This is a genomic window from Novosphingobium sp. ERW19, assembly GCF_012641315.1.
Lineage (GTDB): Bacteria > Pseudomonadota > Alphaproteobacteria > Sphingomonadales > Sphingomonadaceae > Novosphingobium.
The window spans coordinates 228422-284776 of sequence record NZ_JABAIC010000006.1 but is presented as its reverse complement, the minus strand read 5'-3'; the positions used below and the strand labels follow the sequence as shown (position 1 = coordinate 284776).

The 56355-nt window shown below is 63.4% G+C and carries 53 protein-coding genes and 1 pseudogene (2 of these 54 only partly in view); 18 read left to right on the top strand and 36 right to left on the bottom strand.

The features are described from left to right. The 7 genes in view from HGI46_RS13870 to HGI46_RS13840 are tightly spaced (at most 12 nt apart) and all read right to left on the bottom strand, a layout consistent with a single transcriptional unit that may run on beyond the window. Positions 1 to 623 carry the 5' portion of a polysaccharide deacetylase family protein gene (locus tag HGI46_RS13870; RefSeq protein WP_168904685.1) on the bottom strand. Its footprint begins 244 nt before the window's first position, so the window shows 623 of its 867 coding nt (coding positions 1-623); its start codon is at positions 621 to 623; its stop codon lies beyond the left edge, outside the window. Next, positions 623 to 1423, bottom strand: a complete 801-nt coding sequence (locus HGI46_RS13865; RefSeq protein WP_168904684.1) for an SDR family NAD(P)-dependent oxidoreductase — start codon at positions 1421 to 1423, stop codon at positions 623 to 625. Before HGI46_RS13865 ends, HGI46_RS13870 begins: the two co-directional genes overlap by 1 nt. Next, positions 1423 to 1728 (bottom strand): REDY-like protein HapK, encoded by a 306-nt coding sequence (locus HGI46_RS13860; RefSeq protein WP_168904683.1) that lies wholly within the window; start codon positions 1726 to 1728, stop codon positions 1423 to 1425. The genes HGI46_RS13865 and HGI46_RS13860 overlap by 1 nt, the downstream gene beginning before the upstream one ends. 12 nt (positions 1729 to 1740) lie before the next feature. Beyond that, positions 1741 to 2943 (bottom strand): amidase, encoded by a 1203-nt coding sequence (locus tag HGI46_RS13855; RefSeq protein ID WP_168904682.1) that lies wholly within the window; start codon positions 2941 to 2943, stop codon positions 1741 to 1743. Beyond that, positions 2940 to 4301, bottom strand: a complete 1362-nt coding sequence (locus HGI46_RS13850) for a phenylacetate--CoA ligase family protein (RefSeq protein ID WP_168904681.1) — start codon at positions 4299 to 4301, stop codon at positions 2940 to 2942. The genes HGI46_RS13855 and HGI46_RS13850 overlap by 4 nt, the downstream gene beginning before the upstream one ends. Next, positions 4298 to 5572 carry an MmgE/PrpD family protein gene (locus tag HGI46_RS13845; protein ID WP_168904738.1) on the bottom strand — a complete coding sequence of 425 codons (1275 nt, stop codon included), beginning with the start codon at positions 5570 to 5572 and terminating at the stop codon, positions 4298 to 4300. The genes HGI46_RS13850 and HGI46_RS13845 overlap by 4 nt, the downstream gene beginning before the upstream one ends. A 2-nt stretch (positions 5573 to 5574) precedes the next feature. After that, on the bottom strand, positions 5575 to 6777 hold the full coding sequence (locus tag HGI46_RS13840; protein ID WP_206065728.1) for an MmgE/PrpD family protein: 1203 nt from the start codon (positions 6775 to 6777) through the stop codon (positions 5575 to 5577). 134 nt (positions 6778 to 6911) lie between these two features. Between HGI46_RS13840 and HGI46_RS13835 the strand changes: the two genes are divergently transcribed. Then, a complete protein-coding gene (locus tag HGI46_RS13835) occupies positions 6912 to 7685 on the top strand; it encodes a GntR family transcriptional regulator (protein WP_168904679.1) in 774 nt (257 codons plus the stop codon). 38 nt (positions 7686 to 7723) lie between these two features. Here the strand turns inward: HGI46_RS13835 and HGI46_RS13830 are convergent, their stop codons facing one another. The 6 genes from HGI46_RS13830 to HGI46_RS13805 all read right to left on the bottom strand — a co-directional run bounded on the left by HGI46_RS13830 (position 7724) and on the right by HGI46_RS13805 (position 13466). Next, positions 7724 to 8797, bottom strand: a complete 1074-nt coding sequence (locus HGI46_RS13830) for a CoA transferase (RefSeq protein WP_168904678.1) — start codon at positions 8795 to 8797, stop codon at positions 7724 to 7726. A gap of 5 nt (positions 8798 to 8802) precedes the next feature. Continuing rightward, positions 8803 to 10014 (bottom strand): CoA transferase, encoded by a 1212-nt coding sequence (locus tag HGI46_RS13825; protein ID WP_168904677.1) that lies wholly within the window; start codon positions 10012 to 10014, stop codon positions 8803 to 8805. Then, a complete protein-coding gene (locus HGI46_RS13820) occupies positions 10011 to 11180 on the bottom strand; it encodes an acyl-CoA dehydrogenase family protein (RefSeq protein WP_168904676.1) in 1170 nt (389 codons plus the stop codon). Before HGI46_RS13820 ends, HGI46_RS13825 begins: the two co-directional genes overlap by 4 nt. Before the next feature lie 68 nt (positions 11181 to 11248). Then, positions 11249 to 11758, bottom strand: coding sequence for a MaoC family dehydratase (locus HGI46_RS13815; protein WP_168904675.1), 510 nt, complete (start codon positions 11756 to 11758; stop codon positions 11249 to 11251). Positions 11759 to 11816: 58 nt separating this feature from the next. Next, positions 11817 to 12641 (bottom strand): CoA ester lyase, encoded by an 825-nt coding sequence (locus tag HGI46_RS13810; RefSeq protein ID WP_168904674.1) that lies wholly within the window; start codon positions 12639 to 12641, stop codon positions 11817 to 11819. Positions 12642 to 12782: 141 nt separating this feature from the next. Then, a complete protein-coding gene (locus tag HGI46_RS13805; RefSeq protein ID WP_168904673.1) occupies positions 12783 to 13466 on the bottom strand; it encodes a hypothetical protein in 684 nt (227 codons plus the stop codon). A gap of 213 nt (positions 13467 to 13679) precedes the next feature. Here HGI46_RS13805 and HGI46_RS13800 point away from each other — a divergent pair, with 213 nt between their 5' ends. The 8 genes from HGI46_RS13800 to HGI46_RS13765 all read left to right on the top strand — a co-directional run bounded on the left by HGI46_RS13800 (position 13680) and on the right by HGI46_RS13765 (position 24876). Next, positions 13680 to 16097: a TonB-dependent receptor gene (locus HGI46_RS13800; protein ID WP_168904672.1), complete on the top strand. Its 2418-nt coding sequence runs from the start codon at positions 13680 to 13682 to the stop codon at positions 16095 to 16097. An 80-nt stretch (positions 16098 to 16177) separates the two neighbouring features. Next, complete coding sequence (locus HGI46_RS13795; protein ID WP_168904671.1) at positions 16178 to 17482, top strand: MFS transporter; 1305 nt, start codon at positions 16178 to 16180, stop codon at positions 17480 to 17482. Between the two features lie 19 nt (positions 17483 to 17501). Continuing rightward, entirely contained in the window at positions 17502 to 19052 is a 1551-nt protein-coding gene (locus tag HGI46_RS13790; RefSeq protein WP_168904670.1) for an FAD-binding oxidoreductase, read from the top strand. A 9-nt stretch (positions 19053 to 19061) separates the two neighbouring features. Then, on the top strand, positions 19062 to 20222 hold the full coding sequence (locus HGI46_RS13785; protein WP_168904669.1) for a nitrilase-related carbon-nitrogen hydrolase: 1161 nt from the start codon (positions 19062 to 19064) through the stop codon (positions 20220 to 20222). Positions 20223 to 20353: 131 nt separating this feature from the next. Beyond that, a complete protein-coding gene (locus HGI46_RS13780) occupies positions 20354 to 21433 on the top strand; it encodes a class I SAM-dependent methyltransferase (RefSeq protein ID WP_240946765.1) in 1080 nt (359 codons plus the stop codon). Beyond that, a complete protein-coding gene (locus tag HGI46_RS13775) occupies positions 21430 to 21792 on the top strand; it encodes a hypothetical protein (RefSeq protein ID WP_168904667.1) in 363 nt (120 codons plus the stop codon). The genes HGI46_RS13780 and HGI46_RS13775 overlap by 4 nt, the downstream gene beginning before the upstream one ends. Before the next feature lie 157 nt (positions 21793 to 21949). After that, on the top strand, positions 21950 to 23683 hold the full coding sequence (locus HGI46_RS13770) for an acyl-CoA dehydrogenase (protein WP_168904666.1): 1734 nt from the start codon (positions 21950 to 21952) through the stop codon (positions 23681 to 23683). An 83-nt stretch (positions 23684 to 23766) separates the two neighbouring features. Further along, positions 23767 to 24876, top strand: coding sequence for a helix-turn-helix transcriptional regulator (locus HGI46_RS13765; protein ID WP_168904665.1), 1110 nt, complete (start codon positions 23767 to 23769; stop codon positions 24874 to 24876). 8 nt (positions 24877 to 24884) lie between these two features. Here the strand turns inward: HGI46_RS13765 and HGI46_RS13760 are convergent, their stop codons facing one another. From HGI46_RS13760 to HGI46_RS13745, 4 genes are all read right to left on the bottom strand, one after another. Then, positions 24885 to 26447 (bottom strand): DUF1254 domain-containing protein, encoded by a 1563-nt coding sequence (locus HGI46_RS13760; RefSeq protein WP_168904664.1) that lies wholly within the window; start codon positions 26445 to 26447, stop codon positions 24885 to 24887. Next, positions 26440 to 27291, bottom strand: a complete 852-nt coding sequence (locus tag HGI46_RS13755) for a TauD/TfdA family dioxygenase (protein ID WP_168904663.1) — start codon at positions 27289 to 27291, stop codon at positions 26440 to 26442. Before HGI46_RS13755 ends, HGI46_RS13760 begins: the two co-directional genes overlap by 8 nt. Positions 27292 to 27375: 84 nt before the next feature. Then, positions 27376 to 29583, bottom strand: a complete 2208-nt coding sequence (locus tag HGI46_RS13750) for a TonB-dependent receptor (protein WP_168904662.1) — start codon at positions 29581 to 29583, stop codon at positions 27376 to 27378. A gap of 202 nt (positions 29584 to 29785) precedes the next feature. Further along, a complete protein-coding gene (locus HGI46_RS13745) occupies positions 29786 to 30970 on the bottom strand; it encodes a TetR family transcriptional regulator (RefSeq protein ID WP_206065727.1) in 1185 nt (394 codons plus the stop codon). 244 nt (positions 30971 to 31214) lie between these two features. Between HGI46_RS13745 and HGI46_RS13740 the strand changes: the two genes are divergently transcribed. The 3 genes from HGI46_RS13740 to HGI46_RS13730 all read left to right on the top strand — a co-directional run bounded on the left by HGI46_RS13740 (position 31215) and on the right by HGI46_RS13730 (position 32823). Further along, a complete protein-coding gene (locus tag HGI46_RS13740; protein WP_168904660.1) occupies positions 31215 to 31508 on the top strand; it encodes an SDR family NAD(P)-dependent oxidoreductase in 294 nt (97 codons plus the stop codon). Between the two features lie 41 nt (positions 31509 to 31549). Next, positions 31550 to 32173 carry a hypothetical protein gene (locus HGI46_RS13735; protein ID WP_168904659.1) on the top strand — a complete coding sequence of 208 codons (624 nt, stop codon included), beginning with the start codon at positions 31550 to 31552 and terminating at the stop codon, positions 32171 to 32173. 155 nt (positions 32174 to 32328) lie between these two features. Continuing rightward, on the top strand, positions 32329 to 32823 hold the full coding sequence (locus tag HGI46_RS13730) for a PD-(D/E)XK nuclease family protein (RefSeq protein ID WP_168904658.1): 495 nt from the start codon (positions 32329 to 32331) through the stop codon (positions 32821 to 32823). Positions 32824 to 32859: 36 nt separating this feature from the next. Here the strand turns inward: HGI46_RS13730 and HGI46_RS13725 are convergent. The 3 genes and pseudogenes from HGI46_RS13725 to istA all read right to left on the bottom strand — a co-directional run. After that, positions 32860 to 33189 (bottom strand): annotated as a pseudogene (locus HGI46_RS13725) (integrase core domain-containing protein); the annotation flags it as partial. Between the two features lie 158 nt (positions 33190 to 33347). Beyond that, positions 33348 to 34079, bottom strand: coding sequence for an IS21-like element helper ATPase IstB (gene istB / locus HGI46_RS13720; protein WP_277346340.1), 732 nt, complete (start codon positions 34077 to 34079; stop codon positions 33348 to 33350). Further along, on the bottom strand, positions 34079 to 35590 hold the full coding sequence (istA, locus tag HGI46_RS13715; RefSeq protein WP_168904657.1) for an IS21 family transposase: 1512 nt from the start codon (positions 35588 to 35590) through the stop codon (positions 34079 to 34081). Before istA ends, istB begins: the two co-directional genes overlap by 1 nt. A gap of 242 nt (positions 35591 to 35832) precedes the next feature. Here istA and HGI46_RS13710 point away from each other — a divergent pair, with 242 nt between their 5' ends. Continuing rightward, complete coding sequence (locus HGI46_RS13710; RefSeq protein WP_168904656.1) at positions 35833 to 36066, top strand: hypothetical protein; 234 nt, start codon at positions 35833 to 35835, stop codon at positions 36064 to 36066. A gap of 510 nt (positions 36067 to 36576) precedes the next feature. Here HGI46_RS13710 and HGI46_RS13705 read toward each other — a convergent pair. After that, entirely contained in the window at positions 36577 to 37260 is a 684-nt protein-coding gene (locus HGI46_RS13705; protein ID WP_118073545.1) for a response regulator transcription factor, read from the bottom strand. Next, the gene (locus tag HGI46_RS13700) at positions 37257 to 38801 is read right to left on the bottom strand and encodes a HAMP domain-containing sensor histidine kinase (RefSeq protein WP_168904655.1); all 1545 of its coding nucleotides are present in this window, start codon (positions 38799 to 38801) and stop codon (positions 37257 to 37259) included. Before HGI46_RS13700 ends, HGI46_RS13705 begins: the two co-directional genes overlap by 4 nt. A 285-nt stretch (positions 38802 to 39086) precedes the next feature. Between HGI46_RS13700 and HGI46_RS13695 the strand changes: the two genes are divergently transcribed. Further along, the gene (locus HGI46_RS13695) at positions 39087 to 39290 is read left to right on the top strand and encodes a hypothetical protein (RefSeq protein WP_118073547.1); all 204 of its coding nucleotides are present in this window, start codon (positions 39087 to 39089) and stop codon (positions 39288 to 39290) included. Positions 39291 to 39299: 9 nt separating this feature from the next. Here HGI46_RS13695 and HGI46_RS13690 read toward each other — a convergent pair whose 3' ends face one another. The 5 genes from HGI46_RS13690 to HGI46_RS13670 all read right to left on the bottom strand — a co-directional run bounded on the left by HGI46_RS13690 (position 39300) and on the right by HGI46_RS13670 (position 44009). Then, complete coding sequence (locus HGI46_RS13690; protein WP_168904654.1) at positions 39300 to 40478, bottom strand: NAD(P)/FAD-dependent oxidoreductase; 1179 nt, start codon at positions 40476 to 40478, stop codon at positions 39300 to 39302. Continuing rightward, positions 40475 to 42094 carry an NAD(P)/FAD-dependent oxidoreductase gene (locus HGI46_RS13685; RefSeq protein WP_168904653.1) on the bottom strand — a complete coding sequence of 540 codons (1620 nt, stop codon included), beginning with the start codon at positions 42092 to 42094 and terminating at the stop codon, positions 40475 to 40477. Before HGI46_RS13685 ends, HGI46_RS13690 begins: the two co-directional genes overlap by 4 nt. A 42-nt stretch (positions 42095 to 42136) precedes the next feature. Further along, positions 42137 to 42715, bottom strand: a complete 579-nt coding sequence (locus tag HGI46_RS13680; RefSeq protein WP_168904652.1) for a nitroreductase family protein — start codon at positions 42713 to 42715, stop codon at positions 42137 to 42139. Positions 42716 to 42798: 83 nt separating this feature from the next. After that, on the bottom strand, positions 42799 to 43215 hold the full coding sequence (locus HGI46_RS13675; RefSeq protein WP_168904651.1) for a DoxX family protein: 417 nt from the start codon (positions 43213 to 43215) through the stop codon (positions 42799 to 42801). A gap of 59 nt (positions 43216 to 43274) precedes the next feature. Then, on the bottom strand, positions 43275 to 44009 hold the full coding sequence (locus HGI46_RS13670) for a pirin family protein (protein WP_168904650.1): 735 nt from the start codon (positions 44007 to 44009) through the stop codon (positions 43275 to 43277). 108 nt (positions 44010 to 44117) lie between these two features. Here HGI46_RS13670 and HGI46_RS13665 point away from each other — a divergent pair, with 108 nt between their 5' ends. After that, on the top strand, positions 44118 to 45074 hold the full coding sequence (locus HGI46_RS13665) for a LysR family transcriptional regulator (RefSeq protein ID WP_240946764.1): 957 nt from the start codon (positions 44118 to 44120) through the stop codon (positions 45072 to 45074). Between the two features lie 22 nt (positions 45075 to 45096). Here the strand turns inward: HGI46_RS13665 and HGI46_RS13660 are convergent, their stop codons facing one another. The 6 genes from HGI46_RS13660 to HGI46_RS13635 form a co-directional block, all read right to left on the bottom strand. Beyond that, entirely contained in the window at positions 45097 to 45264 is a 168-nt protein-coding gene (locus HGI46_RS13660) for a hypothetical protein (RefSeq protein WP_162896002.1), read from the bottom strand. Positions 45265 to 45498: 234 nt separating this feature from the next. Continuing rightward, positions 45499 to 45948 carry a MaoC family dehydratase gene (locus tag HGI46_RS13655; protein WP_118073552.1) on the bottom strand — a complete coding sequence of 150 codons (450 nt, stop codon included), beginning with the start codon at positions 45946 to 45948 and terminating at the stop codon, positions 45499 to 45501. Then, complete coding sequence (locus HGI46_RS13650) at positions 45948 to 47819, bottom strand: acetyl/propionyl/methylcrotonyl-CoA carboxylase subunit alpha (protein WP_168904649.1); 1872 nt, start codon at positions 47817 to 47819, stop codon at positions 45948 to 45950. The genes HGI46_RS13655 and HGI46_RS13650 overlap by 1 nt, the downstream gene beginning before the upstream one ends. Before the next feature lie 14 nt (positions 47820 to 47833). Next, entirely contained in the window at positions 47834 to 49435 is a 1602-nt protein-coding gene (locus HGI46_RS13645) for a carboxyl transferase domain-containing protein (protein ID WP_168904648.1), read from the bottom strand. Continuing rightward, positions 49432 to 50418: an alpha/beta hydrolase-fold protein gene (locus HGI46_RS13640; protein ID WP_168904647.1), complete on the bottom strand. Its 987-nt coding sequence runs from the start codon at positions 50416 to 50418 to the stop codon at positions 49432 to 49434. Before HGI46_RS13640 ends, HGI46_RS13645 begins: the two co-directional genes overlap by 4 nt. A 33-nt stretch (positions 50419 to 50451) precedes the next feature. After that, positions 50452 to 51615 carry an isovaleryl-CoA dehydrogenase gene (locus HGI46_RS13635; RefSeq protein WP_168904646.1) on the bottom strand — a complete coding sequence of 388 codons (1164 nt, stop codon included), beginning with the start codon at positions 51613 to 51615 and terminating at the stop codon, positions 50452 to 50454. A 100-nt stretch (positions 51616 to 51715) separates the two neighbouring features. Here HGI46_RS13635 and HGI46_RS13630 point away from each other — a divergent pair, with 100 nt between their 5' ends. Beyond that, a complete protein-coding gene (locus HGI46_RS13630) occupies positions 51716 to 52573 on the top strand; it encodes a LysR family transcriptional regulator (protein ID WP_168904645.1) in 858 nt (285 codons plus the stop codon). Here the strand turns inward: HGI46_RS13630 and HGI46_RS13625 are convergent. Together HGI46_RS13625 and HGI46_RS13620 are read right to left on the bottom strand one after the other, a co-directional pair. Further along, positions 52566 to 53168, bottom strand: coding sequence for a murein L,D-transpeptidase catalytic domain family protein (locus HGI46_RS13625; RefSeq protein ID WP_240946763.1), 603 nt, complete (start codon positions 53166 to 53168; stop codon positions 52566 to 52568). The genes HGI46_RS13630 and HGI46_RS13625 overlap by 8 nt on opposite strands. Before the next feature lie 161 nt (positions 53169 to 53329). Beyond that, a complete protein-coding gene (locus tag HGI46_RS13620) occupies positions 53330 to 54520 on the bottom strand; it encodes a cytochrome P450 (RefSeq protein ID WP_168904644.1) in 1191 nt (396 codons plus the stop codon). 108 nt (positions 54521 to 54628) lie between these two features. On the opposite strand from HGI46_RS13620, the gene HGI46_RS13615 reads away from it, so the two are divergent. Beyond that, the gene (locus tag HGI46_RS13615; RefSeq protein WP_168904643.1) at positions 54629 to 55525 is read left to right on the top strand and encodes a helix-turn-helix domain-containing protein; all 897 of its coding nucleotides are present in this window, start codon (positions 54629 to 54631) and stop codon (positions 55523 to 55525) included. Positions 55526 to 55641: 116 nt separating this feature from the next. Then, the gene (locus HGI46_RS13610) at positions 55642 to 56286 is read left to right on the top strand and encodes an alpha/beta hydrolase (RefSeq protein ID WP_168904642.1); all 645 of its coding nucleotides are present in this window, start codon (positions 55642 to 55644) and stop codon (positions 56284 to 56286) included. Between the two features lie 2 nt (positions 56287 to 56288). Here the strand turns inward: HGI46_RS13610 and glgX are convergent, their stop codons facing one another. Beyond that, positions 56289 to 56355, bottom strand: the end of a protein-coding gene (gene glgX / locus HGI46_RS13605; RefSeq protein WP_168904641.1) for a glycogen debranching protein GlgX. It continues 1700 nt past the right edge of the window; 67 of the gene's 1767 nt are visible here — the last part of the coding sequence; its start codon lies beyond the right edge, outside the window — the gene reads right to left on this strand; the stop codon is at positions 56289 to 56291.

Here is a 56355-nt window from a genome sequence, read left to right as displayed (position 1 = left end):
TCGGTCCACATCTTCATGTCGTTGCTGTCGAGCTGATACGGCACGATCGCCAGCGGCTTGCCCGGAACGGTCGCGCGATCCCAGAACGGCACGTCGCCCGAATAATCGTCCATGTGGTAGGCAAAGCCTTCCTCGATCAGCAGGCGGCGCGTGGCGTCGGTATGGAAATAGCGCGACAGCCAGCCATAGGGGCGCACGCCCACGGTGCGTTCGATCGATTCCACCGCCTTGCGGATGAATTCGCGCTCCTGCTCCTCATTCATCTTGAACTGGTGAACCCAGCGCCAGCCGTGGCTGACCGGTTCATGCCCCAGTTCCGCGATGGCGGCGGCGATTTCGGGATAGTTTTCAAGGCTCAGCGCGGCAACAGTCCAGCTGGCCATGATGTCATAGGCCTTGAGCAGGCGCACGATGCGGGGCGCGCCGGCCTTGATGCCATAGAGGTAGTTGCTTTCGTTGCCGTAGTTGCGGATCGGCGAACGGATGTGGATGCCCAGTTCGTCGACCGGCTCCATGCCGCGGTCGCCACGGGCAACGGTCATTTCGCTGCCTTCCTCGACGTTCACCACCACGGACAGGGCCATGATGTTGCCATCGGGCCAACGGATCGATTCTTCGTGCATCAGTGCATTTCCTCCCCGCCCGAGACGTTCAGCGCCTCGCCGGTAACATAGAAGGCGTCATCGCTGGCAAGCCATGCGCAGGCTGCCGCCGTATCGCTGGCAAGACCGGGGCGACCCATCGGGTTCTTGCGGTGCATGTCGGCGATGTAATCCTCGACCGTGGCGAAGCCCAGCAGCCGCGAGAAGTATTCGTTCTGCTGCGCGCCAAGGCCGGTGGTCACGTGGTTCGGGCATACCGCGTTCACGGTGATCTTGTGCTTGCCCAGTTCCAGCGCCGCGGCACGGGTCAGGCCGACCATGCCATGCTTGGAACTGACATAGGCGGGAAGATCGGGAAACGCGCTTTTCGCCGCCTGCGAGGCGATGTTGATGATGCGCCCACCCTTGCCGCCGGCGATCATCGCGCGGGCTGCCGCCTGCGAACAATAGAACGCGCCCGACAAGTTCACCCCGATTACCTTGGCCCAGTCGGCCGGATCGACATCCAGAAAGGGCTTCATCATGAAGCCGATGCCGGCGTTGTTGACGTGGATGTCCACGCTGCCGAAGCGGGCCACGGCCTGATCGATCAGGCCTTGGCACTGATCGGCCTGGCTGACGTCGCAGGCAATCGTGGCGACTTGCGCGCCGCGGCTGCGCAGGTCTTCGGCAACGGCCTCCGCCTCGGCATCGATGGCAAGGTCGGACACGACGCAGTTGGCGCCCTCGTCAGCGAAACGCTGGAGGATCGTCTGACCGAGGCCCTTCTGCTTGCCCGATCCGGTGACGACGACCGTCTTGCCCGAAAAGCGGCCCGCCATCACAGGTTTTCCGTAAGGATGAACTGCGGATTGTCGGCGAAGTCCTGGAACGGCTTGGCCATTTCCTGGAACGCGGCGGTCGAGATATCGCCAACGAAGCCTTCCATGTCGGCAATGTCGATCACTTCGACATACTGATACGGCGCGGCTTCGCCCGAACCGAACAGGCCGAGCGACTTGTGGACGGTGAAGCGGATCACCGAACCCAGCGCGTTGACGGCCGGAATGTCGGACCCGCGGGCCCAGGCTTCGTAAGCCGCCGGATCAACGCCATCCTTGAGATTGAAAAGCACTATGATGCGCATGGTGAAACCCTTTTATCCTGCGTGGAAATGATCTGGCTGCCGATAGGCGCGAAGCTGCCCGTCGATCTGGCGGGCGAGGGCGAACAGGCCCGCCTCTGCCCCGCGCGGGCCGACGATCTGCACGCCGATCGGCATGCCGTTGGCAGCAGTGCCTGCCGGGATGGTCACGGCGGGCAGGTTGCCGATATTGGCGAGACAGGTGAAATCGGCCTGGTTGGCGGGCGCCGGTTCGGCATGGTCGAAGGCCGGCTGCGGCGCGGTCGGCAGGACCAGCGGGCCGGTCTGCGTGACGATTTCGTTGAGGCGCTCGGCGGTGCGGGCCAGAACCTCGCGGTCGGCCTGCCGGTCCTCGTCCTTGCGGCGCGGGCCATAGGAAATCAGCTTTGCCAGCGTCGGCGAAAGCAGCGAAGCGTCGGCATCGGCCAGTTCGGCGTGAAGCGCGGTAGCGGTGGCGATGAACCCGGCATAGCGGATGCGCGACGGCGCATCGGGCAGGGTTGCCGGCGCTGCCATGTCGAGCAGGCCGCAGACCTTCTCGAAGCAGGCCAGAACGTCGCTCGTGCATTCCACGCCGCCCAGATCGGCCAGCGTTACCGGCTTGCCGGGCAGCGCTTCGTTGCCAAACGTGCTGGTCAGCCTGGCGGCCTGTTCCAGCAGGTCGAGCGACCGGGCCAAGGGGCCGATCACGTCGAGCGCGGGTTCCGCCAGTTCAAGACCGTCGCGGCTGACGGCGGTTTGCGCCGGCTTGAAGCCATACACGCCGCAATAGCTGGCCGGGATGCGCACCGACCCCATGGTGTCGGTACCCAGCGCCAGATCGCACAGCCCTGCGGCCACCGCCGCGCCGCTGCCGCCCGACGATCCGCCGGGCGTGAAGCCGATGCGGTGCGGGTTGTGGGTGGCGCCGAAGAACGGGTTGTCCGTCTTGGCGCCCAGCGCGGCCTCTTCCATGTTGAGCGTGCCGATGATCGCCGCGCCCGCATCGCGCAGCGCGGCGACCGTGGCGGCATCGCGCGCGGCGATCCGGCCACGGTGCAGCGCCATGCCCGCCGTCCACGGCAGGCCGCGCACCGCGATGTTCGACTTTACCCCCACGGTCACGCCGGCCAGCTGGCCTTCGCCGAACCGCGCCGCCCGGTCGAAATCGACAAAGGCGTTGAGCAGCCGGTTGGCTTCTGCCAGCGCGGCGAAATCAAGCGGGTTGCGATCGCTCACAAGCCTCTCCGGTCGATCAGGCGGATCGGCTTCTGGCGGGTATCGATCTGGGTTTCGGTGGCGGTTTCACCCGGTCCGACCAGTTCGACGCCCACTTCGATGCCAATGCCCTTGCGCAGCAGGGCGGCAATTTCGGTTGCTTCGCTGGCGCCGCGGCTTTCCAGCCGGACCAGCATTTCATCGCGGCCGCTGGCATCGCGTACCACGTGGCACACGTATTCGCCGGTCAGGTCCGGGCGGTTTTCGATGATCGCGCCGACCGCGTGGGGGAAGATGTTGATGCCGCGCAGCTTGACCATGTTGTCGCTGCGGCCCTTGAAGCCGGAAATGCGCTTGAACACCATGCCGGTCTGGTTTGCGCCGAGCAGCTCCTCGGTCACGTCATGGGTGTTGAAGCGGATGCAGGGCGAGATATCGTCCTTGAACAGGCAGGTCACGACCATGTCGCCGGTCTGGCCGGGGGCGACCGGTGCGCCGGTGTCAACGTCCAGCAGTTCAAGATACTGCGCGTCTTCCCAGACGTAGAGGCCGTCGCGTTCCGGGCCTTCGCCGGCGATCGTGCCGGTATCGCCCACGCCGTACCAGTCATAGGCCTTCGCGCCGCGCCATGCCGCTTCGGTAGAGGCGCGGTCTTCGGTGCCGAGGTGGCCGATGATCATGCGCAGGTTGATGCGGTCGAACAGCTTTTCGGCTTCTGCCACTTCGGCCAGCTTGCGGATGTAATCGACGAAGCCGACCATGCAGGTCACGCCGAAATCGGCCATCATGTTGACCTGGTTGGTCGAACGCGTCTCGATCCCGGTGCCGGCGCTGAGGAACAGCGAATTGGTGTAATGGGTCACTGCTTCGCGGATGTAGTGGCCGCCGTTGATCATGCCGTGGCCATAGACCGACTGCACTACGTCTTCCTGTTGCAGGCCCATCCAGCGATACATGCGGCCCACCATCAGGCTGGTGATTTCGCGCCCCTTGGGGCCGAACATCAGCGGTTGCGGCCGTCCGGTGGTGCCGCTGGTGGTGTGGAACACCACCGGCGAATTGCCGCGCCCGTCGAAGTCGCCATAAGGCGGGTATTCGTTGACCGAGGCCATCAGGTCCGACTTGTCGTAAACCGGCAGCAGGGTGATGTCTTCAAGGCTGCGGATATCGCCCGGCTCGATCCCCCTGGCGCCCCACAGGCGCTGGTAGAACGGGATTTCCCAGCCACGCTTCATCAGCTTGAGGAAGCGTTCATTCTGCAGGGCGTGAAGCGCATCGCGGCTCATCCGCGTGTAGCGGTCAACGAATTCCTGCCCGACCGGGTAGTCGGCCAGCAGTTGCCGTGCATCAAAAGTTTCGAAGTAGGTGGGAAAACTCATTTCGGCTCCGTGGCGAAAGCAAGGGGTTCTGAAAACAGGTGAGGGGGCGCGGCGGGGGCCAGCGTCCGGCAAAGGTCCAGCTTGGCCTGCGCCCGGGCCGGGGAAAGCGGGGCTTGCGGGCTGCCCGGATTGGCGCTCACCGCGCGCCGCACGGTGGTGCCATCGCGCAAGTGCACGATCACGACCTGCGGCGACAGGGCGTTGTGATCCGGGTTGTCGTCAAGCGTGACCGTCACGTTGCGGCACAGCTCTTCGATGCTGGTATCCAGCCGCGGATCGATCACCCCGTCGCGCAGCATCAGCGGCGCAAGGAAGGCAAGGCACAGGCGGTTGTAGGATTGCGGCGCGCCGGGACGGAACGGGCGGCCGACCAGCCGCTGGATCAGCGGCGGGGCCAGCAGTTCGATGGCCTGTACGTTCTCCAGCGTGACCAGCCCTTCATCGCGCAAGTCCGCCAGCGCGCCCAGCGCACCGTGGCTGGCGCGGCCCGAAGGATAGGGCTTGATGCTGACTTCGCTGATCCGCCAGACTTGGCCAAGCGTGGCGACATAGCTTTCCAGCACCACCGGTTCGATCAGGCGGCCATAGCCGAACGGGCCTTCCAGCACGTCATGCGGGCCGTCGATCCCCGCCGTGGCAAGGTCAACCGCGCTGATCGCGCCGCGCGCCGCGTTGGCGATTTGCAGGGGCAGGGCGGTCGATGCTTCGACGTGGGCCTGCATCGTGCCGGACAGGAAGCTGTAGGCCAGCCCTGCTGCATTGGTCATGCGGGCCGCATCCAGCCCTTCCAGCCGGGCCACTGCCAGCGCCGCGCCGATGATCCCGGCGGTGGCCGGGCGGAAAAAGCGCATGGCGCCTTGGGCCGCGATGCCAAGGCCGCTGGCCACGTCGACCCCGACCGCCAGCGCAGTCAGGAATTCATCTGGCGAACTGCCGCCGCGCCGGTCGGACGAGGCCAGCAGAGCTGCCGTGACGACCGACAGCGCATGGACCACAGCCGGTTCGTGAACCGCGTCCCATTCAAGGCAGTGGATCGAAAAGGCGTTGAAGTATGCGGCGGACGGCGCGGGCAGAAAACCGCCGCCGAGCGAGCGCGCTTCCGCACCCGTGCCCCATCCGGCGACCACATCTGCCAGCGGCGCCGCTTCACGCGATGCCGCACCTGCCGCGCCCGACGCCAGCGTATCGGCCAGTAGCCGCGCGGCATTGGCACGCACTTCGGGCGGCAGGCTGTGGGGGGCGGCGGCAAAGGCCACGATGCGTTCGATCATGTTCACGCTAGCCACCTTTCGAGAATGGACATTACCGGCCCTGCGGAGGAGCCATGCATGACCGCCCGCGTCATTTCCGCAAAATCGTCCTCCCGTCCGCCAAGTGCGAACAGGGATTGCGCCTTGGCAAGGATTTCGTCCTCGGTCATCGGCCGTTCCGGATCGCCCAGCGTGTCGATCAGCGTCACCTCTTGACCCGCGCAGCGGGCCCGTGCGCCGAAATGGCGCGGGTAGCGTTCGGAAAACTCTGCAACCTCGCGGACCGTGATCCGGGCACGGGTGGCGGCGGTGCCCGTTCTGGCGGCCTCGTCGAAATCGCCCAGTGCAGGGGTGCCCTTGTCCGCCACGAGGGCAACCGAATGCTGAATCGAAAACTTTGCCTCGATCTCGCTGGCCGGATCGGGGCGATCGCAGAACGCCAGCGCATCGCGGTATGTCTCGATCTCGATCGGCCCGTCGAGGTGGCCCAGCCGGCGCTTCAGTTCCAGCGCTGCGTCGATGGCGGGGTGGGCGTGGCGGCAAGCGGCCCAGGGCTTGAAACTGACATCGCGGATGCGCCAGTGATCGGCCAGTTCGATAGGCCGCGCGGCATCGGTGGTCGCGGCGTGGAGGCCTTGCGGTCCTTCAAGGATGAACGCCGGTCCGCGCGCACCGGCCAGTACCGCATCGGCAGCCAGCGTGCCGGTGTTTACGGCATGGGCGATGTGCCATTGCTTGGCGTCGCATGGTTCGTGGCGCATCTGCCAGAAGCCGCCGGTCACCGATCCGGCCAGCCCCATGGCATGAACCAGCCGGTTTTCGAAACCATCGCCGGTGCCTGTATCGCCGCGGCAGCACAGCGCCGATACAGCAGCGCCGAACAGGCCGGCGGTCGCGGTATTGTGCCAGAACGCGTAATGGCGGGCGTCGAACGTCGATCCGATGGCGATCATCGCCTCATAACCGCGGATCGCCGCGTCGAGCAGGCGGTCCATGTCGGTGATGCCTTGCGCAAGGCAGGTTGCCCACACCACCGGGCCGGGGTGAAGGATTGCCATCCGGTGGACATCGTCCATTTCCAGCTTGTTGCCAAGCCACGCGGCCTTGCGTGCGGCATTGCCGCTTTGCAGGCGGGCGATGGGCATGGTTTCGGACAAAAGCGCGCCGGCCACGCAGCCAAGCCAATCCATCAGGTGAAGCCGGGCGCGGGTCCGTTCATCAGGCATTATATCGCGCGCGAGGCGCTTTGCCAGCATGCACGTAAGGCTTGCTTGCATCACGCAACCCTCCCCACTACGGAACTTGAAGGAGTGCAGATTTCACTGCGCCACGAACACGTCCGGATCGGTAGGACATTTCCATGACAGTCACCAAGAATATCGCGGCCACCAAGAACATCACGGCCACCAAGAAAAAGCGGGCGCGCTACCTTGAACTTGCCGATGAATTGCGCGCCGCTGTGCTGCGCGGTGACTTTAGTGGGTCGAAAACCTTCCCCACTGAATCGGTTCTGTGCAAGAATTACGGTGTCAGCCGTTTTACGGTGCGCGAAGCGCTTCGGACGCTGACGCAGGAAGGCCTGATCAAGCGCCGCCGCGGATCGGGCACCATGGTTCAGCCGGCGTCCGCGCGCGCGGGCACGCTGCACCAGCCGCTGTCGAACGTTGGCGAAATCCTTCAGTACGCCACCGGTACCACGATTTCGTTCGACAAGCTTGGGCCGCAGGAAGTCAGCCCCGACATCGCCGAAAAGACCGGGATGAGCCCGACCGGCGAATGGTACGTGTTTCGCGGTGCGCGCCGTGCGGAAAGCCGCCGCCGCCCGATCGCGCTGACCTATGCGTGGGTGCATCCCGACCTGGCAGAGGCGGTGTCCCGCTTCGAAGATGGCAGCCCGACCCTGTTCGGACAGATCGAACAGTTCACCGGCCGGACCGTCAACCGCGTGACGCAGGACATTCAGGCAGTGAAAGCCACCGAGGAAGTGGCCGAGACGCTGGGGCTGGAAACCGACAATCCGGTCCTGCTGATCCTGCGCTGCTATTTCGACAAGAACGACCAGCTGTTCGAAATCTCCGCCAGCTATCACCCCGGCGACCGGTTCACCTATTCCATGCACATCGAAGTGGACTGAGGACGACGAACGCGACAATCTGGCCGGCGAGGGGCGTGTCATTCCCCTCGCTCCGTTCCTTGTCGCCAGTCGGGCGTGTCGGACAGGCGAATGGCAGGCGCCAGCATGTGCCGCCCGTCCACCATGTCGATCAGGCCACGTTCGTGGATGAACGACTGGTCCAGCGCCTCGCGGAAGTCGAGAACCGGGGCAAAGGCCACGTCCTTGTCGGCAAACCACTGTTCCCATTCGGCCCGCGTGCGGGTGGCGAAGGTCTGCGCCAGAAACGCGATCAGTTCGCCCTGTTCGCCCGCCGGCTGTTCGGCCATGGCGATCAGATCGGCGCGGCCAAGCGCGGTCAGCAGGTTGGCGGCGAACTTCGCCTCGCGCCCGCCCAGCACGACATGGCGCGCATCGGCGGTGCGATAGACCTGATAGAACGCCGCGCCGCCCAGCGATCGCTGTGATTGCGAAACCGGCGATACCCCGCCGGCGATCGCCGACCCGGCGATATGCGCGCACCACGGCAGCAGGCTGTCGAACATCGCGATATCAAGGTAATCGCCCTTGCCGGTGTTCTGCCGGCCGATCAGCGCCATCAGCACGGCGGCCAGCCCGGTAAGCCCGGCTGCCATGTCGGCGGAAGGTACGCCGGGAACGACCGGGGTGCCGTCCAGCGCATCATTGACCGAGAGAAACCCGGTATGCGCCTGCACCGCGATATCGTGTGCCGGATGGTGGGCCATGCTGCCAGTCTGCCCGAAGGCCGATACCGAACAGTAGACCAGCCGCGGGTTGCGTTCGGAAGCTGCTGTGTAGCCAAAGCCCAGCCGTTCCATCACCCCCGGCCGGAAGCCTTCGACCAGAACGTCGGCTTCGTCGATCAGGCGCCACAAGGCGGCCCGGCCGTCTTCCGATTTCAGGTCGACGGTGATGCAGCGCTTGGCGCGGTTCAGGTTGTTGAACCACACCGAAACGCCGGCTTCCATCGGTTCCATCGTCCGGGCGGGATCGCCCGTCGGCGGCTCGACCTTGGTAACCTCTGCTCCCTGGTCGGCCATCATCTGCGTCAGCATCGGGCCGGGCAGGAACAGCGAAAGGTCCACGACCTTGATGCCTGAAAGCTTGCCCATGCGCGTTAAATTACCTCTGCTGCCCGCAGACGGGCAATCTCGTCCTCGTCATAACCGATTTCACCGAGGATCGCGGTCGTGTCAGCTCCCAGCAAAGGCGCTGCGCGCGAAGGCAGGCGTTCACCATCGATGCGGATCGGGTTGGCAAGCACCCGCATGTCTTCCATGTCGGGATGGGCGGTTTGCTGCACCATGCCGGTTGCATGGATGAACGGATTGTCCAGCGCGGCATCAAGGCCGTGTACCGGGGATACCGGCATGTGGCCTTCAAGCACGCCCAGCCAGTGCGCGGTCGGGTGGGCCGAGAATATCTCGTCCAGAATGACCGTCAGCGTATCGCGATTGGCAAGCCGGGCCTTGGGCGTGGCGAAGCGTTCGTCCGCGGCAAGATCGGTGCGGCCGATGCGTTCGCACAGGATCGTCCAGAACTTGGGCAGCTGCGCCATCACGAAGATCCAGCCATCGGCCGAACGCACCAATTGGCTGGGCACGACCGAGGGGTGCGACGAGCGCGGGGAGCGCGTGGTGACATCGCCGGTGTTGAGATACCATACCGCCGGATAGCTGGTCTGGTGCAGCGCCGCGCCGAGCAGGTCCACGTCAACGTCGCGGCCAAGGCCGGTCCGTTGCGTATCCATGAGGGCGGCGAGCAGTCCGATGGTCATCATCGTGCCGGTCATGAAATCGACCATCGACAAGCCGAAACGGGTGGGCGGGCCATCCGGTTCGCCGGTCAGTTGCATGAACCCGGCCTCTGCCTGCATCAGGTAGTCATAGCCGGGCCAGCGGGCACGTTCGTTGTCGCGCCCGTAAGCGGAAAGATGGGCGCAGACGATGGCCGGGTTGATGCCCTTCAGGGCATCGTAATCCAGGCCCAGCGCCTTGGGCAGATCGCCGCGCATGTTGTTGGCAACAGCGTGCGACCGGCCAACCAGTTCGTGGAAGATCTTCTGCCCGTCATCGGTCCGCAGATCCAGTGTCAGCGACCGCTTGTTAAGGTTGAAGGCCTGAAAATACAGGCTCTCCCCCTTGCGCAGGAAGTGCGGACCAACCGCGCGTGCGGTGTCGCCGCCGCCCGATCCGTCCTTCGCCGGCGGTTCGATCTTGATGACTTCCGCGCCCAGTTGGGCGAGGAACATCGTGCCATAGGGACCGGCGCCGTATTGTTCCGCCGAAAGGATGCGAAAACCCGCAAGGGGGAGTCTGTTCTGGGTCATGCCGGGTTCCGTTTGACCCACTGCTTGGAGATGATCATCCGCTGCATTTCGTTGGTGCCTTCACCGATGCACATCAGGATCGAATCCCGATAATAGCGTTCGATTTCGTACTCCTTGGAATAGCCGTAGCCGCCGTGGATGCGCAGGGCTTCCTCGCTGTTGCGAACCGCCGCTTCCGAAGCGAAATACTTGGCCATGCCCGCTTCCATGTCGCAGCGTTCGCCGCGGTCATAGGTTTCGGCGGCATCGAACGTCAGCAGGCGCGCGGCGCGGGCGCGGGTGACCATTTCACCGATCTTGAGCTGGATAGCCTGGTGATCGGCGATGGGACGACCCATCGTTTCGCGCAGCTGGGCATATTCTGTGGCAAGGCGCAGCGCCCCTTCGGCAAGGCCGACGCCGCGTGCCGCAACGTTGATGCGGCCCAGTTCCAGCCCGCCAGTCGCCTGGAAGAAGCCGTTGCCTTCGGTTTCACCGATCAGGTTTTCGGCCGGGATGCGATAGTCCTCGAATACCAGTTCTGCGCTGTCGATGGCCTTGTAGCCCAGCTTGTCGAACTTCTTGCCGACCTTGAAGCCTTCGCCCTTGGGGGCGATCATCAGGCTCATGCCCTTGTAACGGGGCTCGGCCTGCGGATCGGTCTTGACCAGCAGCGCAAAGCAATCGCCGTGGATGCCGTTGGAAATCCAGGTCTTGGTGCCGTTGATGACGTATTCGTCGCCTTCGCGGCGCGCCACGGTGCGGATCGCCTGAAGATCGGTGCCGGCATTCGGTTCGGTAAGGGCCAGACCACCACGGATTTCACCGGTGGCGCAACGCGGAAGCCAATACTGCTTCTGCGCCTCGGTGCCGAAACGTTCGATCGCAGCCGCCATGATGAGGTGCGAATTGACGATGCCGGTGATCGCCATCCAGTAGGACGAGATATAGGCGATGATCTTGGCATAAGTCGTGACCGGCAGCCCAAGCCCGCCGTATTCGCGGCCGATGGTGGCGCCGAACAGGCCCAGTTCGGCCATCTGGTGCACCAGCTTTTCCGGCCAGATATCGCCATGGTCGTGTTCCATGACAACGGGACGGACTTCCTTCTGGACCCAGCGTTCGATCATATCGAGGAGCGCCTGCTCCTCGTCGGGGTCGATGAACCGTGGTTCGCTTGCCGACATTTTCATTCTCCAAACAGTCGTGCGTGGGTGGCGGGCGCAACCGGCGCCTCTTCCACCTGGCGCAAAAATCAATCGTCGACGGGGCCGAAGCCGCGCTTCCAGATCAGCATGGTGCGTTCAAAGGTACACACCACGTCGCCGTGCTGGTTCTTGCCGATGGTGCGGACAGTCACGATGCCCTGCTCGGGCCGCGAACTGGACTCACGCTTTTCCAGCACTTCGCTTTCGGCATACAGCGTATCGCCGGGGAACAGCGGGTGGGTCAGACGGATCTTGTCCCAGCCAAGGTTCGCCACGGCCTTCTGGCTGCAGTCCGAAACGCTCATGCCCACCATCAGCGCAACGGTCAGCGGAGAGCACACCAGCGGCTTGCCGAATTCGGTCTTCTTGGCGAATTCGTAATCGAAGTGTGCGGGGTGCGTGTTCATCGTCAGAAGCGTGAACTGCACGTTGTCCGCATCGGTGATCGTCCGTCCGGGACGGTGTTCGTAGATATGGCCGACCACGAAATCTTCAAAGGAACGGCCAAAGGTTTCGCGGAAACGGCCCGGCGAAACTTCAATAACTCCTGCACGCATTGTTATCACCTTGAACTTGTGAATTATTTTATGGATAATTTACTTATGGTTGTTATTATCAATCGTCAGATTTACCGGCTGACGCGATGATGCGAAAATAGCGCTGCATCACCGGTGCCTCGAGCATCCGTCCACGAAATGCGATTGCCTTGCCGCCGCCGGCTTCGAACGCGGCGATGGCTTCGGCGGCTTCCACGACTTCGGCCTGCGTCGGCCGCATGACGGCGCCGATCGTGGCGATCTGGCGCGGGTGAATGGCTGCCTTTGCTGCAAACCCCAGTGCCTTTGCTGCGCAGCATTCGGCGCGCAGGCCTGCGTCATCGTCCAGTTGAATGAACGGAACATCGATGGCGGGAATGCGGTTCGTGGCGCAGCTCATCACCAGCGCGCTGCGAGCGGCCAGCAGCGGCTCCCATGCCAGCGAGACGCCCAGTTCCGCCGAAAAATCACCGCCGCCGAACATCAGGGCGCAGACTGCGTCCACCGCGCCGATTGCATCCGCATGGCGCAGGCCGCGCACGGTTTCGATCAGCGGGATCAGGCGCGGCCCGTCCGGGCCAAGAATGGCTGCGGCCTGTTCGGCATCACGCGGGGATTCCACCATCGGCAGGAAAAGCACAGGTGGCCGGTTGGCCGACCGGGCGAGGGCAACAAGATCCTCAATCCCTGCGCGGGTCATCAGGCCATTGATGCGCAAGGCAAGGCGCGGAGACGCATGCCGGGCCAGCGCATCCAGTGCGATGGCGCGCGCTGAATCCTTTTCGGCGGCCGGAACCGAATCCTCAAGGTCCATGCAGACCAGATCGGCGTCCGATTCCAGAGCCTTTGCGATGCGGTCGGCGCGGTTGCCCGGCACGAAAAGGAAGTTGGTGAAACTGATCATGACTTCAAGTTGTCCGGACAAGTTGCAAAGTCAATGGTTTTCTCATGCGATCATGAATGATGGCGTTCGCGACCGCTTGAAAATGCGGTCCGCTCCGCCAGCCCCTTGGCAAGGGCGCTGGCGGAGCGCCATTTCATCGGCTCAGAACGGCTTGATATTGCCAAGGAATGCCGTGCCGAGCAGCAGGAGATAGACCACCCAGACCCAGATGCGGGTCAGGTCCATCGTCCGGCGCAGCGGTATTTCGGTTTCGTCGCTCGACCCTTCCTTGATGAGGCGGCCAAGCTGCGGTCCGACCGGCTTGAACGCGACGTCGATCATGATCGCGGCGGCAAAGATCAGGCCGAACATCACGGCTTTGCTGGCCAGCCACAGCGGGGCCAGCGGCTGGCCCTTCCACAGCGACACCAGACCGAGCGCCAGGTAGAACAGCGTCAGCGCGATCTTGAGCACGAACTCGACGCGGTTGTTGCGCTTGGCGCGCGGGGTCTGGTCGTGGAAGTGGGTGTCCCACACCAGCCACAGCCAGAAGCCGCCGAGCAGCCATGCGCCCGCGATCGCGGCGCCGGGCAGGTCCCACCAGCCGCCGGCATCGACCATCGACAGGGTAAGCGGCACCATCAGCGCCCACGCCGAGCGCGGGACCATGTCGACGTTGACCAGCAGTTGCAGCAGGGCAAGCCGCTGCGGCAGCGTCCACTTTTCCCGCTTTCGGAAATGCTGGCCCAGCAGAAACACGCCAACGTCCGCCCCCAACCACAGGACGAAGAGCAGAAGGTGGATGAACACCAGCAGCTGGTAAACGGTGAAAGAGAGTTCAGGCATCGCGGTATCCTCTTGTTTTTCCCGGTCCTGCGGGGCGGGCAGCGATCCTTTTTGCCGCACCCTCGAAAGCTCTCTTGCATAACTCCTTTCGCTGTGCAAACTTGTCCGGACAAATTAGAAGCTTTTTACGTGGAGGGCAACTCGATGAGGTTGGGGTTGAAGAGCGGCGTTGCATTTTTCGCGATGATTGCCGCGGCATCGCACGGAGTGGCCATGGCCCAGACCGTGCAAACGGCCGAAGCTGAAGAAAGCTATGGCTTGTCTGAAATAACCGTTACGGCACAGCGCCGCACGGAAAGCGTTCAGACTGTTCCTATCGCGATCAGTGCTTTCGATTCGAATGAACTTTCTACTCGTGGTATTACCAACGCTCTTGAAGTTACGCAGTACGTTCCCAATCTGGTCGGCATCAATAATACCGGCCTTGGTTCGGCGAACTCCTATTACATGCGTGGGCTTGGTAACACCGAATCGATTCCCACATTCGATCCGCCGATCGGCACTTATGTCGATGATATTTACCTTTCGCGGCAGAATGCCAACAATCTCTCGTTGTTCGATGTTGAGCGTGTCGAAGTTCTTCGTGGTCCGCAGGGCACTCTGTTTGGTCGCAATACGACGGGCGGTGCTGTCGCGGTATTCCTGAAGGAAGCCAGTCAGGAGCTGGGTGGTTACGCCGAGGCTGGATACGGTGCGTACAATCTTTGGCAGATCAACACGTCGCTTAACGTTCCGATCAATGATCGTCTGGCGGTCAAGGTTTCGGCTTACGTGCAGGACAGCGACGGTTACGCCAAGAACACGGTAACCGGCGAACGCCAGAACCAGAATGATGGCTGGGGCGTGCGCCTTGGCGTCAAGGGTGATCTTTCCGAGAACGCCACCTGGACCGGCTCCTACATCCACACGTTTGCCGATGGCGCCAACATCGCCAACTTCGATTGCAACCCCGCCGCGCCGACCCAGTGCGACGGCCGTTACGTGACTACCGGCTTGCGCCGCGACGGCAACTTCGGCGGCCGCCTTTCGGGCAAGAAGGACAACTTTGGCCACTTCGTGAAGACGACGATGGACTTCATCTCGTCCAACCTGAAGCTGGGCAATGACGATCTGAGCGTCAGCCTCATCACCGGTTACGTCTACACCACGCAGGACTACGCGCTCGACTTCTCCGATGGTCGTTCGCTGCCGTCGATCAACGTGCCGATCACGCCGGTACTGGGCCTGACCCGTGGTGGCTTCGTCGTCGCGAACGAAGGCGAATTCTCGCAGTTCTCGCAGGAAATCAAGGTCAACGCCTCGATCGCCGACGGACTGCTCGATGTCGTCGGCGGCCTCTACTACTTCGAGGAAGACAACTTCAGCGATTTCGCCGACCTGCTGACCGTGGTCAGCGCTGCGGCGCCCGCGCCGGGTGGCAACACCCTGCTGCTGGCCGATCGCACGATGACCAACTCGACCAAGGCCTATGCCGGCTATCTGCAGGGTGACCTCAACCTCACCGACCAGCTGAAGCTGACCGCCGGCGTGCGTTACACCGATGAAACCAAGCGTTTCTCGATCCGTGACAACCGCGCATCCTGCAAGGACGGCACGGTCGAGGCGACCTGCCTTGTCGACTCCAACCTTTTCGTGCTGAGCGGCCGGGCCATTCCGCGCAGCCAGAACATCAAGATCTGGACCCCGCGTTTCGCCATCAACTACCAGGCAAACAACGATGTCCTGCTGTTCGCTTCGGCGACCCGCGGGTTCAAGTCGGGTGGCTGGAACGCGCGCGGCACCAGCCCGAGCGAACTGCTGCCGTTCGATGCGGAAAAGGCGTGGAGCTATGAAACCGGCGTCAAGTCGGAGCTGTTCGACCGTCGTCTGCGTGTCAACCTCTCGGCTTACTGGCTGGACGTTTCGGGTCTTCAGACCCCGTCGGGCTTCGTTCGTGCCAACGGTTCGATCGGCTTCGTGACCCGCAACTTCGCGGACTACGAAAACAAGGGTATCGAACTTGAAGTGAACGCTGTTCCGGCGCGCGGGCTCAATGTCTTCGCTTCGTTCGGCTATCAGGACGACAAGTACAAGGTCGACACGACCCGTCCGATCCTTGACGCCTATGGCGTCCAGTCGGTTGGCGAGCAGCAGCGCCGCTGCCTTGCCCAGCTCGCTTCGGGTCTGGTTCCGGGTGGTGACGCGACGGCTTGTGCTCAGGGTATCGTCGCGGCTGACGGCACCCTCGCAACCCCGGTGCGCACGCCCAAATTCAACCTGGCGATTGGCGGCAGCTACGAGGCCGATCTCGGCAAGGGCCTGACCCTTGTCCCGTCGGTCAACGCCAGCTGGCGCGACAAGAGCGAAGTCGGCACCAGCAACGTGACCTTCTATGACGATCCGGTCACCAGCACGGGCGGCACCACTTATGCCAACAACCTGCTTGGCAAGGGCCCGCGCATTGCCGGTTCGCTGAGCAAGGCACGCTGGATCGCGAACGCGACGCTGACGCTGCGCAGCGAAGCCGGCTGGACGCTGTCTGCCGAATGCCGCAACTGCTTCGATCAGGAAGCCGTTGAATCGACGCTCGCCAACCTTGAATACATCAACCCTCCGCGGACCTGGCTCATCAAGGGACGGTATTCGTTCTGAACGACCGGTAGTTGACAAGGATCGGGGGGCGCTGCGACGCCCCCCGATCTGCCATAAATAGCGAACGGATAAAGCCAGACATGACACTGCCCGCCTCAGCGATGCGAACAGATTCCAGCAGCGAGTTTCGAAACGGCTGGAAGGTGCTGCTGGCAGGTGTCGTGGGGGTGACGCTGGGGGCATCGCCCATTCCGTTCAACCTGATCGGCTTCACTGTCGCGCCATTGACGGCCGAATTCGGCTGGAGCCGTACCGAAATCATTCTTCCTGCCACGATTTACGGGCTGATCGCATCGCTGATGGCTCCGGTTTTCGGCTGGCTTTCCGATCGACACGGCGTGCGCAAGGTCGCCCTGTGGTCGGTCTTCGGGTTCGCGCTCGCGCTGGGCGCGGTAGCGTTGACGCCGACGGTCAATTCCTCGTCGACGCTGTTTTTCTATTACGGCATCTGGTGCCTGATCGGCCTTGTCGGCATCGGATCGACGCCGATCACGTGGAGCAGGGCGGTCAACCTGTGGTTTTTCCACCACCGCGGGCTTGCGTTAGGCATCCTTTTGCTGGGCACCAGCCTTGCGGCGCTGTTCGTGCCGAAGATGGCGGTCTGGGCAACCGAGCAATTTGGCTGGCGCAACATGTTTGCGATCATGGCGCTGCTGCCGATGTTCATCTCGCTGCCGATCGCGTGGTTGCTGTTTCGCGAACCGCGCCCTGAAGAAACGCCCAAGGCGCTGACCACTAGCGATGGCTCGCTGGCCGGGCTGACGCTTTCCCAAGCGCTCAAGGGCTATCGTTTCTACATCATGTGGATTTCGATCGCGATCGTTGCGGGCTGCTATTCGGGCGCATTCATCAACATGCCCGCGATCCTGATGGACGATGGCATGAACGCGCAATCGGCCGCCAGCATCATGGGCGTTCTGGGCATCGGCATTTTCGTCGGGCGCATTCTGACGGGCGTGCTGCTGGACTGGTTCTGGCAGGGATTTGTCGCGTTTCCGCTGTTGTGCCTGCCGGCGATTACTTGCCTGATCCTGATGGGGGACGGCGTGTCGTTCACCATGGCCGGGGTGGCTGCGTTCTTCCTCGGCTTTGCAGCCGGCGCGGAGGCCGACCTCATCGCGTACCTCGCGGGCCGCTATTACGGCATGGCGCACTACGGCAAGATCTACGGCATGCTCTACATGCCGTTCGGCATCGCATCGGCGTTCTCGTCGGTGATCTACGCCTATGTCCGCGACCAGACCGGTTCCTACGACGCGATCCTGTTGGTTGCGCTGTTCGGCTTTATCATTGGCGGCGCGCTGCTGCTGCTGCTGGGCCGCTACCCCACTTCCTTTGACGAGGAGCCCGCCGCCGCGAACGCTCCCGCCAAGGCCTTTTCCTGACCTAATTCGAGGACACCTCATGGCAACCCTTGCTGAAAGCGATCTCAAAGAAGCACTGGCCAGCGGCGGCGCCCGCGTGGCGACTGACGCCGAGACGCTGGATTTCTTTGCGCACGACGTCTTTTCGCGCGGCGCTGATCTGGCGGCGGTCGTATCGCCGGTAGATACCGCATCGCTGGCCGCTGCGGTCAAGGCGGCGACCGACCGTGGCCTGATGGTGATCCCGCGCGGCGGCGGGATGAGCTATACCGGCGGCTATTCCGCGCCCAGCGCCGGCGCGGTGATGTTCGATACCGCTTCGATGACCCGCATTCTCGATATCAACCAGACCGACATGACCGTGACGGTCGAGGCCGGCTGCACGTGGGCCGCGTTGTATGACGCGCTGCGCCCGCTGGGCCTGCGCACCGCGTTCTGGGGCACCCTTTCGGGCATTCAGGCAACCGTCGGCGGCGGGATGAGCCAGAACGGCATCTTCTGGGGCACCGGTCGTTACGGCACGGCGGTGCAAAGCTGCGTCGCGCTTGAAGTGGTGCTGGCCGACGGCACGATCCTGAAGACCGGCAGCGCCCATGCGCGTCCTTATGGTCCGGACCTGACCGGCCTGTTCCTTGCCGATACCGGCGCGCTGGGCATCAAGGCCACGATCACGCTGCGACTGGTGCCTGAAGCGGCGTGCCATGGCTATGCCAGCTTCACGTTCACCGAAGCCGCCGGCTTCCTGGGCGCGCTTGGCGAAATCGAACGTGCCGGCATTTCAACTGAATGCTTCGGCTTTGACCCCCGTCTCAACGCGATCCGCATGCAGCGCGATAGCCTGGCCACCGATGCCAAGCAGCTTGTCGGCATGATGAAAAAGCAGGGTTCGGTGTTCAAGGCGCTGAAGGAAGGCGTCAAGGTGGTCACCGCCGGGCGCAACTTCATCGACGAGGCGTCGTTCTCGATGCATGTGCTGGCCGAGGCCGGTATCCAGCAGGCGGCTGATGCTGACATCGCCCGTGCGCGCGAAATCGTCGCGCGTCATGGCGGTCAGGAAGTGGAAAACACCATTCCCAAGATCATCCGGGCAAACCCGTTCGGGCCGCTCAACATGATGGTCGGCCCGCAGGGTGAGCGGTGGGTGCCGATCCACGGCCTGCTGCCGCACAGCCGGGCGCAGGCCTGCTTTAACGCGATCGAGGCGCTGTTTGATGCGCACGCCGAGCAGATGGAGCGGATGGGCGTTCATCCCGGCACGCTGATGGCGGCTGTTGGCGGGGCCGGCGTGGTGATCGAACCGTGCCTTTACTGGCCGGACGAGCGCAACCCGCTGATCGATCGCACGGTCGAGGCTTCACATCTCAAGAAACTGCCCGTTCATTCGCATGACGAGGAAATCTGGATTTTCGTGCAAGAGCTGAAAACGCGCCTTGTGGACCTTCTTTTCGAGCATGGCGCTACCCATTTCCAGATCGGACGGACGTATCGCTATCGCGAAAGCCTCGACCCTGCGGCCGATGCGCTGCTGGTGTCGGTCAAGGCGCAGCTCGATCCCAAGGGGCTGATGAACCCCGGTTCGCTCGGGCTTTAGGAGGATCGGATGGAGGTCGTGCGAAGGCAGTTTCTTGCAAGCGCGGCCTCCGCCACGCTGATCGGCGGAATTCCCGCCGCAGCGGCAAGGAACAAGGAACAGAGGCAGCAGGATATGGCAGATACGCAAACATACGCGGCGGTTGCCATGCAGTTGGCCGCCCGGTCTGTCGAACATGCGCCGGACCGGGAATCTGCCCGCCGGCAGATGATGGACACCATCGCGTCGCTTGAGCCGAAAATTCGGTCGGCGACGATCTTCATCCAGCAATATGCCGGCAATCCGGTCAAGCTGGCGGTGCTGCCGGAATACGTGCTGACCAGTTATCCGGGGCGCATTTCCGTGCCGGATTTTGCAGACCGCGCGGCGTTGGAGATCGATGGGCCGGAATACGAAGCGATGGGCGCGATTGCCCAGCGCCTTGGCCTGTTCATCGCCGGCAATGCCTATGAACAGGACCGGCATTTCCCAGGCCTCTATTTCCAGACGAGTTTCGTGATCGCGCCATCGGGCGATGTCGTGCTGCGCTATCGCCGGCTCAATTCGATGTTCGCGCCGACGCCGCATGATGTCTGGTCGCGCTATCTGGACATTTACGGGCTGGACGGTGTGTTTCCGGTGGCACGCACCGAAATCGGCAACCTTGCCGCCATCGCTTCGGAAGAGATCCTGTACCCGGAAATCGCCCGCGCCATGGCGCTGCGGGGTGCGGAGATCTTCGTGCACAGCTCGTCCGAAATCGGTTCGCCGATCGATACGCCCAAGTCCATCGCCAAGCGCGCCCGCGCGCAGGAGAACATGGCCTACGTCGTATCCGCGAACACCGCGGGCATCGAGCTTTCCAGCCTGCCGGTGGCGTCGGGCGATGGCAACAGCATGGTCGTGGATTACAAGGGCCGGGTCGTGGCGGAATCCAACAGCCGCGAAACATTCACTGCCTTTGGCGAGATCGACCTTGGCGCCTTGCGCGCCGCGCGCCGCAAACCGGCGATGACGAACTTCCTTGCGCGGCAGCGGCTTGAGCTTTTTGCTGAAGTATATTCAGGAAAATCTCCTCAACGTGCGGACAGTTTGATTCAGAACAATGAAGTAATCATCCCAGACAGGGATTTCTTTAAGCGGGTTCAGGAGGAATCCATTAATAATCTTATCAAGGAAGGCATTGTATGAGTAAGGCGCCATCATCACCAGTACCGCCATACAGGGCCGTCAAGACTCATGACGTATTTCCATCAGTCACCCATGATGAGGCGGCGCGTTTCGATTTTCTGACGCACTTCAACAAGTTTCTTGCATCTTCTTTGGGTCGCGGAAACAAGCTTGCCTATGAACGGCGGGTGCTGCCGGCGTTCCGCAAGGAAAAGGCGCGCGATCCCAAGGACCGGTTCGAAATCCGCAACGCGATGAATCGCGATCCGTTCCATCGGTTGTGGTCGGCCTCCAAGCGCAATTCCATGGAAATGCGCCAGCAGAACGGCCGCTCGATCGTGCTGCGCCAGCTGGACGATCTTGATGCGCGCGCCAATGCGCTGAACGAAGGCAAGCCGACGCTGCAACTCGACCCCACGGTTCAGGTGCCGCGCTATCAGTCGGCGGTGGACATCCACTGCATGCCCGGCTGCTATCATGGCGAGGAGCGCCCCGGAGACGTTTCTGCCGGCGCGAACTATGACTGCGGCATCTTCGCCACCACGGCGGGCGCGCTGGGCGGCCTGTCGGACGGCGGCGGTCAGGCGGTGGCGCAGTGGCTGAAGGCCAACCATCCGAACTGGAAGCCCCGCCGCGTGCTCGATATCGGTTGCACCATCGGCCACAACGTGGTGCCGCTGGCGCTGGCCTATCCGGAAACCGAATTCATCGCGATCGACACGGCGGCGGCATCGCTGCGCTATGGCCATGCCCGTGCGCAGGCGCTGGGTGCGACGAACATCACGTTTATCCAGCACAACGGCGAAGACCTGTCGCGCTGGGAAGACGGGTATTTCGACTGGGTGCAGACCACGATGTTCCTGCACGAACTGAGCGGCAAGGCGCTGCCGCAGATCATCAACGAAGGCTACCGCGTCCTCGCGCCGCATGGCCTGATGCTGCACGTCGAACAGCCGCAATATACGCCCGACATGCCGATCTATGAGCAGTTCATCCGTGACTGGGACGCGTTCAACAACAACGAACCGTTCTGGTCGGCGATGCACGCGCTGGACCTCAAGAAGGTCATGCAGAAGGCGGGCTTTGCCGAAGAAGACCTGTTCGTGGCCGGCGTCAAGGCGGTGGCTGATCGTTCGATCTTCCCCGAAGCGCCGACCGATGAAACCGAAGACCATGGCCGCGCCGCTGCGTGGCACGCCTATGGAGCCTGGAAGGGAGGGGCGCCGAAATGACCGAGACCACTTTGGACTGGATGGCCCTTGCCAACCGCAAGCCCAAGGGCAAGCGCCCGGAATATTTCTCTGATCCGCACAACGAACAGGCCTATTCGGTGCTGCTGGCGCTGGTCGGCGAAGTATCGGTCATGCGCCAGCGGCTGGACACGGTGGAACGCCTGCTGGAAACGAAGGGGACGATTTCGCGCGCCGACATCGACAACTTCGTGCCGGCTGGAGAAGTCGCCGCCGAACGCAGCGACATGACGCGCGAATATATCCTGCGCGTGATGCGCGGCCCGATGCAGGCTGTCGAGGCTCTGGAAGAGAGCGAACCGCCGATCGAAACCATCTGCGACGAATTGCTGAACAGCTAAGGCAATTCGTTCGCCCGGATGGGCAAGACTGCAAGGTGCCTGGTCACTGTGTGGCCGGGCACCTTTTTCCTGAAAATATCCCGGATATGCGGCCTTTGCCCGCAGCATCGGCCTTGCGCCGTCAGCGGCTGTCGCCCGGTCCATTGCGAGTATCGCCATGTCGTTTGTTGCCCCTGTTGCCGATCAGGTTTTCGCCATGCGCGTGAACGCGCAGATTGCGGACTTGGCCGGAAGCGAACGCTTTTCTGCGGCATCGGACGATATGGTTTCCGCCATTGCCGAGGGGATCGGGCAATTCGCAGCCGGCGAATTCGCGGCCCTGCGCCGCATCGGCGATACCCATGGCGCGCGCGCGCACGATGGCGTTGTTTCGCTTCCTGATGGTTATACGCAGGCCTACCACGCGTTCGTGGAGCAGGGCTGGAACAGCGTGGCCGGCCCGGTAGACCACGGCGGGCAGGGGCTGCCATTCACCCTGGCGTGCTGCGTGCTTGAATCGCTGGGCGGGGCGAACCTTGGTTTCAGCCTGCTGCCGATGCTGACCGTTGGTGCGATCGATGCGCTGGATCATCACGGGTCCGACCGGCTGAAGCAAATCTATCTGGCGCGCCTTGTCAGCGGTGAATGGTCGGGCACGATGAACCTGACCGAACCGCAGGCCGGGTCTGACGTGGGGGCGCTGCGCAGCACCGCCACCCCGGTTGCCGCAGGCGAACACGCCGGCAAGTGGCTGATCAAGGGCACCAAGATATTCATTACCTGGGGCGAACACGATCTGGCTGAAAACATCGTCCATCTGGTGCTTGCCCGAACGCCCGGCGCGCCGGCCGGGTCGCGCGGGATCAGTCTGTTCGTGGTGCCCAAGTTCCATGTGCTGCCCGATGGCCGCCTTGGCGAACGCAACGATGTTCGTGTCGTGTCGGTCGAACACAAGCTGGGCATCCACGCATCACCGACCTGCGTGATGAGCTATGGCGATAACGATGCTTGCATCGGTGAACTTGTGGGCGCGGAGAACGAAGGCCTCAAGGCCATGTTCACGATGATGAATTCCGCGCGCATCAATGTCGGCAGTCAAGGCGTGCAGGTGGCCGAAGCTGCGCTGCAGATGGCGTCCGCCTATGCGCGCGATCGTGTCCAGTCGGCGCGGGCCGGCGCCGTGGACAAGCGGCCCGTTGCCATTGTCGAACATCCCGATGTCCGCCGCACGCTGTTGCGGATGCGGGCGTTGACAGAAGGTGGCCGCGCGCTGCTCTATTACACCGCCGGGCAGGTCGATCGCGGTGCGCTGGGCCTTGCCGGGGCGCAGGAACGCGCTGACATTCTGGTGCCGATGCTCAAGGCGTGGGGTACGGACATGGGCTGCGAAGTCGCCAGCCTTGGCGTCCAGATTCACGGCGGCATGGGTTTCATCGAGGAAACCGGCGCGGCACAGCTTTACCGCGATGCCCGGATCGCGCCGATTTATGAAGGTACCAACGGTATCCAGGCGGCCGATCTTGTCACCCGCAAGCTTGGCTATCGTGGCGGTGCGGCGCTGATGGAACTGTTCGACGAAATGCTGGCCGACGCTGTCGGGCACCCCGGCTTGCTGGCGCTGGTGCGCGATTGCCGCGACGTGGCGCAGTGGATGCTGGACGATGCCAGCCTTGATGATCGGCTGGCCGGCAGCGTCCCGTTCTGCACGATGTGCGCGGTTGCCGTGGCCGGATGGCAACTGCTTGTGCAGGAGCGGGCGCTGACCGACGAAGACGGGCCGTTCGCTGTCCGCAAGCGGGCAACAGCCGGGTTCTTCCTGCGTTTCCTGACGCACGAGGCTGCGGGCCTGAAGCAGTCCGCCATGGCCGGGGCCGGACCTTTTTACGGCATCGACACCGCCCTTTTGGTCTAAGCGTTCCACGCCGCCGCGTCTTGCCGTGATTGCCGCCTTACCGGGCGGCGGCTATGGCGCGGGCAAGGAGGCGTGGAGCGGATATGGCGCTGAGCAGCAGTGACGATGGCGAAATCCTGACGTGCCTGCACGCCGGGCCGCTCGACAACCCGTTGTGGAATCGTTTCCTTGGCGTTTTGCGAAACAGGCTGGGCGCGGATTTCTGCGGCTTCTTCTTTCGACAAGGCGATGCCCATATCACCGATTCCACGGAAATATCGGTCGGTCCGGCCGGACAGGAAGACCTGTTGCCTGCCTATACCGCGGGGTTCCACACGCTGGATCCGATCCCCTATGACCAGCTTGTGCCGGGGCAGGTCTATTCGCTGGCGCAGTTCATCGTGGCCGGCGATGCCGGGCATGAACGCTATCTGCGCGAGTTCCTGATCCCCGGCTGCCGCCAGTTCATGCGGGTGCTGCGGGTGTCTGCCCCGGAAGGGTATAACGCGTGGCTGATGGCGTGGCGCGCAGATCGCGATTTCACGTCCAGCGACGATGCCGTGCTGGCGGCGCTTGCCCCGCACCTTGCCATTTCGCTGGAACTCTATTCCGTGATCGAGCGTGAACGGGTCCGGGCCGGCATCAGCGGGGACGCGGTGCGCCAGCTCAACTATGGCTGGCTGACGCTGGATGGGCGCGGCTTTGTGCTGGACATGGATCAAGGCGCGGCAGATCTCCTGCGCGGCAGTGCTGCCCTGCGCGTGCAGACCGGATCGCGGATGCTGGCCGCATCGGCCGATGTGAACCGCCAGCTGAACGCCGCGCTGGAAGAATTCTCCGCTGATCCCGAGGCGCGTCCGCGCGCTGTGCGCCTGTCCGAAGATCCATGGCTTGACATGCTGTTGCGGCCGGTGCGCGATCACGTCCTGTCAGGGCCGGCGCGGCCCGTACTGACAGCCTTTGTCCATGGTGACAGGGAAACCGGCGCGAACCGGGTTGACCAATACGTGCGGTTGTTCGGACTTTCGCCGAGCGAGGCCCGGCTTGCTTTGGCCATCCTGCGCGGCCGGACCATCGCCGAAGCCGCCACCGAACTGGGCGTGACCGAACAGACCGCGCGCGGCTATTCCAAGATCGTCTATGCCAAGACCGGCGCGCGCGGCCAGGCGGACCTTGTGCGCATCCTTTTGGCCAGCGCGGCCCGGTTGGCATGAACCGCCGGTCAGTGCCGCCCGGGCGTTGCGCGGGTGTCGGCGGCCTCGATCGCGGGCATCGGGTATGACCCGTCCACCAGCGGCGCCATGGGGCCATAGAAACGCGCCGCCAGCTGGAAGGTATCGCCCCGCGCGGTGGGCAGCCAGTTGCGCTGCTTGTCGGTATCGGCGGGCCGGTCCGGCTGGAGATAGAACGTCACCTTGCCGTCCTTCACCGCATAGGCGCCGGCCGCCAGCATATAGCTTGTCACGCTGTAGCGGCTGACTGGATTGGGAATGAAATATCCCGCCGAATCATATACTGGCAGCTCCCAGAATTCGGTGACGGGCGGCAGGTTCGCAAGGTCGAGCGTGAGGGTATAGGCGCGGTTGCCATCCAGCAGTTGCTGCTTGCTGTCCCGGAACACATAGGCGATCGAGTGTGACTGATAGGGAACGGGCGTTCCCCAGGCCACGTCGTCCGAACCCGCCTTGGTCACATAGTCCAGATCATCGTGAAACAGGCTGGACTGGAGCCGCCACCCGTTCATGTCTATCAGGCTGCGTTCAAGCGCGGCCTTTGCCTTGATCCGCGCCGCGTCAAAGCCGGCCTGCGCCGCCGCGACTTGTTCCGCCGTCAACAGCGAAGGATCAAACAGCACCCCTTCGCGCAAGCCCAGCAGTTGCAGCCGGGCCAGCGTTTGCGTTTCCTTCACTGAATCCGTGCGCCGGGTGAACGACGCGTCGTTGATCGAAAGGCTGAGCAACTGGATGAAATCCACCGCCGTCATCGATCGCCCCAGATCGACGATCTTCGCCATGCGCGCAAAGTTGCGATAACCCGTCTTGATGATCGGCTGGTCTTTCAGCGGCGGGATGGTTCCGCCATTGGCAAGCCACTGGCCAAGCGGCGCGGCGGCCACGCCATGCACGACCTTGCGCGCCCCCGCCATGTCGGCCGCATCGCGCGATGTCACGGCAACGCGCACCGCGATATTGAAAGTGTTCGACGTGGCGCGCACGATCTGGGTTGATCGGAACGCCGCCGGGATCGTGCCGCGCCAGTGCGGCCCCACGATGATATAGCGCTGCGCATCGTTGCCGGTGAACTGCGATCCGGCAAGGAAGAACCAGTTCACGTTCTGGTCGGCTGCCTGCACGCTCCAGTAGCGGCCATCGGTAACTGCCGGCGCTTCGATCACCACCGGTTCGTGGGATACGTCGAACGCACCGCCTGAATAGAGGGTGGAAGCGTTTACCGTGGTGGCATAGCGGACCGACGCATCCATCAGGTTGTCGAATGCCTGCATGCGGTTGACGCCCCGAAACGCGGGGTGTCCTTCGAACTGCGTATAGACATATCGCAGTTCGTATTGCCCGGCGATGTTGAGGCCCCAGTAAAACGCTTCTCCGGTCAATTCCGCGATCTGCGCGGCAGATATGCCCTGTGCGAAACCGGTGGCGGGCAGGGCTGGCTGGGGCGCTTCAAGCCGGGCGGCAGGCGTGGGGGGCGGGCCGCCGGTCTGCGCGATGCCGGGGACGGCAGCGGTGGCAAGCAGGGCGGCGATCGCGGCGCGCAGCGGATCAGGCATCGTGGGAATATCCCTTTTCTGAGGGGCCATAGGGGCGGTCACCGATCACCGTTACCCGTTCAAGGTGCCGTTCCCCGGCGTAATCGGCAACGCCGTAGTGCTGGGTGGAACGGTTGTCCCAGATGGCCACGGTGTCTTCATGCCATTTCAGCCGGACCTGGTATTCCGGCCGTTTTACTTCGTCGAACAGCAGGCGCAGAAGGTCGTCGCTTTCCGCCCGGTCGATGCCGGCGACGTGGGTGGTGAAGCCGCTGTTCACGTAAAGCACGGGCTCCCCCGTCTCGGGGTGCAGGCGGACCATCGGATGCATTTGCGGGGGATGCACAGCGATAAACGCCGCGTGTTTTTCTGGCGTATCGAGGTGCCGCGCGAACGAGGCTACGGCATCGTGCACGGCATGAAGATTGTTTATCCGGTCGCGGACTTCCGCCGGCAGTCCGCGATAGACGGCTGCCGTGTTGGCCCACAGCGTGTCCCCGCCAAGTGCCGGCAGGCGCGATGCCCGCAGGATGGAAATAGCCGATGGCAAACTGCGGAAAGTCGTGTCGCTGTGCCAGAAATCAGCCGCCGGGGCCATCCGGCCTTCGCGTACATCCCCGTTCGAACTGATCGGCAGGATTTCCGGAAAATCGGGATGAACGGCAAGCGGGTGGATTTCCAGTTTCCCGAAAGCCCGGCCCAGTTCGACGTGGCGGGCCCGGTCGAATTTCTGATCGCGCAGGAACAGCACCTTGTATCGCAACAGGGCTTGCCTGATCGCCGCGATCTCTGCCGCGTCGACGGTGTTGAGGTTCACGTTCGTGATTTCGGCGCCGATCAGTGGTTGAACCGGAATGACGTTCATTGCTTTCTCCGTGGTGCTGTCCCGGACAAGGGAGATGTCCGGGACAGCTGCGGCGCCATGCGCCGCGGGGGGGGGGGGAGGGGGTCAGAAAGTGGCGGTCAGATCCACGCCGTAGCTGCGCGGTTCGCCAAAGATGCCGCCCACCGTGGTTGGCAGGCCGACGCTGCCGGAAGTGACCAGGTAATCCGTGTCGGTCAGGTTGCGGCCCCAGAACGACAGGCGCAGGTTGTGCGTGCCCACCGGAATGTCGGAGACTGTCAGGCGCGCGTCGAGCAGGCCGTAACCGGGAAGCATCATCCGGCGATCGCCGCTTGATGCGAAGGCCTTGTCCTGAAGGCTGTAGTTCACCGCGGCCGCGAATGTGCCAAACGTGGTGCGTGCAAAGGCATAGTCGATGCCAGTGGCAAGGCTGTGCCGGGGGATGTTGGTGAAGGCGAAGGCGCCGGCGATGTTCTGCCCGTTCAGTCCTTCGATGCGCAGGTATTTCGCATCGGTATAGCCGTAGCTGGCGGTCAGGGTCAGATCGTCTGTCGGCTTGGCGGTTAGGTCCAGTTCAAGCCCGTTGATGCGTGCCTTGCCGGCATTGAGAACGTCGGTGCGGGTCGGGTTGCCCGGGTCCGACTGGACGTTGATCTGGATGTCCCGGTAATCGGAATGGAACAGCGCCAGATTTACCCGCAGCCGGTTGTCGAGCAAGTCGGACTTGAGGCCGATTTCGTATCCGGTCAGGTTTTCCGGCCCGAACCCTTCGTTGAAGCGCTGCGTCGTTGATGCACGCACGTTGAAGCCGCCGGTCTTGTAGCCGCGCGAAACCTTGGCATAGCCATTAATACGCGGGGCAAAGTCATAAGCGAGGATAAGCGTCGGGCTGACGTTGGTGAAAGTGTTGCTGCCCTTGCCCGCCGGCAGCACGGTGAGCGTGCCATCGCCGGCCGTGATCCGATCCTGCAGGGTGGCGTTGCGTTCATCGCGTGACCAGCGCGCGCCGGCGGTGACGTGCAGGCGATCATCCATCGCTGCCGGGCTCCAGGTCGCCTGTCCGTATACCGCATAGGCAGTGTTCGCCGCTGTCACCGCCCGGTCGGTGCGCCGTCCATTCGCGGCGATGGTGACGGCGTGGGTGTCGGCGCTTTCCTCGAAGTAATAGGCGCCCAGAACATATTCCAGCTGCCCTTCAAGCACCGATCCGACAAGCTGCAGCTCCTGGCTGAACTGGTCCTGGCTGTCATCGAAGCGGTTGGTGAAAAGGGCCACAGGCCCAACCACGCCGGCAAAGTAGTTCTGGTTGGAAATGTTGTGAATCTTGCGATAGCCGGTCAGCGATCGCACCACGGTATCCGTGCCCAGATCGAATTCGGCGGTCAGATTGTGCCCTTGGGCGCGCACGTTGTTCGGCTTGAGGTTGGCGACTGCGGTCGAGCCCCTGATCGGGCGCGGGGTGTTGACCGGATAAAGCGGCACCGGCGCGATGAATGCGGGGGTATCGGCAATGTCGCTGCGGTCGTAGGCGTAACGCAGATCGATACCCGCAGCAGGTTGCCAGCGCACCGCCGCGCGATAGCCATCGCGGCGCTGGTCTCCGAACCGGCTGACACTGGTTCCGGCATTTTCGACAAAACCATTCTTGCGCGCGTGGACATAGCCCAGTTCGACGGCCAAGGTTTCGCCGATCGGAATGTTTACCCGGGTGCGGGCGCGGAACATGTCGTAATTGCCAAGGCTGAACGTCTGCTTCGCCTCGAACGCGCCCAGTTGCGGGGCGCGCGATACGAAGTTGATCGCGCCGCCGGTCGCGTTGCGGCCATAGAGCGAACCTTGCGGACCGCGCAGCACCTCGATCCGTTCGATCTCGGCCACTTCGGATGAAAGCCCCTGGCTGCGGCCCACATAGATGCCATCAAGGTAGATGGCGACGCTGGGATCCTGCGTGATCTGGTCATCCAGATTGCCGACGCCGCGGATGAACACGCGCGCGGTGGTGGCGCTGTTCGGGTGGGGGGTGAGTTGCAGGTTGGGGACTTGCGATTGCAGGCCCGAAATGCTGGTGATCCCGCGCGCTTCCAGCGCCTCGCCGGTCAGCGCAGCGACCGAGATCGGGGTTTTCTGAAGCGATTCCTCGCGCCGCTGCGCGGTGACGACGATGTCGGCAATGCCGCCGCCGGATGGCGTGGCTTCACCGTCATTCTGGTCGTTCGCCTGTGCAAGTGCCGATGTGCTGACGATCGGCGATGCTGCACAAAGCAGCGCGGCGGCATATGCCAAGGGCCTGCGCGTGGTGCGATCAAGGCGCATGATTTTCCTCCCAAGCAAGACATCCAAGGTTCATGCTGAACAAATGAACAGCTTCCCTTTCGTGTCATCTTTCTCTGGATTGCGAATCGCGCCGGAAAAACAGCGGTATCTCAGCCCATAAAGCGCTTGGTTAGTTTTGAGGATGGGGTGCGTCAAGCGCATCCTGCACAATGGTACAGTTTCGTGGCGCCGTCACTGCCGGTCAGGCGAACAGGCGTTCGAGCCATGCGTGCGAGGTGGCGTCCAGATAGGGCGCGCGTTCGTGACGGGGCAGCGTGAATGCCTGGTTGCCAAGTGCCACGGTGGCCATGGCCCACAGCAGCCCGTCGAGCCGGTCCACCTCGGCAAAGCCAAGCGAGCGGAGCCAGTGAACGGCGGTTGCGCCGCGCAGCCTGCGGAAAGTGGTGGCAAGTTCGCCCAGCCCGCCGCTGCGCACCGCAGCGTTGGAGAAGGCGCCCAGGGCGGCAAGGTCGGCACGCCGTTCGCCAGCCTGGTCAAGCATTATGCGCGACAGAATTCCTGCCTTGGCATCGGCGGCCTGGACCACTGCGTTGATTGCGCGCGCCTGCAATTCTCGGGCGGCATCGATCACCATGTCCTGCTTGGTCGGGTAGAAATAGGTGGTCGATGCGACCGAGAGCCCGGCTTCCGCTGCGATCTTGCGATGGGTCAGCCCGTCCACGCCCAGCACGCCGCTCAACCGGATGGTGGCGTCGACGATCTGCTGCTTTCCCTTGGGGCGTGAAATGTCGGCCGCATCATCCCGCCCCGCCCGGTCGTCCGCGGCTTCATCGCCGACCAGCATCGCCTGTCCGCCGGCCAGCCGGATCGACAGGCGATGGGCCAGGCGTATGACCTCGACGTTACGGCTGATGGGATTGCGATCCAGCATGACGAGCGGGATCATCCCTTGTGCCACGGCCGCCCAGATCTCGCGCGCCAGCGTGTCTTCGCGCGATACGTGGGGCAGGGTGGTCCAGAAATCACGGCATTTGCGGTGGAATTGTTCCATCCGGGCGCGGGAGGCGTCTGCTTCATCGCCGCTGGCAAGAGCCAGCCCCAGTTCGTCGATGGCGACAATCGCCTGCCCCTGCGCATTGATCAGGGGGGGCAACACTGCCGACACGAACGAGGCTGCATCGGCCAGCGCGGTGCAGATATCGTCCGGCGCATCGCGCAGTTCCTCGGCCGCCGCGCAGACTTGCACCGCCAGCCGATCCAGCACCGCCAGCAGCAGCTTTTCGCGGGTGGCAAAGTGATAGACCACGGCAGACGGCGCGACATGGGCTGCGGCGGCGACCGAACGCATCGTCACGCTGCCAAGCCCGCGCTGGAGGCACAGGTCGGCGGCGGCGAGGGCGATCTTTTCGGCTGGGGGTATGGTCACGCTGCGGGTGTGGCGCGCCTGCGATGCGGAAGCAACCCCGGCCAGCCCAGCGGCGATGAGCACGATTGTTGCGCGCCGTCGGCCAACGCGCAGTTCGTCGCCGGCCTGCTCACGGATGCCCTGAGCACCGGTTGAACTGTTGCGATCACGGCAAGGGTGCGCTGCTTGACTTGGGTGTCGCCGCTCTACACCTTGAAATGAAACCGCCTGTTATTGATTCCTGGGGCGCATGAGGGAGAGGGAAATGGCCCGTCTGGAGGGCAAAGTCGCGATCGTCACCGGCGCGGGCCGCACCGGCAACATCGGCGTCGCGGTTTGCGATGCGTTCCTGCGCGAAGGCGCGCGGGCGGTGATCGCCACCGACATGCGCGTTGACGATGCGGATGCCATCACCGCCGACATCGAAAGCCGTCACGGCAGCGGCCGTTTCCGATTGGTGCAGCAGGATGTTACCGCAGAGGGCGATTGGGCAACGCTGGTCGAAAGCGTGCTGGGCGAATTCGGCGTGATCGATGTGCTGGTGAATAATGCCGGTTAGAGGCATCGCTGGTCCAACCTTTTCTGACCGGACGCTCCTCAGTGCACTGGTTCGATTGGCGCTACTACTTTGTTGCGTATCCGTCGATGCGTGAATCCGCTCAAGGCTGCTATTCGCCCGCTAAAGTCGATGGGGCGGTTCGGATGGGTTACGTCGTGCGCCGGCACCACAATGTGGAATGGGCCTACCGTGATACCGATCCCTATCTTGATGCTGTTTGCGCCAAGGTGGATGAGAAAATGGCCAACCGCCTGACCAGAGAACAGACCGAACTGATCGAATCCGGACAATGGTTGCGTCTTGATGGGGCAGGGATAACAGTTGCGTCCCGCCAAGACGGATGGCGGATCTATCTGCCTGTAGGGCATCCGGACAACATCGAAGTCCAATCGGTGTTTTCAGCGTTCGGCGTTGAGCAGTGCGTCAACGAGACTGATGCTGACGAAACCGATTTCAGTGTGTTTTGGCACCTACCCATCAGTCAGAGCGATAGCGTACCCGAGGGCATTGATCCGCCTAGCATGCGCGAAGTGAGCTTGGTGGACAGGGAGGACAGGGTTCAGCGTGCAGCTGATTTCATCTTAGCGCTTCTGCACGCAATGATGGATGGGGGCGCCGCCGCGAGCGCGGAAGGTGAGGTGCCTACTGAAGGGCCCACTCTATGAGGCTTACTACCCAACAAATTGAGGCATTCGCCGAGAGCTGGCGGAAATCAGGTTCACGACACAGCCTTGCTTATCGTCTCGGTGAGTTTGCGGTCGGCGCACGTAGGCTGCTGCCTAAGACCACGGCCCCACCCTGCATTGGACGGGGCCTGTCAATGCCTGCGGAGCGTTTCGCGCAGGTGGTTCCCGAACTTCGGAGCTTGATTGCAGCCCGCACCAAACGCGGAGACGGGATTAACATCTGGAGCGCTGCGGGCCTTGGCACAGACGAGCGTCGCAATGTCGCTGCGCTGGCACGTCTCTGGATGCGATCGAGCATTGGCGATTTAGCCACGGAATTCCTGTCGGCTTTTTTGAGACGCGTAAACGGCGGTGACAGTATCTCACTTGAGGGCGGCTACCATGTGCACACTGAGTTCTTGCCGATGGGTGACGCGGCGCATCGCGTCGATCTGGTCATCGAGACCGACACAACGATCATCGGTATAGAGGCAAAGATCCGGGCGCCGGCGGATAAGGAACAGCTAGCTCGTTATGCGCGCGAATTGGAGCTACGCGCAGGTCAAAAGAGTGCGCATCTATTGATCTATCTTGGTCCCAGGATGCTCGAAAATTCTTGTGCCCTCGGGGCAACATGGAGCGCCGTTTGAAGCGTCCCGGGTTTTCCGGAGGCGGTTTCATTTGAGTCATGCGACCATATCGAGGGTCTCGTTGGCTGCATAGTAGTTGGCCTCGGCTTCGGCGGGCGGGATATGCCCTATGGGGCCGAACAGGCGATGGTGGTTGAACCAGTCTACCCAGCGCAGGGTGGCCATTTCCACCGCCGACACGCTCGGCCATGACCGCTGGCGCCAGATGACCTCGGCTTTGTAAAGGCCGTTGATCGTCTCGGCGAGCGCGTTGTCGTAGCTGTCGCCGACGCTGCCGACTGACGGCACCAGGTTCGCCTCGGCCAGGCGCTGGGTGTAGTTCATGGCAAGGTATTGGACGCCCCTGTCGCTATGGTGGATCAGACCATCGTCAGGGCTGTCAATCGGCGCGCAAACGGGGACCGGGATCGGCGTGCAATAGGGGACCAGGGTTTGATGCGCGCTTACGCCGTGGCGGGATGGCGGAGGGCGTAGCCCGGAGGCATCCCGCCACGGCGTAAATCGCCTTCTTTTCCAGGTGGTGGTCAGCTGCGGTTCTTGAAGCGCCAGCTATCGTTGCCGGTCTCGATGATGTCGCAGTGGTGCGTGAGCCGGTCGAGCAGAGCGGTGGTCATCTTGGCATCGCCGAAGACCGTGGGCCATTCGCCGAACGCGAGGTTGGTGGTGACGATGACCGAGGTGCGCTCATAGAGCCGGCTGACGAGGTGGAACAGCAACTGTCCGCCGGTACGGGCGAACGGCAGATAGCCCAGTTCGTCGAGGATCAGCAGGTCAAGCCGCGAGAGATGTTCGGCGAGCTTGCCGGTCCGGCCCTGATGGGTCTCCAGTTCGAGCAGGTTCACCAGATCGGTAGTGTTGTAGAACCGGACGCGGGCGCCGCCGCGGATGCAGTTGCGCGCGATGGCGATGCTGAGGTGGGTCTTTCCCGATCCCGTGCCGCCGACCAGCACGACATTGCGCTGGCTGGCGAGGAAGCTGCCGGCGGCAAGGTCGCGCACCAACCCTTCGTTGATCGGCGTTCCGGCAAACTCGAAGCCGTCGAGCTCGCGGGCGAGCGGCAGCTTGGAAGCGGTCATCTGGTACTTGATGGAACGGGCGTGTTTCTCGGCGACCTCAGCCTTCAGCAGGTCGCCAACGACGTGCTGGACGGGGTGCTGGCGCTTGAGGGCGTCGGCAATGACCTCATCATAGGCGTGACGCATGCCGGCGAGCTTCAACTCGGCCATCAAGTCGATGATCTCATGGCGCTCCATCATCATGCTGCCCTCCGCACGGGCAGCAGCCGATCATAGCGGCCAGCATCGGCGATTGGTTCGATCTTGAGCTGCAGATGCTCGGGCGTGGCGATGCTGGGCTCCATCGGCGCCGATCGGGACCGGGCCAGGATATTGAGCACGACATCGGCGCTCGTAACCCCCTGGGCCAATGCTTCGGCGGCGGCGGCTTCCAGCGCGTCGAGACCGTCGACCGTGGCCGCCGTCAGGATCTTGACCATCTGCCGGTCGCCATCGTCGCTGCCCTTCAGCTTGCCGCGGAGACGCTCCAGTGCTGGGGGCAGCGCAAGCTGCTTAAACGGCGCGCCGTTCCTCAGCGCCCCAGGCTTCTTCGCCAGCACCGGCACATAGTGCCAGGGATCATAAACGGTCTGCTCGCGGCCGAAGCGGCGATCGTGCTCGGCGACGATATCGTCGCCCTGGCGGATGACGATGCGGCCGGCATAGGCATGGACCTCAACCGGCCGCCCGAGAGCCCGGGCCGCCACCGAGTACTTGTTGTAATCGAACCGCACCAGGAGCGTCTTGGAGACCGAGGCGGTGACGGAGTGGAAGCCATCGAACGGAGCCGTCGGCATGCGCATCAGCGCCGGCTTCTCGTCCTCGAACACGTCAGCGATGGTACGGTCACGACACTCGGGATGCCGATGGGCACTGGCATGTTCCAGGCAGCGGTCGAGCAGCCAGGCGTTCAACTCCTCGTAGCTGGCAAAGCGCAGCCGGGGCGTGAAGAAACGTTCGCGCACTACACCCACCTGCTTCTCGACTTGCCCCTTCTCCCATCCCGCCGCCGGCGTGCACGCGGTCGGCTCGACCAGATAATGGTTGCACATCTGCAGGAAGCGGCGGTTGAACTTGCGCTCCTTGCCCAGGAACACCGCATCCACCGCGGTGGTCATGTTGTCGTAAATCCCCCGCGTGCAGACGCCGCCAAAGAAGGCGAAGGCTCGAGCATGGGCGTCGAACACCATCTCCTGCGTCTCGCGGGGATAGGCACGTACGAAGAACATCCGGCTATGGCACAGCCGCATATGCGCGACCTTCACCGTCGTCGTCACGCCCGCCAGCACAACGACCTCATGACTCCAGTCGAACTGGTAGGCCTCGCCGGGCTCGAAGCTCAGCGGCACGAACGCGGTCGCCGTGCGACCAACTTCCTCACGCTGCCAGCGACGTGCATGGCGGCGAACCGTATCGTAGCCACCCTCATATCCTTGCGCCCGCAGCGCCTCGAACAGCCGGATCAGCGTCAGCCGTTCACGCCGCGGCTTGCGCTCGTTCTCCGCCAGCAACCGCTCGAGCTCGGCAACGTGGGCGCCGAGCTTGGGCTTCGGCTGAACCGTGCGATCGTAGCCGAACTTGCCGTCCTCCGCTTCGATCGCCTTCCTGACCGTCTTCCTCGAAACATGCAGCCGCCGCGCGATCTCCCGCACCGATTGCCGCTGCACGAAATACGCACGCCTGATCCGTCCAATCGTCTCCACCGTCGTCATCCTCCGCCTCGTCGCCAACCAAAAAAGCTGACGACCATAGATGACCCGGGGGTGGTCCCCGATTAGGCGCCGATCACCGAGTCAGGTGGGCACCACTTGCACGCCGAAACACATTCGACACCATTCACGCGCAGGGCACCGCGCTGTTTGAGTTGCCACAGGCACCGGGTTCCGAAGTCTCGACGAGGACGCCGTCAAACTCGAACAAAGGCCATACCTTCATCGTTGAGGATGGTGCAGTTGTGGCTGACTACTACCACTTCGGCGCCGACGTCGATTACGAGTTCGCCGTGCAGATCCGCTTCGGTCCGGACGCGCAAGAGCGGCTGGCAGAACTGCTGGTGCTCGCACAGCCGGTTTCGCCTGACGCACTGGCTGAGGCTCTGCGAGACCGGTTCGGCACCTATTACGCCACTCGTGATTTCGCCGATGAGAATGGCATCAGCTATGAGGCGCGGCGGGACATGTGGCCATGAGGGGCTGCGATCCTTCCACGCCGTAGCCACATACAAGGAAGCGGACGGGGGTGTAGCTTCGCGGATTCGCAGCTTCAGATGCACATCTCTGGTCTTGGTTTGGCTCTCAAACCGGTTGGCCGCATGGGAGGTGCACCCCATCGCAAAAGGACCAAAAACGGGGGTATCGGTGGGGGTATTTCAGGGCTCAGTCTTCCGAATATCTCTTTAATACAGTGTGATAAGGTGGTTCTATAGGTCCCTCCTCCGCTACCAGGCATTTCCCGAAAGATCAGATATATAGTCGCGGCTCTTGCCAGAGGCGAGGCAGTCCTCCGAACAGGCGTTTCGGAACCTGCCGGTATGAGTGACGGTGGCCTGCACTTCTGGTGACGCACGAGACGTGGCGCGCCTTGGCAAGTTGGGTTTGATCGTGCGGCTGGCCTGGCATTGACTCCAAGCACGCGATGTCGTGCCGTGTCGCGCTGTGACGCGACACTCCAGTAACCGTCACTTCGAGCGGTGCAGCCTTCAGGCCGTGAGGCGGTAGCCGAATCCGCGGACGTTTTCGACGATGGGCGGGCCCAGCGCGTGAAGCTTGCGGCGCAGGCGGCTGAGGTAGACTTCGACGATATTCGTCAGCGGATCGTCCTCGATGCCCCACACCGCACGCAGGATCTCGGTTCGCGAAATGACGGTGCCGGGGGATTCCATCAGCAGCCGCAGCACGCCCATCTCCTTGACCGTCAACTGTACCGGCGACCCGGCGCGGGTGAGGGTCATTGTCCGGGGGTCAAAGTGCAGATCGCCCACTGTAAGACTGCCATCGGGCTGGATCGGACTGAAATGGTGTCGCTCCATCCGGCGCTTGACCGCATCCATCCGGGCCAGCAATTCCTCGAATGCGAAGGGCTTGGGCAAGTAGTCATCCGCCCCACCCTTGAGACCGCGTATGCGGTCCGCCACGTCGTCGCGGGCGGTTACCATGATGATGGGTGTTGCCACGGCAGCTTCGCGCAGGGCCGAGCAGAGATCGAAGCCACTCATATCCGGCAGGTTCACGTCCAGAAGAATGAAGTCGAACGCAAGGTTCGTCGCCAATTCCAGACCGGTGGCGCCGTCGGTTGCCAGCGTTACCTTGTGGCCCTCCTGGGCAAGGCCGCGGTGCAGCGTTGCGGCGAGTTCGACCTCATCTTCAATGAGAAGCAGTTTCATGAGCTTGCACCATCTGTCGGCACATCGGACGACATTAGAGGGAGGCGTATGGTGACGACCGTGCCGACGTTGACCCGGCTGGTCAGGCTGATTGTTCCGCCCATGGCTTCGGTGATAGAGCGGGCGATCGACAGGCCAAGACCCTGCCCGCTGCCGCTACGTCTGCTGCCCCTGCGGAACCGCTGGAACAGGTAGGGCAGATCTTCGGCGGGAATGCCATCGCCGTGGTCGGTGATGGTTATGACGGCCTGATCCTCCTCCACGCCGACCGATGCTTCGACATTGGGGGCGTGAGTGGAATAGCACACCGCGTTGTCGACGACGATGCGGATCACCTGCTTGAGGCGGGCTTCGTCGCCTTCGACGATAACTCTGGAAGGCCCCTCGTGAAGCACGATCTGCCCGCCGTCTGCTTCGATGACGCGGTGGAAGTCGGCGATGCTGTCGGTCACTGCCGCAACCGCGTCGACCGGTTCGATGGTGGTATGCAGCATCGGCTCTTCTGCACGCGCCAGGTTCAGCATGTCCTCGATCATTTCGGCCATGAGCTCTGACAAGCGGACCACCCGATCCAGCGCGCTGCGCAGGTCAACCGATTGAGCCGAGGTATTGCGCAGCGTGATTTCGGCTTCGCTGCGCATGATGGAAAGGGGGGTGCGCAGTTCATGGCTGGCATCGGCCAGAAACTGCTGACGCAGCCGGTTCGAGCGCTCAAGCGAACGGTTGGTTGCGGCAAGTTCGCTGGTGCGCCGGGCAACGGCCCGCTCAAGCTCCTCGTTGGACCTGCGAAGCGTATCAGCGCTTTTGCCGACACGAGATGCCATGATGTTGAAGCTCTCGGCGATTGCGCGAAATTCGGTTGTGCCGACGATGGGCACGCGCGGGTTGTAATCGCCTTCGGCCATGGCGCGCGTGCCTTGCAGGAGGTTTCCGAGCGGGCGGATCAGCTGGCGCTGCCCCCAGAACACGGCGAGCAGGCCGCAAACGGTCACGACCGTTACCGTCAGCGTCAGGGTATCGATTACGCCCTGGAACGTCTCGATCGAGCTGCGGTGATACTCCTTGGCCTCGCGCTCCTCGATCTTGATCGCTTCGAAGACGAGGTCTTCCCAGACCGTATCCGGTTTATCGCCCCTCAGCGAACGCTCGAGGCTGGCGCCGATCTTCTTCAGGGTTTCCCGCTGCTGGACTTCTTCTTCTATCTCCGAGGCGCGCTGCTTGCGCTTGAGCGGCGTCTCGCTGATCATCTTGATCTCGGCGTTGATGTAACGCTCCGCATTGGTGACGTGGGAGCGGACGCCATCGATGTAGAGTTCGCGGTCCTGTACGAAAGCGGCCGGATCGGTGTAGCGCTCTTGCTGGAGGGTGTATCCCAGAACGGCAAGCCGCTGGAACGCGCTGAGCGATTGCGACGAGGCTTCCGACCTAGCCTGCTGCGCACGGATGACTTTCACCGCATGGTTGGCAATCACACCGGGCACCGCGACGATGAACAGCACGAACACCAACGACACCCACAGCTTCAGGCGCAGCGCGTTCATGTGCAAATCGCCCGCTGCATGGCGAAGCGATTGCGGGCACTATGCCTGGCGTCGGGCGATGAAACGCCTCGCTTCGATTGTAACATAAAAATGGTATTCCCCTGCATGCGCCGCTGCTTCGAGCTCAAGCACCGGCACACGCCCTGACCTCGCGCTCACATTGTCCTGACAACGCTTTCCGATCAACGAATTGGCCGATTAAATTTCCATGAATGCGACAGGCCGTACGTCCGGTTCAGCAAGCCGATGGATGACAATACACCGAGTCCATGGCATCGCAGTTGCATGCGCACCACTCACGATGAAGCAAGCGTTCGCCTTTACCATCTCGGAGACGGGCCCGAGGGCGGTTCGGCCGATACGCTGTTCTATGGGCCGTTGAGCGAGGCGCTGCGCATCGCGGCCGAGCAGCCGGTTGAAGTTCAGGAAGGGCTGTTCATCGCAACCGACAATGATGTGGTGGCTTATCTGGACCTGATCGAGAGTTAAGCCTGGCGTTCAAACGGCTTCGCCTGCCGCACGGCCGCTGGCCCAGGCCCACTGGAAATTGTATCCCCCCAGCCACCCGGTCACATCCACGGCCTCGCCAATGGCGTGAAGGCCAGGCGCTTTTACTGCAGCCATGGTTTTCTGGTTCAGCGCGCGGGTGGAAATGCCACCAGCGGTGACTTCCGCCTTGGCATAGCCTTCGGTGCCGTTGGGATTGAACGGCCAGCGTGCAAGTTGCTGCTGCGCCTTGCGCAAGTCAGCGTCGCGCATGGCGGAAAGTTCGCCCTCCAGGCCGAGCCGACTGCCAAGCGCTTCTGCAAGCCGTTCCGGCAGCCGGCGTGCGAGCGCGGAGCGGAAGGCCGCGCGGGGACGCTGGCGCTTTTCCTCGATCAGCCAGTCGGCGCCTTCTTCGGGCAGGAAGTTGACGGCGATCGGCGTGCGGTGCTGCCAGTACGAGGAAATCTGCAGCATGGCCGGTCCCGACAGGCCCTTGTGCGTGAACAACGCGGCCTCGCGGAAGGATGTCTTGCCCCAGTGCGTGACGACATCGGTCGAAACGCCCGAGAGTGAGCGGAACAGCGCTTCGTCTTCACCCAAGGTGAAGGGCACGAGGGCGGGGCGGGTCTGCACCACCGGCAGGCCGAACTTGCGCGCGATTTCGAATGCGAAGCCGGTTGCGCCCATTTTGGGTATGGACAGGCCACCGGTTGCAAGGATCAAGGCGGGGGCGCGGTTTTCGCGGCCATCGATCGTCACGCGGTAACGACCGTCGGCGTGATCCACTGCACTCACGCCCTGGCCGAAGGCGAAGATCACGCCGCCATCGCGGCATTCGGACATCAGCATATCCACGATCTGCCGGGCAGAACTGTCACAGAACAATTGGCCAAGCGTCTTCTCGTGCCAGGCGATGCCGTGGCGATTGACCAGCGCGATGAAGTCTGCAGGCGTGTAGCGCGCAAGGGCGGAGCGCGCGAAGTGCGGATTTTCGGAGATGTAACGGTCTGCCGCCGTGTGGATGTTGGTGAAGTTGCAGCGTCCGCCGCCCGAGATCAGGATCTTCTTGCCCGGCTCGTCGGCGTGATCGACCAGCAGGACGCGGCGCCCGCGCTGGCCTGCCGTCAGCGCAGCCATCAGCCCCGCCGCGCCCGCGCCAAGGATGATCGCGTCGTAGTCGGCGGCGCTCACGCGAGGAGTTCGGTGGCGAGGGCCTCGGCCACCTTGATCCCGTCAACCGCGGCCGAAAGGATGCCGCCGGCATAGCCTGCGCCCTCGCCGGCAGGGTAGAGGCCGCGTGTGTTGAGGCTCTGGCAATCCTTGCCGCGCGTGATGCGGACGGGCGAGGAAGTGCGTGTCTCGACCCCGGTCATCACCACGTCAGGGTGGTCATAGCCCGGGACCATGCGACCGAAGGCGGGCAGGGCTTCGCGGATGGATTCGATCACGTAGTCGGGCAGGCACTTCTTGAGTTCGGTGAGGTGGACGCCGGGCTTGTAGCTCGGGATCACGCTGCCGAATTCGGTGGATGGGCGGTCTGCCAGAAAATCGCCCAGTTTCTGGCCCGGCGCCATGTAGTTGCGCCCGCCCGCCTCGAAGGCGAGGCTTTCCCAGTGGCGTTGGAAGGCCATGCCCGCCATCGGTCCGCCGGGGTAGTCCTTGCTCGGATCGATATCGACGACGATGCCCGAGTTGGCGTTGAACTCGGCGCGCGAATACTGGCTCATGCCGTTGGTGACGACGCGGCCTTCCTCGCTGGTCGCGGCGACGACGCGCCCGCCCGGGCACATGCAGAAGGAATAGACCGTGCGCCCGTTCTTGCACTTGTGCGAGATCGAGTAGGCCGCGGGACCGAGGATCTTGTTGCCGGCGCTGGGGCCATAGCGCGCAGTGTCGATCCAGCTTTGCGGGTGTTCGATGCGCACGCCGATGGCAAACGGCTTGGCTTCGATGTGGACCCCGCGGTCGTACAGGACCTGGAAGGTGTCGCGCGCGGAATGGCCGACTGCCATGATCACGTGGCGCGCGGGCAGGAACGAGCCGTCCGACAGGTGCAGGCCGGCAATCCGACGTGTCCCATCCGCGGCGGTCTCGATCTCGAAGTCCTCGACGCGCGTCTGGAAGCGGTACTCGCCCCCAAGGCTCTCGATCGTCTCGCGCATCGACATCACCATGGTGACGAGGCGGAACGTGCCGATGTGCGGGTGGGCTTCGGTCAGGATATCGTCGGGGGCGCCCGCCTTGACGAACTCCACGAGCACCTTGCGGCCGAGATGACGCGGGTCCTTGATGCGGCTGTAGAGCTTGCCATCAGAAAACGTGCCGGCACCGCCTTCGCCGAACTGCACGTTCGATTCCGGTTCGAGGACGGATCGGCGCCACAGGCCCCAAGTGTCCTTGGTGCGCTCACGCACGGCCTTGCCGCGCTCGATGATGATGGGCTTCAATCCCATTTGTGCGAGGATCAGTGCAGCCAGCAACCCGCAAGGCCCTGCGCCGATGACAACGGGCCGTTCACCGTCCCAGCCCTCGGGGGCCATGACCGGGAACCTGTAGGAGGTGTCGGGCGTGGGCTTGACGTTCTGGTCATCGGCAAAGCGGGCCAGCACTTCGGCCTCGTTCGCCACGATGCAATCGACCACGTAGGTCAGCAGGATCGCGTGCTTCTTGCGGGCATCGTTGCCGCGGCGGAAGATCTGGTAGCGCGTGAGGTCTGCGGGAGCGATGTCCAGGCGCGCGCAAATCGCCGCCGGAAGGTCTTCGGCGGCGTGGTCGAGAGGCAGTTTCAGTTCATTGATGCGAAGCATGGCGCCGCCCTAGCCAATTTGGCCGGGCGGCGCCACACGTCCTTAGTCCTTGAACGGTCCGGCGAAAGCGATTTCGCTGACCGGCTTGCGGTCGCTGACCACTTCGCGCTCGCGCAGCATGTCGGGCAACTGCGACTTGTCGCCCTGCTTGCCGATCACGAAAGCCATTTCCACGCGGTAGCCTTCGGGCAGGTTGAGCACTTCGGCAGCCTTGGCGAAGTCGACCCCGGTCATGCCGTGGGTATGGTATCCGAGGTGGAGCGCCTGAAGTGCGGCGTTGGCCCAGGCAGCGCCGGCATCGAAGCTGTGGCTATGGTTCGGGTTGTCGCCGCGATCGCTGCGCATGAATTCATCGGAGACGACATAGACCAGCACGCCCGCGTCCTTGGCCCAACTCTGGTTGAATTCGACCAGCGCGGAAAGAAACGTGTCGAAGTTCGCATCGCCCTTGTGGGCAAAGGCAAAGCGCCACGGCTGGTAGTTGTAGGCGCTGGCGGCAAGACCTGCGGCTTCGAAGATCACGTCGAGATCAGACTGCGGCACGGCCGAGCCATCGAATGCGCGCGGGCTCCAGCGGTCGACGATGAGCGGCAGGACGCGGGGGGAAGCGGTACGGGTCATGAAATGCTCCTTGGAGAGGTCAGCGGAAGATAAGATGGTGGAGCCGGAGCGCAACTGCTCTCCGGCTCGCGGGGGGGTAGGGATCAGCGGCGGTCGAAACCGAACCGGCCCGAGCCGAATGCGGCCACCTGAAGCAGACCACCGGCCAGCGCCACGTTCTTGAAGAAGTGGATGAACTGGTTCTGGTCAGCCAGGTTGGCGTGGAAGCCGAACGCTGCGGCAAGGCTGAACACTGCGATGGCCGAAGCGACGATACGGGTGCGGATGCCGGCGATCAGCAGCAGGCCGCCGACCAGTTCCACGGCCACGGCAACGCCATAGGCAAGGCTCGGGGCGGGCAGGCCAGCGCTGGTGATGTAGGCGATGGTCCCGGTCGGGTCGGCCAGCTTGGAAACGCCGCTCAGCACGAAGATCGCGGCGAGGAGGACGCGGCCGGCTGCCGCAAGCAGGTCGGAAGTGGCGGATGGGGCGCGGCGCGTCTCTATTGCGATTGCGGTCATGGGATCGGTCCTTTGCAACAGTCGTGATTGGGGAATGTGAGGGAACAGTTCGGTCACGGTCAGGCCGCGTCGACGAGCACAAGCTCGGCATCCTCGAGAGCGGTGATGACGATCTCGGTCACGCCGGTGATGGCCACGCCATCGCGGGCATTGGCTTCGACATCGCCGATGCGGATCTTGCCGCGGGCAGGAACCAGATAGGCGTGACGATCTTCGGTGAGGTCGTAGCGCACCGTTTCGCCGGCCTTGACCGTCGCGCCAAGAACGCGGGCGTTGGCGTTGATCGTCAGTACGTCGCTGTCTCCGGCAATGCCCGAGGCGAGCGGAACGAACTTGCCTTCACGGCTGTCCTTGGGGAAGGGGCGCGCACCCCAGCTGGGGGCGTGGCCGCGACGATCCGGGATGATCCAGATCTGGAACAGGCGGGTTTCCTCGTCCTCAAGGTTGAATTCCGAGTGGGCAATGCCCGTGCCTGCCGACATGACCTGCACGTCGCCCGCTTCGGTGCGGCCTTCGTTGCCGAGGCTGTCACGATGGGTGATCGCGCCCTTGGTCACGTAAGTGATGATCTCCATGTCGCTGTGCGGATGGGTGGGGAAGCCGCTCTTTGGCGCGATGCGGTCGTCGTTCCATACGCGCAGCGCACCCCAGTGGACGCGGGCCGGATCATGGTATCCGCCGAACGAGAAGTGATGATGAGCGTCGAGCCAGCCGTGGTTCGCTGCACCGATCGAGGCGAAGGGGCGCAGTTCGATGTGAGCCTTGGTAGCGGTCGTGTTGGTAGTCTGGGTCATGGCGATTTCTCCAAACGGGCGGCTTGGGTTCCGTCCTGTTGAGGTGGAGATAGGCCTTGCAGGTCATTCGGAATATCCCGATAAGTTAAATCAGGATGTTCGAATTTCTTGAAAGGTCATCTCTTGGACGTCGGCCAGCCAACCCTTGACCAGCTCCGCCTGTTCCTCGCGGTCGTCGATGAGGGCAGCTTCAATGGCGCTGCGCGCAAGCTCGGGCGCGCTATCTCGGTGGTGAGCTACGGTATCGTCACCCTGGAGACGCAGCTCGGCGTGACGCTGTTCGATCGCGAGGGATCCAAGAAGCCGGTGCTGACGCCCGCTGGCAAAGCCATGCTCGCACAGGCGCGCGCGGTAAGCGATGATGTCGATGCGCTGATCGCCGGGGTCCGCAATTTCAACCAGGGCCTGGAAGCGGAACTGGGGCTGGCGATCGACGTGATGTTCCCGACGCACCTTGTTGCCGAAGTGCTGCGCCAGTTCCAGATGCTCTACCCCACGGTGCAATTGCGCCTTTACGTCGAAGCACTGGGGACCATCGCGGCCATGGTGGTCGACGGGCGCGCGGAGCTTGGCATTGCCGGGCCGGAACTGGTGGCGATCCCTGATCTCGAACGCGAGGCGATTGGCGAGGTCGAACTGATCCCAGTCGCCGCGCCCGATCATCCGCTGGCGCGGCTGGATGTGATCCCGCCGGGTGAGGCGCGCAAGCATCGCCAGCTGGTGCTGACCGATCGCTCGCAACTAACGCAGGGGCGTGACTTTTCCGTGTTCGCGGCGAGCACCTGGCGGCTGGGAGACCTCGGTGCCCGCCACGCGCTGCTGCGCGAAGGGATCGGCTGGGGCAATATGCCGCGCCATCTGATCGAGACGGATCTTGCGACCGGGCGGCTCAAACGCCTGGCCTTGCCCGAGGCGCCGGGAATGGCATACCGCTTTCACGCGGTGTGGCGACGCGATTGTCCGATAGGGCCAGCGCGGGCCTGGGTGCTGGACGCTCTGCGCGAGCGGCTTACGCGCTGTCCGGCCCAGCGCCCAACTGCGACAACGCCCCCTCAGCAGAACTGACGGGGCGCTGCGACGAATAAGCTCAGGTGCCGCCGCTCTTGCGCTTGAAGGCGGCGTTGTCATTGGCCTTGATCTTGGCGATCTGGAGGCCTGGGCTGGGCGGAAAGCCGTTCTTCGGCCCCGGCTCCGGATTGCCCTTTCCGGGTGTAGCGACTGGTACGATTGGCGGGCTGGCGCGTGTCCCGGCCATGGCTGCAGTCGGCAGAATCAAGCCCGCAGCAATCCCCGTGGCAAGAAGCCACTTCTTTACGTCCAACATTTCTGAATGCCCCCGAAGTTTGTTTCAGGCAGTTTTCATCGGTCCCGAAAGACGCTGCCCTTGTTCATGATTTGGGGGCAGTCGGTTTACCGAAATGAAATGTTCTTAATTAAATCGATATTTACCATGATTATTGGCTCCAAAATGACGAAATGGGTCTGCAGATCACGGCCGTTTCTTGAGCAGTGCGGAGCGCAGGCAGCGGCAGACGACCTCGCCGCGCTGGTTCAAAAGTTCATGCTTGAACGTGGTGATGCCCGCATCCGGCCGCGATCTACTTTCCCGTAAATCAACTACTTCACTGGTTGCGCGCATCGTATCGCCGATGAATACCGGGGCCGGCATGACCAGCTTGTCATACCCCAGATTGGCCACAAGCGTGCCGAGGGTCGTGTCGCCAACCGACAGGCCAACCATTAGTGCGAAAGTGAAAGTACCGTTCACGAGAATCTGGCCGAACTCGCTGGCCTTGGCCGCCTCCACATCGATGTGCAGCGGCTGCGGGTTGTGAGTCATGGTCGAAAACAACAGGTTATCGGTCTCGGTCACGGTCCTGCGAATCTCGTGCTCGATTCGGTCGCCGATTCGCCATTCGTCGAAGTATTTGCCCGCCATCAGCCTTCTGCCTTCTTGATCTGCGCCAGCAGTGCCTCGACCTGAACCTGCGCTCCGGCCACGGCGTTAAGCTCTTCGACCACGCCATCGAACGGCGCAGTCAGCGCATGCTCCATCTTCATGGCTTCAAGCACCATGAGCTTCTGTCCCTCGGTGACGGACTCACCGGCTGCGACGTCCACCGAAATGACCTTGCCCGGCATGGGGGCGATGATCGCACCATCCGAGGCGCCGCCGCCAGCTCCACCTTCAGCCCTTGCCAGTTGCACCAGGAAACGTTCGCCACCTTCGTCGATGCTGGTGACTGTTTCGCCTGGCCAGTAATCGACCGCTGGCTCCTCCGGCATTTCGACAACGAACGCCCGCCCGAATTGATCTGCCAAGTGTACATCGCGCCTTGGGGCGGCGTTCATGCGGAAGCCCGACTGGCTGGTCCAAGGGCTGTCGCCCGGCGTGCCGACCAGCCGCATCGCCGCAAGCCCGAGCGCCTCGGGCGTCGGTTCCGGGCGGGCGGTGAGGCTTTCGAGGTTGCGTTCGATCAGCCCGGTATCGACCACCCCGGCTTCAAAAGCGGTGTGCCCCAGCAGGCGCCACAGGAACCCGCTGTTGGTGATCAGCGGGCCGACCACGCCTTCGTCCAGCGTTTCGCGCAAGCCGGCTATGGCCTCGGTCCGCGTCTCCCGATGCACGATCACCTTTGCGATCATGGGATCGTAGAAGGGCGAGATTTCTGCCCCGGCTTCAACTCCGGTATCGATGCGCGCGCGATACTGCGGGAAGTGGAAGTCGTCCACGCGCCCGATGCTGGGAAGAAAACCCTTCGAGGCATCCTCGGCGTATAGCCGCGCTTCCATGGCCCAGCCATTGATGCTCAACTCGTCCTGCCGCTTCGGAAGCGGCTCGCCCGAGGCAACGCGCAGCTGCCATTCGACCAGATCGACGCCGGTGATTTCTTCGGTCACCGGGTGCTCGACCTGCAGGCGGGTGTTCATTTCCATGAACCAGATGCGGTCGGCGCGCAGGCCTTCCGAGCCATCGGCGATGAACTCGATCGTGCCCGCGCCCTCGTAATCCACGGCCTTGGCCGCGCGGACGGCAGCGCCGCAGACTGCTTCGCGTGTCGCCTCGTCCATGCCGGGGGCAGGGGCCTCCTCGATCACCTTCTGATGCCGCCGCTGCAGCGAGCAATCGCGCTCGAACAGGTGGACGACATTGCCGTGAGCATCGCCGAAGACCTGCACTTCGATGTGGCGAGGAGAGAGAATGTACTTCTCGATCAGCACGCGATCATCGCCAAAGGATGACGTCGCCTCACGACGGCATGACGCCAAGGCCTCGGCGAAATCGGCGGAACTCTCCACCCGCCGCATCCCCTTGCCGCCGCCACCGGCCACGGCCTTGATCAGCACCGGATAGCCGATCGCATCGGCCTCGGCCTGCAAGCGCTCCGGCGATTGATCCTCGCCCAGATAGCCCGGCGTCACCGGTACGCCTGCCGCAATCATCCGCGCCTTGGCCGCATCCTTGAGGCCCATCGCCGTGATCGAGGCAGGCTTCGGCCCGACCCACACCAGCCCGGCATCGATCACCGCCTGGGCGAACCCGGCGTTCTCCGACAGGAACCCATAGCCCGGATGGATCGCCTCGGCGCCGGTCGCGAGCGCCGCTGCGATGATCTTCTCGCCCACCAAATAGCTCTCGCGCGCAGGCGAGGGGCCGATGTGCACGGCCTCATCCGCCTGCCGCACATGCAGCGCGTTGGCATCGGCATCGGAATAGACCGCAACCGTACGAATGCCCATGCGGCGCGCGGTGCGGATGACCCGGCAGGCGATCTCGCCACGATTGGCGATAAGGAGGGATTTGATCATAGCCTTCGCCTCCATCACATCCGGAACACGCCAAAGCGCGGCGCTTCGGCAATCGGCGCTTCGAGGCACGCTTCCAGCGCCAATCCCAGCACATCCCTTGTCTGCACCGGATCGATCACGCCATCATCCCACAGCCGCGCTGTGGCGTAGTAGGGATTGCCCTCGTCCTCGTACTTCTGGCGGATCGGCGCCTTGAACGCTTCCGCCTCTTCCGGCGACCACTTGTCGGCATCGCGGTGAACCGTGGCGAGGACTGAAGCCGCCTGCTCGCCGCCCATCACACTGATGCGCGCGTTGGGCCAGGTGAACAGGAAGCGCGGGGAATAGGCGCGGCCGCACATGCCATAGTTGCCCGCACCGAAGCTGCCGCCGATCAGCACGGTGATCTTGGGCACCTGCGCCGTTGCCACGGCGGTGACCAGCTTGGCGCCATGTTTGGCGATGCCCTCGGCCTCGTATTTGCCGCCGACCATGAAACCCGAGATGTTCTGCAGGAACAGCAGCGGAATGCGGCGCTGGCAGGCGAGTTCGATGAAGTGCGCGCCCTTCTGAGCGCTTTCGGAAAACAGCACGCCGTTGTTCGCAAGGATCGCTACCGGCAGCCCATGGATATGGGCAAAGCCGCAGACCAGCGTGGTGCCGTAGAGCGCCTTGAATTCGTGAAATTCGGATGCATCGACGATCCGCGCGATCACTTCGTGCACATCATAGGGCGCGCGCACGTCGTCAGGGATGATCGAGTACAGTTCTTCCGGATCGTACTTCGGCGGCACCGGCTCACGCCGTGCAATGCCCGCAGCTCCTGCGGCGCCAATATGCGAGACGATATCGCGCACGATGGTCAGCGCGTGTTCGTCATTGTCGGCCAGATGATCGACCACGCCCGACTTGCGCGCGTGCAGGTCGCCGCCGCCCAAGGCCTCGGCGGTAATCTCCTCGCCGGTCGCGGCCTTGACCAGCGGCGGCCCGGCCAGAAAGATCGTACCCTGTTCGCGCACGATCACCGTCTCGTCCGACATCGCGGGAACGTAGGCCCCACCGGCGGTGCATGATCCCATGACGCTGGCGATCTGCGGAATGCCCCGCGCGCTCATGTTCGCCTGATTGAAGAAGAACCGGCCGAAGTGGTCGCGGTCGGGGAAGACCTCGGCCTGGTTGGGCAGGTTCGCTCCGCCACTATCGACCAGATAGATGCACGGCAGGCGGTTCTCCTGCGCAATCTCCTGCGCGCGCAGGTGCTTCTTCACCGTCATCGGGAAATAGGTGCCGCCCTTGACCGTGGCGTCATTGGCAAAGACCATGCACTGGCGGCCGGATATGCGTCCAACCCCGGCAATGATCCCGGCGCCGGGCACCTCGTCGCCGTACATCCCGTTCGCGGCCAGCTGGCCGATCTCGAGAAATGGTGAGCCCGGATCGAGCAGGCGCTCCACGCGGTCGCGCGGGAGCAGCTTGCCGCGCGAGACATGGCGTTCGCGGCTGCGTTCGTCACCGCCGAGCGCAGCCTTGGCAACGCGCTCGCGCAGTTCCCGTGCCAGCGCGCGATTGTGCGCCGCACGGGCCTGCGCCTGTTCGGAGGTGAGGTCGAGGTTGCTGGAGAGAACCGGTGCGCTCAACGCGTGCTGCCTTTCAGGTGCTTGGTGAAGAACGGCAGCACATGCGTGCGGAAGCGCTCCTTCACCCGGTTGCCGTGGTCGCCCACATAGATTTCCCAGTCGTGCGCAATGCCGAACCGGGCCAGGGTTTCGTGGATCAGTTCATCGTCCGCGCGGACGAAGTCGGTATCGCCGGTGTCGATGGCGATGCCGCTCATGCGGCGCAGTGATGGGAGATACTGCGAGGCCATGGCCACGGGCGAATTGGCTGCCCACTTGGCGATGACCAGATCATTCACCTTGCCTCCGCTGGTGCCAAGATCGGCATAGAACGGCGGCTTGGCCGGGTTGGGGGACCATGCCGTGGCGACCGCGAAGTTGCCGCGGCTCATCCAGTCCGCGGTCAACGCCTGATCGACCGACCAGCCTTCGTATTTCGGATCGGCCGACGAAGCGGGTCGCGGGATCTGGCAGCAGGGGTTCATCGCATAGAGCGCGCCGAACACGTCCGCTCGCTTCATGCCAAGCTTGAGCGTGCCGTAACCGCCCATCGAATGACCGGAAAGGCCGCGCGCGTCGCGCGAGGGGATCGTGCGGAAGTGCTTGTCAGTCCAGGTCACCAGGTCTTGCGCTATGAAGTCCTCGAAGTTCCCCACTGTCGGCGAGTTCGAATACATCGAACCGCCCCACTTGGTCATGCTGTCGGGCACGACAATGATTGCTTCCGTGCCCGAGGCCTTGAGCGCGGCATCGAAGTCGTTGCGCTCGACATACTGGTCTGCGGTCGAATTGTAGCCGTGGAGGAAGTACACCACCGGATAGCGCCGCGTCTTCGACTTGTCGTAGCTGTCCGGCAGGAACACGTAGACCGTACGGTCGGCTGAATTGCCCTCAAGATTGCCCTCTACCGCCACGCTGTGAACGGTCGTCTTTTCCATCCGGGCAAGCGCCGGATTGGCAAGGCCGACCAGGGCTGCACAGGCAATGACGGCTTTCAGGCGCATGAGTCTCTCCGCAAGATCGTTATCTTCCGCCGATCAGCGCGCTCCGATAAGTTCGCGGCCGATCAGCATCCTGCGGATTTCATTGGTTCCGGCGCCGATGTCCAGCAACTTGGCATCGCGCAGGTAGCGCTCAACCGGCCAGTCCTTGGTATAGCCCGCGCCGCCCAGCGCCTGCACGGCCTCGCCCGAGACGCGGAAGGCGTTTTCGCTGGCCAGCAGGATCGCGCCGGCAGCGTCGAAGCGCGTGGTCTGCCCGGCGTCACAGGCCTTGGCCACAGCATAGACATATGCGCGCGCCGACTGGATCGCGACGTACATGTCGGCGACCTTGGCCTGCATCAGCTGGAAGGTGCCGATCGGCTGGCCGAACTGCTTGCGCTCGCGCACATAGGGGATGACCGTGTCGAGGCAGGCCTGCATGATGCCGATCTGCATACCGGCCAGTACCACCCGCTCGTAATCAAGGCCGCTCATCAGCACGCCCACGCCGCCGTGGAGCGGACCCATCACGTTCTCTTCGGGCACGAAGCAGTCTTCGAACACCAGTTCGCAGGTGGGCGAGCCGCGCAGGCCCATCTTGTCGATCTTCTGCCCGATCGAGAAACCGGGCATGTCCTTCTCGATCAGGAAGGCGGTGATGCCCCGGCTGCCCGCTTCGGGCGACGTCTTGGCATAGACCACCAGCGTATCGGCATAAGTGCCGTTGGTGATCCAGAACTTGGTGCCATTGAGGCGGAAGCCGCCCGCGACGGGTTCCGCGCGCAGCTTCATCGAGACGACGTCAGACCCTGCGCCTGCTTCCGACATTGCAAGGCTGCCGACATGCTCGCCCGAGATCAGCTTGGGCAAGTACTTCGCCTTCTGCTCGTCGTTGCCCCAGCGGCGGATCTGGTTGACGCACAAGTTCGAGTGCGCGCCATAGGACAGCCCGACCGAGCCCGAGGCCCGGCTTACTTCTTCGACAGCAATGACGTGATCGAGATAGCCAAGGCCCAGTCCGCCGAACTCTTCCTCCACCGTGATGCCGTGCAAGCCCAGCGCACCCATCGGCTCCCACAGTTCGCGCGGGAAGCGGTCGTTGCGGTCGATCTCGGCGGCGAGCGGCGCGATCTGTTCATCGGCAAAGCGGCCCGCGGCCTCGCGGATCATCAGGGCGCTTTCGGTCAAGCCGAAATCGAAATCGGGCGTGGCGCGCATCTTGGGCATCCTCTGCAAACTTGTCGCGGCGCAGGATACCATTGCCAAACCAACGCTCAAAATTGATTTACATCGCGGTTTGTGATAGGTTTTTCCTATGATGAAGCGCGCGCATCTTCGCCAGTTCCTGGCCGTCGTCGAGACCGGCAATTTCACTCGTGCGGCCGAGCGGCTGGCAATCTCGCAGCCAACACTTTCGGCCGCGATCGCCGAACTCGAACGCCTGGCGGGCACGCGGCTTTTCCTGCGCGAGCGGCGGCAAGTGCGGTTGACCGAGGCTGGCACGCGCCTCGTGACGCATGCCCGCGCGATCGAACGGGAGTTTCGCGCCGCCGAAGCCGCCTTTGCCGAAGCGCCGCTCCCGCTCAGCCCGTTGCGCCTCGGCGTCCTGCCCTCGATCGCAACGACCATGCTTTCCGGTCTGGCGCGCCTTTTCGCAGGGCCGCAGCCGCTCGTGCTTTCGGAAGGCACCGACGCTGAACTCAGGCGCAAGCTGGGAGATGGGCAGGTGGATGCTGTCCTCACGCTGATGCGCCCTGAAGACGCTGACAGGCCCTCGGTCGCGCTGCTGGAGGAGGGTTACCGCCTGCTCATTCCCGAAGGTCACCCGCTGGCCGGTGCGACCTTGCTCCATGCCAGCGACGTCGCGGCCGAAACCATGATTGCGCGCCGCTCATGCGAAATCCTTGGCGAGACCAGTCGCTGGTTCACCCAACGCGGCGTGCGTCCGCCGTTCTTCCTGCGCTCGTCCAACGACGATCGCTGCATCGAGATGGTGCGGGCAGGCATGGGCGTGACAACCGCGCCGCAATCGCTGGCGCGTGACGGAGTTGTGGCGGTGCCGCTGGCAGACTACGATTTCCGGCGGAGCATCGGGCTCATAGCCGCGCGCGAACGGCCTGATCTTGTCGGCGAGGGTAGCGCGCTGGCCGAAGCTGCGCGAGCCGCGTTTACTTGACGGCGTAGAGCAGGCGGCCTTCGCCCAGCCGCTCCAGCACGCCGCCGATGTCGCTGTTCGAGAACGCGAAGCAGCCCTGGCTCCGACCGATGCGGCCTTGCGTCTCGGCCATGTCCTCGCTGACATAGCTCGCTGCGTGGATCACGATGCCGCGCTCGAGCGCCGCACTGTTGGCGTCCTCCAGCCCGATCAGTCGGCGTGAACGGCCATGCTTGCCGTAGTAGGTCACGCCGGTGAGAAAGGCGCCGGGGCTCGACGCGTTGGAGCCATAGGCGTTGGAAAACCGCTGCACCCAGCCACTGTTGGCCGGATCGGACCCGCTGCCATGAGAGACGAGGTGCGAGGAGACGAGCTTGCCGCCCGCGACGTCGACGAGATGAAAGCGAGCCTCGCGCGAGGCCTTGCCGAAATCTACCAGCCCGACGAGATCGCGATGGCGGATATGCGCGCCATGCGCATCCAGCGCGGCAATCGCACGTTGCACCAGCAAGGGCGGCGTCGGCCGTGCGAACGGCGAGACTTCCGGCTCTTTCAAAGGAGTTACAGCCATCGCCGGCTGGCCCGAAACGGCCATGCTGCCCAGCGTTGCAACCATGGCGCCCAAAAATTGGCGCCGATCAGGAACCATTATGCGAGACCCCGGTTATCGTCCATTGGGCCTCAAATTGTATGCAGCGCGTCACACCTGCAAGGGGCGTGGCCCAGCCTTGCGACGAGTCGTGCATGACCCGCCACCTGCTGAGCCACTTCGCTAACTCAGATTGACCGCGTCAGGCGCAGCGCTTTCGGACTGCGGAAGTTCGAGGACGAAACCCAGTCCAGCGCAGCGTCCACCCGAGTGAACTCTGGCACAACTTTCAACAGCTCCTCATAGGCAATCTGCGTCGCCAGCCGCCCGATCATCGCGCCGAGGCAGGCGTGAACGCCGCCGCCAAACCCGAGATGGCGCTTGGCCTTGCGCGTGATGTCATAGACATCGGGATTGTCGAACATCCGCTCGTCGCGATTTGCCGAGCCATAGGCGAGGATCACCGCGTCGCCCGCTTTCATCACCTGCCCATGCAGTTCCACGTCCCGCGTCAGCGTCCGCTTGAAACGCTGGGCCGAAGTGTTGAACCGCAGCGATTCCTCGATCGCGTCGGGGATCAGCGAGGGATCTGTGACCAGAGCCCGCCGCGCCTCCGGGTAATCCGCAAGGTTCAGCCCAAACATGGCCATGAAGCCAGAAAGGCTCTCGATCCCGGCCATGATCAGCGTCGTGACGGTAAGCTGCACTTCCTTGTCGAGCAGCTTCTCGCCATCGATCTCGGCAGTGATGAAGTTCGACAGCAGATCGTCGCCCGGATTGGCCTTGCGCGCCGCCACCAGCTTCTCGGCATAGTCCGCCATCCAGTGGAACGCCGCAAGGTGTTCGGGGCTCTTCTGGCGGGTCACCGGGTCGGTCTGGACCATCAGCACCGCATTGTGGCGCACCAGATCGGCGTTCTCCTCGGGCAGAGCGAAGAGATAGAACAACAGGTCGACCGTCAGCTTCGAGGTGTAGTCCCCGACAAGGTCGAACACCGGCTTGTCCGCAATCTCGGCGAGGTGCGCGCGAGCCGCCGCCCGCGCCGGTTCGACGATGTGCTCCAGCGCCCGCTTGGTCACGGCCGACTGGATCAGCGCCCGCAGCCGGTCATGCCGCGGCGGATCGCTTGACCCGAGCGTCGATCCCGCGCGCCCCGGGAATTCGTCGACCAGGTTGCCTTTCGCCGATGAATAGGTGCGCCAGTCCTGCAGGGCACCCAGCACGTCGGCATAGCGTGACAGCACCCATTTGCCGGCCTCCTCGGACCAGAAGCAGGGAAATTCATCGCGCAGAATCTTGTAGGTGGGGAATGGATCGGCATCGATGGCCGGGGAATAGGGATCGAAGCGGAACGCAGCACGCTCGAGCACGGTTGCCATGGCAAGTCTCCTCTCTTGCCGCTGATGATGCCCGGTCGCCGCGCGGCAGGCGACGCAGCCTCCGCGCAAATTCTTGCACTTTCCGCGCAACCTGCAACACTGTCATCCATGCAGGCAAAGAGCTTCAGTCGCTACACGCTCTACGGCGAACAGGGCATTTCCGTGCCCTCGGAGTTCGTCCACCTGGAACGCATTCGGGATCGCGCCACTCTGCATGAATGGACAATCGAGCCGCACGCGCATCCTCAAATGCTGCAACTCCTGCTGCTTCAGTCCGGCGGCGTCACGCTTTATGGCGAAGAGTCTGCGCAGCGGTTGGAGGCGCCCGCGCAGGTAATCGTGCCGCCGTCCTGCGTTCACGCCTTCCGGTTCGATGCAGGGGCAGAAGGGTGGGTGCTGTCGCTCGCCTCTGATCTCGCCAACGACCCGCGTCTGGTTGGCCTCCTGGCTGACCTGCGGCAGATCGGCGGATCGGCCGTTGCCGCATCGCTGCGCGCCCAGCCGCAAACCATCGAACGCCTCGCTTGGCTGCTCGCGGACCTGTCGCAGCAACTCGGGCAGGGTGACGTCGTGGGACCGGCGGTGCTGGCGCAGGTCGCGCTAGTGCTCGCCAGCGCGGCGCAGGCAGCCACGCACAAGCAAGCCTCTCACAGCGCAAACGGCCACGAACCGCTCGTCGCCCGTTTCCGCAGCCTGGTCGAACAGCGCTATCGCGATCACCTGTCCGTCGGGCAGTACGCCGTCATGCTCGGCACGACGGCCTCGACATTGACCCGCGCCACCCGCCTGCTCACAGGCAAGGCCCCGGCCGAGATCTTGCACGATCGCCTGATTCTCGAGGCCCGTCGCAATCTTGCCTTCTCAGGCGCAAGCGTCGCCCAGATTGCCTATGCCCTTGGCTTTGCCGATCCGGCATACTTCGCCCGCTTCTTCAAGGCGCGGACCGGCCAGACTGCCGGCGCGTTCCGCAGGGAGAGAGCGTGGAATTCGCCGCCAACGGCTTGACGCAATCGGCCTGCAATCCGGCGCAGGCCACTTGTCTATCGAAATAGTTGAGTTATCTCTGAAGCTGTCGGGACGTAGACCGAGTCGACCGGCTTTCCGCTTCAGGAGACAGCACCATGACTCAACAACGCTCGCTATCCGCGGGGCAGGACCCGCTGATCCTTACCGTTCCGGGCCTCGGCAACAGCGGCCCCGGCCATTGGCAATCGCAGTGGGAGCAGGATCTGCCCGATTGCGAGCGCATCGACCTTGGCCTGTGGGACGATCCGCATCGCAATACCTGGGTCAACAAGATCAACCTCGCCGTGCACAAGGCGGATCGACCGGTCGTGCTCGTCGCACACAGCCTCGGCTGCCTGGCGGTGGCGTGGTGGGCAGAGTTCGAAAAGCCTGCTGATGGCAAGGTGCTGGGCGCTTTGCTCGTTGCTCCGCCCGATGTCGAAGTGCGCCCGATCGATCGACGCCTGACCCGCTTTGCGCCGTTCCCGCATGGAGAGCTGCCGTTCCCGTCGATCTTGGTCGCCAGCCGCAACGATCCCTACATGGGCATCGGGCAGGCCCGGCAGCTGGCGCGCACTTGGGGCAGCAATTTTGTCGACGCCGGGGAAACCGGGCATCTCAACGCGGAATCCGAACTGGGCGAATGGACTTTTGGCAAGTTGCTGTTGAACCAGCTTTTGCCAAAGCCCGTCGCCTTCGACAGCCGCGTCCCGCTTGGCGCCTTCCAGCCCGATCGCGCCTTGCGCCGCCTCGGGGCCTGACGTCAGGCGGGTCCGGCTACGGGCCCGTTCCGGTCAATCCTGAAGGCATAGCCGGGGCCTTCCCATGAA

Bases quoted from the DNA above. Each gene is read 5' to 3' on its own strand.
- HGI46_RS13685 (WP_168904653.1), bottom strand. From the start codon at position 42,094: ATGCTTCGCATCAATGAACTGAAACTGCCTCTCGACCACGCCGCCGAA.
- HGI46_RS13860 (WP_168904683.1), bottom strand. From the start codon at position 1,728: ATGCGCATCATAGTGCTTTTCAATCTCAAGGATGGCGTTGATCCGGCG.
- HGI46_RS13625 (WP_240946763.1), bottom strand. From the start codon at position 53,168: ATGGTTGCAACGCTGGGCAGCATGGCCGTTTCGGGCCAGCCGGCGATG.
- HGI46_RS13760 (WP_168904664.1), bottom strand. From the start codon at position 26,447: ATGCCTGATCCGCTGCGCGCCGCGATCGCCGCCCTGCTTGCCACCGCT.
- HGI46_RS13620 (WP_168904644.1), bottom strand. From the start codon at position 54,520: ATGGCAACCGTGCTCGAGCGTGCTGCGTTCCGCTTCGATCCCTATTCC.
- HGI46_RS13635 (WP_168904646.1), bottom strand. From the start codon at position 51,615: ATGCGCGCCACGCCCGATTTCGATTTCGGCTTGACCGAAAGCGCCCTG.
- HGI46_RS13835 (WP_168904679.1), top strand. From the start codon at position 6,912: ATGACAGTCACCAAGAATATCGCGGCCACCAAGAACATCACGGCCACC.
- HGI46_RS13660 (WP_162896002.1), bottom strand. From the start codon at position 45,264: ATGGCCGGGACACGCGCCAGCCCGCCAATCGTACCAGTCGCTACACCC.
- HGI46_RS13610 (WP_168904642.1), top strand. From the start codon at position 55,642: ATGACTCAACAACGCTCGCTATCCGCGGGGCAGGACCCGCTGATCCTT.
- HGI46_RS13770 (WP_168904666.1), top strand. From the start codon at position 21,950: ATGTCGTTTGTTGCCCCTGTTGCCGATCAGGTTTTCGCCATGCGCGTG.
- HGI46_RS13680 (WP_168904652.1), bottom strand. From the start codon at position 42,715: ATGACCCGTACCGCTTCCCCCCGCGTCCTGCCGCTCATCGTCGACCGC.
- HGI46_RS13805 (WP_168904673.1), bottom strand. From the start codon at position 13,466: ATGCCTGAACTCTCTTTCACCGTTTACCAGCTGCTGGTGTTCATCCAC.
- HGI46_RS13795 (WP_168904671.1), top strand. From the start codon at position 16,178: ATGACACTGCCCGCCTCAGCGATGCGAACAGATTCCAGCAGCGAGTTT.
- HGI46_RS13695 (WP_118073547.1), top strand. From the start codon at position 39,087: ATGCGCACCACTCACGATGAAGCAAGCGTTCGCCTTTACCATCTCGGA.
- HGI46_RS13630 (WP_168904645.1), top strand. From the start codon at position 51,716: ATGAAGCGCGCGCATCTTCGCCAGTTCCTGGCCGTCGTCGAGACCGGC.
- HGI46_RS13705 (WP_118073545.1), bottom strand. From the start codon at position 37,260: ATGAAACTGCTTCTCATTGAAGATGAGGTCGAACTCGCCGCAACGCTG.
- HGI46_RS13640 (WP_168904647.1), bottom strand. From the start codon at position 50,418: ATGCGCCTGAAAGCCGTCATTGCCTGTGCAGCCCTGGTCGGCCTTGCC.
- HGI46_RS13775 (WP_168904667.1), top strand. From the start codon at position 21,430: ATGACCGAGACCACTTTGGACTGGATGGCCCTTGCCAACCGCAAGCCC.
- HGI46_RS13765 (WP_168904665.1), top strand. From the start codon at position 23,767: ATGGCGCTGAGCAGCAGTGACGATGGCGAAATCCTGACGTGCCTGCAC.
- HGI46_RS13730 (WP_168904658.1), top strand. From the start codon at position 32,329: ATGCCTGCGGAGCGTTTCGCGCAGGTGGTTCCCGAACTTCGGAGCTTG.
- HGI46_RS13840 (WP_206065728.1), bottom strand. From the start codon at position 6,777: ATGCCTGATGAACGGACCCGCGCCCGGCTTCACCTGATGGATTGGCTT.
- HGI46_RS13670 (WP_168904650.1), bottom strand. From the start codon at position 44,009: ATGACCCAGACTACCAACACGACCGCTACCAAGGCTCACATCGAACTG.
- HGI46_RS13815 (WP_168904675.1), bottom strand. From the start codon at position 11,758: ATGCGTGCAGGAGTTATTGAAGTTTCGCCGGGCCGTTTCCGCGAAACC.
- HGI46_RS13755 (WP_168904663.1), bottom strand. From the start codon at position 27,291: ATGAACGTCATTCCGGTTCAACCACTGATCGGCGCCGAAATCACGAAC.
- HGI46_RS13740 (WP_168904660.1), top strand. From the start codon at position 31,215: ATGGCCCGTCTGGAGGGCAAAGTCGCGATCGTCACCGGCGCGGGCCGC.
- HGI46_RS13825 (WP_168904677.1), bottom strand. From the start codon at position 10,014: ATGACCCAGAACAGACTCCCCCTTGCGGGTTTTCGCATCCTTTCGGCG.
- HGI46_RS13750 (WP_168904662.1), bottom strand. From the start codon at position 29,583: ATGCGCCTTGATCGCACCACGCGCAGGCCCTTGGCATATGCCGCCGCG.
- istA (WP_168904657.1), bottom strand. From the start codon at position 35,590: ATGACGACGGTGGAGACGATTGGACGGATCAGGCGTGCGTATTTCGTG.
- HGI46_RS13810 (WP_168904674.1), bottom strand. From the start codon at position 12,641: ATGATCAGTTTCACCAACTTCCTTTTCGTGCCGGGCAACCGCGCCGAC.
- HGI46_RS13655 (WP_118073552.1), bottom strand. From the start codon at position 45,948: ATGGCGGGCAAATACTTCGACGAATGGCGAATCGGCGACCGAATCGAG.
- HGI46_RS13790 (WP_168904670.1), top strand. From the start codon at position 17,502: ATGGCAACCCTTGCTGAAAGCGATCTCAAAGAAGCACTGGCCAGCGGC.
- HGI46_RS13675 (WP_168904651.1), bottom strand. From the start codon at position 43,215: ATGACCGCAATCGCAATAGAGACGCGCCGCGCCCCATCCGCCACTTCC.
- HGI46_RS13845 (WP_168904738.1), bottom strand. From the start codon at position 5,572: ATGATCGAACGCATCGTGGCCTTTGCCGCCGCCCCCCACAGCCTGCCG.
- istB (WP_277346340.1), bottom strand. From the start codon at position 34,079: ATGATGGAGCGCCATGAGATCATCGACTTGATGGCCGAGTTGAAGCTC.
- HGI46_RS13830 (WP_168904678.1), bottom strand. From the start codon at position 8,797: ATGGGCAAGCTTTCAGGCATCAAGGTCGTGGACCTTTCGCTGTTCCTG.
- HGI46_RS13615 (WP_168904643.1), top strand. From the start codon at position 54,629: ATGCAGGCAAAGAGCTTCAGTCGCTACACGCTCTACGGCGAACAGGGC.
- HGI46_RS13700 (WP_168904655.1), bottom strand. From the start codon at position 38,801: ATGAACGCGCTGCGCCTGAAGCTGTGGGTGTCGTTGGTGTTCGTGCTG.
- HGI46_RS13865 (WP_168904684.1), bottom strand. From the start codon at position 1,423: ATGGCGGGCCGCTTTTCGGGCAAGACGGTCGTCGTCACCGGATCGGGC.
- HGI46_RS13850 (WP_168904681.1), bottom strand. From the start codon at position 4,301: ATGAGTTTTCCCACCTACTTCGAAACTTTTGATGCACGGCAACTGCTG.
- HGI46_RS13785 (WP_168904669.1), top strand. From the start codon at position 19,062: ATGGAGGTCGTGCGAAGGCAGTTTCTTGCAAGCGCGGCCTCCGCCACG.
- HGI46_RS13800 (WP_168904672.1), top strand. From the start codon at position 13,680: ATGGCCCAGACCGTGCAAACGGCCGAAGCTGAAGAAAGCTATGGCTTG.
- HGI46_RS13820 (WP_168904676.1), bottom strand. From the start codon at position 11,180: ATGTCGGCAAGCGAACCACGGTTCATCGACCCCGACGAGGAGCAGGCG.
- HGI46_RS13650 (WP_168904649.1), bottom strand. From the start codon at position 47,819: ATGATCAAATCCCTCCTTATCGCCAATCGTGGCGAGATCGCCTGCCGG.